The sequence below is a fragment of the Leuconostoc fallax genome (genome assembly GCF_004354645.1).
Taxonomy (GTDB): Bacteria; Bacillota; Bacilli; order Lactobacillales; family Lactobacillaceae; genus Leuconostoc_B; species Leuconostoc_B fallax.
In genome coordinates, this window is record NZ_PUFI01000015.1 from 136,772 (window position 1) to 194,442 (window position 57,671).

The 57,671-nt window shown below is 35.7% G+C and carries 64 protein-coding genes and 2 tRNA genes (1 of these 66 cut by a window edge); 22 read left to right on the forward strand and 44 right to left on the reverse strand.

The genetic code is table 11. From position 1 onward, the window contains the following. On the reverse strand, positions 1-301 hold a 301-nt coding region (locus C5L23_RS07310), incomplete at its 3' end, for a KxYKxGKxW signal peptide domain-containing protein (RefSeq protein WP_133264678.1). 380 nt (positions 302-681) lie between these two features. Here C5L23_RS07310 and C5L23_RS07315 point away from each other — a divergent pair. Next, positions 682-1,542, forward strand: coding sequence for a helix-turn-helix domain-containing protein (locus C5L23_RS07315; RefSeq protein ID WP_010008490.1), 861 nt, complete (start codon positions 682-684; stop codon positions 1,540-1,542). Between the two features lie 26 nt (positions 1,543-1,568). Here C5L23_RS07315 and abc-f read toward each other — a convergent pair whose 3' ends face one another. Together abc-f and C5L23_RS07325 are read right to left on the reverse strand one after the other, a co-directional pair. Next, a complete protein-coding gene (abc-f, locus tag C5L23_RS07320) occupies positions 1,569-3,077 on the reverse strand; it encodes a ribosomal protection-like ABC-F family protein (protein ID WP_010008491.1) in 1,509 nt (502 codons plus the stop codon). 271 nt (positions 3,078-3,348) lie between these two features. Next, positions 3,349-4,188, reverse strand: coding sequence for an aldo/keto reductase (locus C5L23_RS07325; protein WP_010008492.1), 840 nt, complete (start codon positions 4,186-4,188; stop codon positions 3,349-3,351). Between the two features lie 187 nt (positions 4,189-4,375). On the opposite strand from C5L23_RS07325, the gene C5L23_RS07330 reads away from it, so the two are divergent. Further along, entirely contained in the window at positions 4,376-5,587 is a 1,212-nt protein-coding gene (locus C5L23_RS07330; RefSeq protein ID WP_133264587.1) for an MFS transporter, read from the forward strand. Between the two features lie 105 nt (positions 5,588-5,692). Here the strand turns inward: C5L23_RS07330 and C5L23_RS07335 are convergent, their stop codons facing one another. From C5L23_RS07335 to C5L23_RS07360, 6 genes are all read right to left on the reverse strand, one after another. Beyond that, the gene (locus tag C5L23_RS07335) at positions 5,693-6,211 is read right to left on the reverse strand and encodes an Asp23/Gls24 family envelope stress response protein (RefSeq protein WP_010008494.1); all 519 of its coding nucleotides are present in this window, start codon (positions 6,209-6,211) and stop codon (positions 5,693-5,695) included. Between the two features lie 15 nt (positions 6,212-6,226). Next, the gene (locus C5L23_RS07340) at positions 6,227-6,442 is read right to left on the reverse strand and encodes a DUF2273 domain-containing protein (protein ID WP_010008495.1); all 216 of its coding nucleotides are present in this window, start codon (positions 6,440-6,442) and stop codon (positions 6,227-6,229) included. Between the two features lie 9 nt (positions 6,443-6,451). Then, the gene (gene amaP, locus C5L23_RS07345; protein WP_010008496.1) at positions 6,452-7,012 is read right to left on the reverse strand and encodes an alkaline shock response membrane anchor protein AmaP; all 561 of its coding nucleotides are present in this window, start codon (positions 7,010-7,012) and stop codon (positions 6,452-6,454) included. Positions 7,013-7,044: 32 nt separating this feature from the next. Beyond that, complete coding sequence (locus C5L23_RS07350) at positions 7,045-7,290, reverse strand: GlsB/YeaQ/YmgE family stress response membrane protein (RefSeq protein WP_029508711.1); 246 nt, start codon at positions 7,288-7,290, stop codon at positions 7,045-7,047. A gap of 171 nt (positions 7,291-7,461) precedes the next feature. Further along, positions 7,462-9,135: a glycoside hydrolase family 13 protein gene (locus tag C5L23_RS07355; protein WP_010008498.1), complete on the reverse strand. Its 1,674-nt coding sequence runs from the start codon at positions 9,133-9,135 to the stop codon at positions 7,462-7,464. A gap of 10 nt (positions 9,136-9,145) precedes the next feature. After that, positions 9,146-10,312, reverse strand: coding sequence for an MFS transporter (locus C5L23_RS07360; RefSeq protein WP_133264589.1), 1,167 nt, complete (start codon positions 10,310-10,312; stop codon positions 9,146-9,148). A 245-nt stretch (positions 10,313-10,557) separates the two neighbouring features. Here C5L23_RS07360 and C5L23_RS07365 point away from each other — a divergent pair, with 245 nt between their 5' ends. The 4 genes from C5L23_RS07365 (at position 10,558) to C5L23_RS07380 (ending at position 13,925) form a co-directional block, all read left to right on the forward strand. After that, positions 10,558-11,556, forward strand: coding sequence for a LacI family DNA-binding transcriptional regulator (locus C5L23_RS07365; protein WP_010008500.1), 999 nt, complete (start codon positions 10,558-10,560; stop codon positions 11,554-11,556). A 135-nt stretch (positions 11,557-11,691) separates the two neighbouring features. Continuing rightward, on the forward strand, positions 11,692-12,159 hold the full coding sequence (locus tag C5L23_RS07370) for a hypothetical protein (protein ID WP_010008501.1): 468 nt from the start codon (positions 11,692-11,694) through the stop codon (positions 12,157-12,159). A 131-nt stretch (positions 12,160-12,290) separates the two neighbouring features. Beyond that, complete coding sequence (locus tag C5L23_RS07375) at positions 12,291-13,367, forward strand: guanine permease (protein ID WP_010008502.1); 1,077 nt, start codon at positions 12,291-12,293, stop codon at positions 13,365-13,367. 3 nt (positions 13,368-13,370) lie between these two features. Then, positions 13,371-13,925 carry a phosphoribosyltransferase family protein gene (locus C5L23_RS07380; protein WP_010008503.1) on the forward strand — a complete coding sequence of 185 codons (555 nt, stop codon included), beginning with the start codon at positions 13,371-13,373 and terminating at the stop codon, positions 13,923-13,925. Between the two features lie 49 nt (positions 13,926-13,974). On the opposite strand, the gene C5L23_RS07385 is transcribed toward C5L23_RS07380, so the two are convergent. Beyond that, positions 13,975-14,523 carry a TetR/AcrR family transcriptional regulator gene (locus tag C5L23_RS07385; protein WP_010008504.1) on the reverse strand — a complete coding sequence of 183 codons (549 nt, stop codon included), beginning with the start codon at positions 14,521-14,523 and terminating at the stop codon, positions 13,975-13,977. A 151-nt stretch (positions 14,524-14,674) separates the two neighbouring features. On the opposite strand from C5L23_RS07385, the gene C5L23_RS07390 reads away from it, so the two are divergent. Then, entirely contained in the window at positions 14,675-16,414 is a 1,740-nt protein-coding gene (locus tag C5L23_RS07390; protein ID WP_133264591.1) for an MFS transporter, read from the forward strand. A 40-nt stretch (positions 16,415-16,454) separates the two neighbouring features. Here the strand turns inward: C5L23_RS07390 and C5L23_RS07395 are convergent, their stop codons facing one another. The 4 genes from C5L23_RS07395 to C5L23_RS07410 all read right to left on the reverse strand — a co-directional run bounded on the left by C5L23_RS07395 (position 16,455) and on the right by C5L23_RS07410 (position 22,291). Continuing rightward, positions 16,455-17,912 carry a glycoside hydrolase family 1 protein gene (locus C5L23_RS07395; RefSeq protein ID WP_010008507.1) on the reverse strand — a complete coding sequence of 486 codons (1,458 nt, stop codon included), beginning with the start codon at positions 17,910-17,912 and terminating at the stop codon, positions 16,455-16,457. Next, positions 17,905-19,794 (reverse strand): beta-glucoside-specific PTS transporter subunit IIABC, encoded by a 1,890-nt coding sequence (locus C5L23_RS07400; RefSeq protein ID WP_133264593.1) that lies wholly within the window; start codon positions 19,792-19,794, stop codon positions 17,905-17,907. Before C5L23_RS07400 ends, C5L23_RS07395 begins: the two co-directional genes overlap by 8 nt. Before the next feature lie 107 nt (positions 19,795-19,901). Continuing rightward, positions 19,902-20,759: a BglG family transcription antiterminator LicT gene (licT, locus tag C5L23_RS07405; RefSeq protein ID WP_133264595.1), complete on the reverse strand. Its 858-nt coding sequence runs from the start codon at positions 20,757-20,759 to the stop codon at positions 19,902-19,904. Between the two features lie 200 nt (positions 20,760-20,959). Continuing rightward, complete coding sequence (locus C5L23_RS07410) at positions 20,960-22,291, reverse strand: amino acid permease (RefSeq protein WP_133264597.1); 1,332 nt, start codon at positions 22,289-22,291, stop codon at positions 20,960-20,962. A 118-nt stretch (positions 22,292-22,409) separates the two neighbouring features. On the opposite strand from C5L23_RS07410, the gene C5L23_RS07415 reads away from it, so the two are divergent. Next, positions 22,410-23,300 carry a LysR family transcriptional regulator gene (locus C5L23_RS07415; RefSeq protein WP_133264599.1) on the forward strand — a complete coding sequence of 297 codons (891 nt, stop codon included), beginning with the start codon at positions 22,410-22,412 and terminating at the stop codon, positions 23,298-23,300. Between the two features lie 45 nt (positions 23,301-23,345). Here the strand turns inward: C5L23_RS07415 and C5L23_RS07420 are convergent, their stop codons facing one another. The 6 genes from C5L23_RS07420 to C5L23_RS07445 form a co-directional block, all read right to left on the reverse strand. Further along, a complete protein-coding gene (locus C5L23_RS07420; protein WP_133264601.1) occupies positions 23,346-24,164 on the reverse strand; it encodes a glycerophosphodiester phosphodiesterase in 819 nt (272 codons plus the stop codon). Between the two features lie 79 nt (positions 24,165-24,243). Then, the gene (locus C5L23_RS07425; protein ID WP_240034443.1) at positions 24,244-25,422 is read right to left on the reverse strand and encodes an MFS transporter; all 1,179 of its coding nucleotides are present in this window, start codon (positions 25,420-25,422) and stop codon (positions 24,244-24,246) included. Between the two features lie 158 nt (positions 25,423-25,580). Next, the gene (locus tag C5L23_RS07430) at positions 25,581-26,162 is read right to left on the reverse strand and encodes a uracil-DNA glycosylase family protein (protein WP_133264682.1); all 582 of its coding nucleotides are present in this window, start codon (positions 26,160-26,162) and stop codon (positions 25,581-25,583) included. Between the two features lie 122 nt (positions 26,163-26,284). After that, positions 26,285-26,770 (reverse strand): GNAT family N-acetyltransferase, encoded by a 486-nt coding sequence (locus C5L23_RS07435; protein ID WP_170168017.1) that lies wholly within the window; start codon positions 26,768-26,770, stop codon positions 26,285-26,287. Positions 26,771-26,885: 115 nt separating this feature from the next. After that, complete coding sequence (locus C5L23_RS07440) at positions 26,886-27,842, reverse strand: Dyp-type peroxidase (protein ID WP_010008518.1); 957 nt, start codon at positions 27,840-27,842, stop codon at positions 26,886-26,888. 112 nt (positions 27,843-27,954) lie between these two features. Continuing rightward, complete coding sequence (locus C5L23_RS07445) at positions 27,955-28,341, reverse strand: iron chaperone (protein WP_237697930.1); 387 nt, start codon at positions 28,339-28,341, stop codon at positions 27,955-27,957. A gap of 218 nt (positions 28,342-28,559) precedes the next feature. On the opposite strand from C5L23_RS07445, the gene C5L23_RS07450 reads away from it, so the two are divergent. Together C5L23_RS07450 and C5L23_RS07455 are read left to right on the forward strand one after the other, a co-directional pair. Then, the gene (locus C5L23_RS07450) at positions 28,560-30,620 is read left to right on the forward strand and encodes a KUP/HAK/KT family potassium transporter (protein WP_133264605.1); all 2,061 of its coding nucleotides are present in this window, start codon (positions 28,560-28,562) and stop codon (positions 30,618-30,620) included. 87 nt (positions 30,621-30,707) lie between these two features. Beyond that, a complete protein-coding gene (locus C5L23_RS07455) occupies positions 30,708-30,878 on the forward strand; it encodes a YjzC family protein (protein ID WP_010008520.1) in 171 nt (56 codons plus the stop codon). 141 nt (positions 30,879-31,019) lie between these two features. On the opposite strand, the gene C5L23_RS07460 is transcribed toward C5L23_RS07455, so the two are convergent. After that, positions 31,020-32,018: a zinc-dependent alcohol dehydrogenase family protein gene (locus C5L23_RS07460; RefSeq protein WP_010008521.1), complete on the reverse strand. Its 999-nt coding sequence runs from the start codon at positions 32,016-32,018 to the stop codon at positions 31,020-31,022. Between the two features lie 206 nt (positions 32,019-32,224). On the opposite strand from C5L23_RS07460, the gene C5L23_RS07465 reads away from it, so the two are divergent. Next, complete coding sequence (locus tag C5L23_RS07465) at positions 32,225-32,515, forward strand: bacteriocin immunity protein (protein WP_133264607.1); 291 nt, start codon at positions 32,225-32,227, stop codon at positions 32,513-32,515. A 165-nt stretch (positions 32,516-32,680) separates the two neighbouring features. Here the strand turns inward: C5L23_RS07465 and C5L23_RS07470 are convergent, their stop codons facing one another. Together C5L23_RS07470 and C5L23_RS07475 are read right to left on the reverse strand one after the other, a co-directional pair. Continuing rightward, complete coding sequence (locus C5L23_RS07470; protein WP_010008523.1) at positions 32,681-33,901, reverse strand: pyridoxal-phosphate-dependent aminotransferase family protein; 1,221 nt, start codon at positions 33,899-33,901, stop codon at positions 32,681-32,683. 16 nt (positions 33,902-33,917) lie between these two features. Next, positions 33,918-35,129 carry a Zn-dependent hydrolase gene (locus tag C5L23_RS07475; protein ID WP_133264610.1) on the reverse strand — a complete coding sequence of 404 codons (1,212 nt, stop codon included), beginning with the start codon at positions 35,127-35,129 and terminating at the stop codon, positions 33,918-33,920. A gap of 108 nt (positions 35,130-35,237) precedes the next feature. Here C5L23_RS07475 and C5L23_RS07480 point away from each other — a divergent pair, with 108 nt between their 5' ends. Continuing rightward, positions 35,238-36,818, forward strand: coding sequence for a PucR family transcriptional regulator (locus tag C5L23_RS07480; protein WP_133264612.1), 1,581 nt, complete (start codon positions 35,238-35,240; stop codon positions 36,816-36,818). Between the two features lie 80 nt (positions 36,819-36,898). Then, positions 36,899-38,140 carry an MFS transporter gene (locus tag C5L23_RS07485; RefSeq protein WP_133264614.1) on the forward strand — a complete coding sequence of 414 codons (1,242 nt, stop codon included), beginning with the start codon at positions 36,899-36,901 and terminating at the stop codon, positions 38,138-38,140. A 440-nt stretch (positions 38,141-38,580) separates the two neighbouring features. Here C5L23_RS07485 and C5L23_RS07490 read toward each other — a convergent pair. From C5L23_RS07490 to C5L23_RS07500, 3 genes are all read right to left on the reverse strand, one after another. Next, positions 38,581-38,652, reverse strand: a tRNA-Asn gene (locus tag C5L23_RS07490). 214 nt (positions 38,653-38,866) lie between these two features. Beyond that, on the reverse strand, positions 38,867-39,211 hold the full coding sequence (locus tag C5L23_RS07495) for a hypothetical protein (protein ID WP_010008525.1): 345 nt from the start codon (positions 39,209-39,211) through the stop codon (positions 38,867-38,869). 931 nt (positions 39,212-40,142) lie between these two features. After that, positions 40,143-40,967 (reverse strand): VanW family protein, encoded by an 825-nt coding sequence (locus C5L23_RS07500; protein ID WP_010008527.1) that lies wholly within the window; start codon positions 40,965-40,967, stop codon positions 40,143-40,145. A gap of 228 nt (positions 40,968-41,195) precedes the next feature. On the opposite strand from C5L23_RS07500, the gene C5L23_RS07505 reads away from it, so the two are divergent. The 3 genes from C5L23_RS07505 (at position 41,196) to C5L23_RS07515 (ending at position 42,980) form a co-directional block, all read left to right on the forward strand. Beyond that, the gene (locus C5L23_RS07505; protein ID WP_010008528.1) at positions 41,196-41,705 is read left to right on the forward strand and encodes a ClbS/DfsB family four-helix bundle protein; all 510 of its coding nucleotides are present in this window, start codon (positions 41,196-41,198) and stop codon (positions 41,703-41,705) included. A 231-nt stretch (positions 41,706-41,936) separates the two neighbouring features. Further along, entirely contained in the window at positions 41,937-42,299 is a 363-nt protein-coding gene (locus tag C5L23_RS07510; RefSeq protein ID WP_133264616.1) for a hypothetical protein, read from the forward strand. A gap of 66 nt (positions 42,300-42,365) precedes the next feature. Continuing rightward, the gene (locus C5L23_RS07515) at positions 42,366-42,980 is read left to right on the forward strand and encodes a Type 1 glutamine amidotransferase-like domain-containing protein (protein ID WP_010008530.1); all 615 of its coding nucleotides are present in this window, start codon (positions 42,366-42,368) and stop codon (positions 42,978-42,980) included. Positions 42,981-43,155: 175 nt separating this feature from the next. On the opposite strand, the gene C5L23_RS07520 is transcribed toward C5L23_RS07515, so the two are convergent. The 14 genes from C5L23_RS07520 to C5L23_RS07590 form a co-directional block, all read right to left on the reverse strand. Beyond that, positions 43,156-43,401 carry a hypothetical protein gene (locus C5L23_RS07520; protein ID WP_010008531.1) on the reverse strand — a complete coding sequence of 82 codons (246 nt, stop codon included), beginning with the start codon at positions 43,399-43,401 and terminating at the stop codon, positions 43,156-43,158. 277 nt (positions 43,402-43,678) lie between these two features. After that, complete coding sequence (locus tag C5L23_RS07525; RefSeq protein ID WP_010008532.1) at positions 43,679-44,800, reverse strand: tyrosine-type recombinase/integrase; 1,122 nt, start codon at positions 44,798-44,800, stop codon at positions 43,679-43,681. A gap of 140 nt (positions 44,801-44,940) precedes the next feature. Further along, positions 44,941-45,141, reverse strand: a complete 201-nt coding sequence (locus C5L23_RS07530) for a hypothetical protein (RefSeq protein WP_010008533.1) — start codon at positions 45,139-45,141, stop codon at positions 44,941-44,943. Further along, positions 45,138-45,545 (reverse strand): hypothetical protein, encoded by a 408-nt coding sequence (locus tag C5L23_RS07535; protein WP_010008534.1) that lies wholly within the window; start codon positions 45,543-45,545, stop codon positions 45,138-45,140. Before C5L23_RS07535 ends, C5L23_RS07530 begins: the two co-directional genes overlap by 4 nt. 62 nt (positions 45,546-45,607) lie before the next feature. After that, complete coding sequence (locus C5L23_RS07540) at positions 45,608-45,952, reverse strand: hypothetical protein (RefSeq protein ID WP_010008535.1); 345 nt, start codon at positions 45,950-45,952, stop codon at positions 45,608-45,610. After that, on the reverse strand, positions 45,949-46,443 hold the full coding sequence (locus C5L23_RS07545) for a hypothetical protein (RefSeq protein WP_133264618.1): 495 nt from the start codon (positions 46,441-46,443) through the stop codon (positions 45,949-45,951). Before C5L23_RS07545 ends, C5L23_RS07540 begins: the two co-directional genes overlap by 4 nt. Positions 46,444-46,609: 166 nt before the next feature. Beyond that, positions 46,610-48,037 (reverse strand): DUF5906 domain-containing protein, encoded by a 1,428-nt coding sequence (locus C5L23_RS07550; RefSeq protein WP_010008537.1) that lies wholly within the window; start codon positions 48,035-48,037, stop codon positions 46,610-46,612. After that, complete coding sequence (locus C5L23_RS07555) at positions 48,024-48,842, reverse strand: bifunctional DNA primase/polymerase (RefSeq protein WP_010008538.1); 819 nt, start codon at positions 48,840-48,842, stop codon at positions 48,024-48,026. The genes C5L23_RS07550 and C5L23_RS07555 overlap by 14 nt, the downstream gene beginning before the upstream one ends. Then, a complete protein-coding gene (locus C5L23_RS07560; protein WP_010008539.1) occupies positions 48,839-49,129 on the reverse strand; it encodes a hypothetical protein in 291 nt (96 codons plus the stop codon). Before C5L23_RS07560 ends, C5L23_RS07555 begins: the two co-directional genes overlap by 4 nt. A gap of 5 nt (positions 49,130-49,134) precedes the next feature. Then, positions 49,135-49,452 (reverse strand): MarR family transcriptional regulator, encoded by a 318-nt coding sequence (locus tag C5L23_RS07565; RefSeq protein WP_133264619.1) that lies wholly within the window; start codon positions 49,450-49,452, stop codon positions 49,135-49,137. Positions 49,453-49,836: 384 nt separating this feature from the next. Then, complete coding sequence (locus tag C5L23_RS07575; protein ID WP_010008541.1) at positions 49,837-49,998, reverse strand: hypothetical protein; 162 nt, start codon at positions 49,996-49,998, stop codon at positions 49,837-49,839. 106 nt (positions 49,999-50,104) lie between these two features. Further along, entirely contained in the window at positions 50,105-50,365 is a 261-nt protein-coding gene (locus tag C5L23_RS07580) for a hypothetical protein (protein ID WP_010008543.1), read from the reverse strand. A gap of 10 nt (positions 50,366-50,375) precedes the next feature. Continuing rightward, positions 50,376-50,858 (reverse strand): BRO-N domain-containing protein, encoded by a 483-nt coding sequence (locus C5L23_RS07585; RefSeq protein WP_010008544.1) that lies wholly within the window; start codon positions 50,856-50,858, stop codon positions 50,376-50,378. Between the two features lie 53 nt (positions 50,859-50,911). After that, positions 50,912-51,529 (reverse strand): Rha family transcriptional regulator, encoded by a 618-nt coding sequence (locus tag C5L23_RS07590; protein ID WP_010008545.1) that lies wholly within the window; start codon positions 51,527-51,529, stop codon positions 50,912-50,914. A 220-nt stretch (positions 51,530-51,749) separates the two neighbouring features. On the opposite strand from C5L23_RS07590, the gene C5L23_RS07595 reads away from it, so the two are divergent. The 5 genes from C5L23_RS07595 to C5L23_RS07610 all read left to right on the forward strand — a co-directional run bounded on the left by C5L23_RS07595 (position 51,750) and on the right by C5L23_RS07610 (position 54,521). Continuing rightward, positions 51,750-52,118, forward strand: a complete 369-nt coding sequence (locus C5L23_RS07595; RefSeq protein WP_133264621.1) for a helix-turn-helix domain-containing protein — start codon at positions 51,750-51,752, stop codon at positions 52,116-52,118. Then, the gene (locus tag C5L23_RS07600; protein WP_010008547.1) at positions 52,119-52,550 is read left to right on the forward strand and encodes an ImmA/IrrE family metallo-endopeptidase; all 432 of its coding nucleotides are present in this window, start codon (positions 52,119-52,121) and stop codon (positions 52,548-52,550) included. A gap of 234 nt (positions 52,551-52,784) precedes the next feature. Continuing rightward, the gene (locus C5L23_RS08540) at positions 52,785-52,952 is read left to right on the forward strand and encodes a hypothetical protein (protein WP_010008549.1); all 168 of its coding nucleotides are present in this window, start codon (positions 52,785-52,787) and stop codon (positions 52,950-52,952) included. A gap of 288 nt (positions 52,953-53,240) precedes the next feature. After that, complete coding sequence (locus C5L23_RS07605) at positions 53,241-53,606, forward strand: DUF1304 domain-containing protein (protein ID WP_133264623.1); 366 nt, start codon at positions 53,241-53,243, stop codon at positions 53,604-53,606. Positions 53,607-53,954: 348 nt separating this feature from the next. Then, the gene (locus tag C5L23_RS07610; RefSeq protein ID WP_010008552.1) at positions 53,955-54,521 is read left to right on the forward strand and encodes a hypothetical protein; all 567 of its coding nucleotides are present in this window, start codon (positions 53,955-53,957) and stop codon (positions 54,519-54,521) included. A 249-nt stretch (positions 54,522-54,770) separates the two neighbouring features. Here C5L23_RS07610 and arsC read toward each other — a convergent pair whose 3' ends face one another. From arsC to C5L23_RS07630, 4 genes are all read right to left on the reverse strand, one after another. Next, positions 54,771-55,181: an arsenate reductase (thioredoxin) gene (arsC, locus tag C5L23_RS07615; RefSeq protein ID WP_029508719.1), complete on the reverse strand. Its 411-nt coding sequence runs from the start codon at positions 55,179-55,181 to the stop codon at positions 54,771-54,773. A 354-nt stretch (positions 55,182-55,535) separates the two neighbouring features. Next, positions 55,536-56,498 carry a cation:proton antiporter gene (locus tag C5L23_RS07620; protein ID WP_010008555.1) on the reverse strand — a complete coding sequence of 321 codons (963 nt, stop codon included), beginning with the start codon at positions 56,496-56,498 and terminating at the stop codon, positions 55,536-55,538. Between the two features lie 125 nt (positions 56,499-56,623). Continuing rightward, positions 56,624-56,962, reverse strand: a complete 339-nt coding sequence (locus C5L23_RS07625; RefSeq protein ID WP_010008556.1) for a hypothetical protein — start codon at positions 56,960-56,962, stop codon at positions 56,624-56,626. Between the two features lie 260 nt (positions 56,963-57,222). Next, a tRNA-Arg gene (locus C5L23_RS07630) sits at positions 57,223-57,296 on the reverse strand. A gap of 109 nt (positions 57,297-57,405) precedes the next feature. Here C5L23_RS07630 and C5L23_RS07635 point away from each other — a divergent pair. After that, positions 57,406-57,671: the 5' portion of a hypothetical protein gene (locus tag C5L23_RS07635; RefSeq protein ID WP_010008557.1), read on the forward strand. The gene runs 259 nt beyond the window's last position; only the first 266 of its 525 coding nucleotides appear in the window; the start codon lies at positions 57,406-57,408; the stop codon falls past the right edge of the window.

Here is a 57,671-nt window from a genome sequence, read left to right on the forward strand (position 1 = left end):
GTGTTACTTGTGCTGCAGCCTTGTCTGTTGCTGTTGTATTAGCTGCTGTATCCTGTGTTACTTGTGCTGCAGCCTTGTCTGTTGCTGTTGTATTATCAGCTGTCTGAACAGAAATCGTATCCGTTTTATGCGATACATCTCCTGCGTCTTTGACCAATGTTATACTATCATTTTGTGTATTATCTGCACTAGCCTGTTGTATAAAAGCACCAAATCCAACTACAGAAAAGATACCTGCCGTCACTAATGCTTTCCCAGATTTGTATAACTTTTTCCTGACCAGTCTCATTTCATCTCTCATCCCAAATATCTCCTTAAAATATAAATACAGTGACTGTTACTTACCACGAAAATCGGCATATTAAAAAACACACATTTTCCAGTATGTTTTTAATATTGGATCATTCGTGATGCTCTGCTCAGTTACAATATTCCACTACATATTTTTCGTGAATAAATGGTGCCGGATAACCATTAACATTTTCTAGTATGTTATTATTCTTATTAAGATAGATGTGACTAAATTATAAGTAAACGGATGATTAGTGGCTAATGATTAACGTTTAACATTTTATCAAAAAATATTTAATTTAATATTGCAACCCAACTGCACTAATATACAGTGGAAAAACTTTCGAAATCTGGAATATGCAAAATTGAATAATTTTAATTGGTAAAAAAATGAACAATAATCATGGATCAGTCATCAAAGAAATTAGAAAACTCAGAGGGATATCGCAACAACAATTAGGCCAGTTAATTGGCTCCCAATCAATGGTATCCCGAATAGAAAATAACAAAGCAGAGCCAAGTGATCATACCTTGCTGCTGCTTTGTCATGCACTCAATATATCTTTTGATGAATATTTTGATATGGTCTATGGTACTCATGCGTCCGATACCGAACGCCTATTTGATTTTGTATCGCAAGCGTACAAAACTAATAATCAAAATGATCTTAAAAAATTGTATATCTCATCTTTGCAAGCAATAAAAAGAAATCCAGATGATGTCAGCCTCTTTCACAAATACATGGTTGTAAAAGCAACGTTATATCATCTGGATTTTAAATTAACAACTGAACTTGAACAAAATAGGTTAATCGATTATTTCTTTCAAGTACCAAAATGGCAATACTATGATCTTCGAATTTTAGAACACACGCTCTACGTTATTGATGTCGATAAAATAAAACCTTATATTACCGAAATTATTTATCAAGATAATTGTGACCATTTTTCAGAATCCGTTTCAAACACTGTTGGTCAAACCATTATTAACTTATTAGAAGCAAGCATTATGCAGAAAAAGTATCATGTTACAAAATACTTACTTACCCAAGTTCCCTTATGGCAACCTAAAAGTAAAAACTTCAAATTTCAGACCTGGCTTTTATTTTGGACCGGTTTTTTTGAGCAGCAACAAAATATAACAGCCAATACACATGAGAAGATTGAACAAGCATATCAAATTGCTACTTATGTCGATAGTCAAGAGACGCTCAAAATGTTTGATCGTTTACTTAAATTACTACATCACTAATACTAAAAAACGATAATGGCTACCCGTTACTTACCATTATTCAAAGATAAAGTTAGCGTTTTTGTTGCCACATTTTTTAAGAAATGACGATCATGCTCAATGATTAGCATCGTGGGCTGTATCTTTTGGATTACTGCTTCTAATTGTTGCTGATTAAAAATATCTAAATAATTTAATGGTTCATCCCATATGAACAGTTCTGCTGGCGTCACTAAAGACTGTGCCAAAGCCACTCGTTTTCGTTGCCCCATACTCATATCTTCGATACGATTTTGGAATACCTGACGTTCTACACCTAGTTGCCACAAATTATTCAAAAAATCTGAATAATTCAATGCATGTTGATCTGCAAACTCACGTAGCGTCCCTTGATTATTATCATAATCTTGAGATAAATAACTTACTGCTAATCCTTGTAGCCGACTTGTTATCCCAGTGGCTTCACCATGAAAAGCGTCAAATAAATATTGAATAATAGATGATTTACCTGAACCATTAGAACCTTGAATTGCAAGCCGTTGTCCCTTTTGAATTTCAAAAGAAATTGGATCAAATAATGGTTGATTATTGTAACTTAATTGTAAATGCTCAACTGTTAATATTTTTTGACGATGTGATGGTTTAACATTCATATGCAATGATTTAACATATTCAACGTCTTTCAATAATTGCGCCTTCTCATTGGCTTGTTGGCGCATACGTTTCATCATCGTTTGAGAGCGTTTCATCATCCGTGCCGAGCGTGCACCAATTGCACCAGTATCAAAAATAGCCCCACTTCCCGGCTGATTTGGAGAACCTAACTTGTCCCTCTCTCGTCCTCTTGACCATTCAGCCTTCTGCACAGCAGTCTGTTTCAGACGAGTAATTTCCTTTTTGAGTTTTTCATTCTGCGCTGATTCAAATTGATCGCGTTGCTGTTTTTGCTCCAGATAAGTTGAAAAATCACTTTGGTACAATACTAATTGACTCTTTTCAATTGCCAGGACGTGATCAACAACCTGATCAATAAATAATTGATCATGACTAACAACAATAAAGCCCTGTTGTTTATCATGTAAATATCGTGCAACTTGTTGCCTAGATGTTGCATCTAAATGATTCGTTGGCTCATCAATTAACGGATAATGTTGATCATCTACAAACAATAAAGCTAACAAAATTTTTGTTTGTTCGCCACCAGATAAGCTTTCAAATGGTCGCCACAAACTATCTAAGTTCATATTAAGTAAGGTGATTTCCTTTTCAATTTTCCATAATTCAAAATGAGATAAATCCTGTAAAACATCATATGTCAATTTTGTTTTATCTGTCACTTTTTGTGGAAAATATATGAAATCCAGCTGATGTTCAATTTTACCTTTGTAGTGATAGTCGCCCATTAAGAGGCGGAGTAAAGTGGTTTTACCACGCCCATTACGTCCAACTAGTCCTAATTGCCATTCAGATTGCAAAACTAAACGCGTTTGGTCAAATAAATATGATGCTTGTGTATCGAAACCAAAAGTTAAATTCTTAAATTCAATCGTTGTCATATTAGTCCTTTCAGCCCACCTTATTGGTGAGCATATTAGGATTTTCAGAATGAATATTTAAATAATTGGACACAAAAAGACCCACTATCAAAAATTATCCCAATTCTGAAAATCTGCGTACATATCCTTTAAAATCTAAAAGATAACATGTTCATACAGTTTCAAAATCAGTTTAATTCTTCAATAGCGGATCCTCCATTTGATTAATATGCCACCAGATTATCACATTTTAAAAAATAAGGCAAATCATACAAATACTCCGTATACAATATTACTCAAATTCTTCATATGTGTTTGGATCTTGATTATCAATTCTACCATTTTTCTGTGTTAACGTATCAATTAACGCCATATCTTGATGCATTAATTTAAAATCAAAAACGGCTAAATTATCACGTTGATGTGCCAAATTTTGTGATCTTGGCAATGGCACTACGCCTTTATCTAGATGCCACCTTAATATAATCTGGCTAGGTGTTTTATGATATTTACGAGCTAAATCTACAAGTGCTGCTTCTGATTTAGCCTCATTGTGGCGTCCCAGCGGGCTCCATGCCTCTGTAACAATATTCCGCTTTTGATTTTCATCAATCATTCGTTGATTAATCCAATACGGATGTACTTCAATTTGATTTACTGCCGGAACCACCCCAGTTTCTTGAATTAAATGATCCAGATGCTGTGGTTCAAAGTTGGATACGCCGATAGATCGCACTAAGCCAAGTTGTTGCGCTGTTAGCATAGCTCGCCAGGCTTCATCATATAGATTGCGTTGCGGTAATGGCCAATGAATTAAATACAAATCAAAGTAAGCCAAGCCCATTCTGCACAACGATTCTTGAATGGCATCAAGTGTATCTTTGTAATGATGATATTTTCCGGGTAATTTTGTTGTCACAAAAAATTCAGATCTTCTGACACCTGAGCGTCGAATAGCTTCACCTACAATCCCTTCGCTATCATAATTAGTTGATGTATCTAATAATCGATAACCGCTTTGAATAGCAGCTAATATTTGATTGAGACCTTGACCACCCCTAACTTCGTAAGTTCCCAAGCCAACACGGGGCATCATATTCCCATCATTCAACATTACTTTTTCAATCAACATAGACCTCCTTGTCGTATAATAACAACTCGAATTTGCATTCATTTTAACATTCCCCAAAATAATATGATGCATAAACGCTCACAAAATCATCGTAAACATGACGTGCTTTTGATTTATTTCATTAAAAACTAGTATACTTTTAGTAATAGTATAATTATTGTTTTTTAAGACATTGGAGAGTTTCAATATGCAAAAAGACGAAAAAAAAGCATACCGTGAGTGGCGACGCACCTTTGTAACGCTTTGGCTTGGCTGCTTTATGACTGGGTTAGGGTTTTCAATGACGATGCCTTTTCTGTCACTATATATCGCAACATTAGGTCATTTTAGTCATTGGGAGCTCAATGTTTATTCTGGTATTGCTTTTGCTGTCACATTTTTAGCGCAAGCGATTGTCTCACCTTACTGGGGTAATTTAGCCGATCGAAAAGGTCGCAAATTAATGTGCCTACGCGCCTCATTGGTGATGACCTTTACAATCTTTTTAACTGGTTTAGCAAATAGTGTTTGGATGATTATTGCTTTGCGACTCATTCAAGGTGCATTTTCCGGCTATGTCAATAATGCCACTGCATTTATGGCTGGTGAAACTGAACACGGTCGTTCTGGATCAGTCATGGCAAACATGATGACAGCCAGCGTGACAGGTAACCTCATCGGACCGCTAATTGGAGGTACTTTAGCTGATTTGTTTGGCTTTAGAATTCCTTTCTTTATTACCGGTGTTATGATGGGAATGGTCTTTTTGCTCACATTATTTAATACACAGGAACACTTCAAAGCCAATACGGCTAAAGTGCTCAAGCCAATGAAAGAAATATTTGCCAATCTTAAGAATACGAATATGATTATCACGATGTTTTGTACCACATTAATGGTCCAAGCTGCTTTAATGTCAGTCGCCCCCATTATCAGTTTATTAGTGAAAGACCTAATGGGTAATCAAGGTAACGTATCATTTGTTAGTGGTGTCGTTGCTGCAATGCCAGGTTTTGGTACATTGCTCATTGCCTCAAGACTCGGACATCAGATGGACAAAACTGGTCCAATCAAAGTATTATTAGCTGGCTTAGCTTTCGCAGGAATTATTTTTATCCCTATGTTCTTCGTCACATCCCCTTGGCCATTAGCTGCTTTAAGATTTTTGTTCGGCTTGGCCAATGCGGCAATGCTTCCCGCTGTACAAACAATTTTGACAATCAGTGTCCCACGCGAAGCTTTCGGGAGAATCTTTAGTTATAACCAATCATTCCAAGCAGCCGGTGGCGTTATTGGCCCCTTACTTGGTTCTGTCGTATCCGGTATATTAGGTTATCAGTCTGTCTTCTTGATTACAGCATGTATGCTACTCTTTAACTTTTATCTCGTCTTCCGCATTCGAAAAGTCAGCACAGAATAATATTCAGTGTTTTAATATAACAAAAAAGTCTATGCTTTTAGCAATGCTAAAGCATAGACTTTTTAAGTCAGTGTTAATCTACCACTGACTATTGATTATTCATAACTACTTAACTCGTGCAGGTTCCTCGTCTGATTTCATGGTATCTTTTGCTTTGTCGATTCCCTTAGAAGCTGATTTACCAACACTAGATGTGACATCTTGTGCCTTATCTTGCAACGAAGTAGACTTTTTATCGAACTCTTCCTTTTTCTGGATATCAACAACACGAACATTCACTTCTACAACATCTAGTCCTGTAATCTTGTTAATCTCGCGTGAAATAGTACTTTTGATGTCATCATATACACGTCGTACATCCGCACCGTATTCTACAATAATGTTCAAGTCGACAGCAACCTGTTCTTTTCCGACTTCAACGCTAACACCGTCGGTGGGATTATCGGTATTCACCAATTTATTCTTAATATTTGAGATAAAGCCACCATCGATGTCTAGTAAACCACGTGTCTGTTCCAGAGCAATGCCCGTGATTTTTTCAATTACTTTATCGTCATAAGATAGCTCGCCTTTAATATCACTGCTACTTTTTTCTGGTGTTGATGTTTCATTAATTTTAACCATATTCATTCTCCTTCTTTATCTACGTTTTAATACTGACACAATCGTTTCAAAAACCACTGCCAAACTCAAATCATGTTTTCGCATATAAAAGCCGATAGCATAACCAACAGATGATAGTAAGACTAACAAAACTGTTTTCCAAAAACCAATCGTCAAAAACAATACGGCGACAACTAGTCCAACTGACAATCCAATAAGCGGTTTCCAACGATGAAAATCAAAATTTTCCATGTATTCACCTCACACAACTCTTGGATTTTTTCTACTATGATCAGTTTGTCGATGAACGATGATTTTAGTTTTCACATCAATATCATCCTTACCAATTAAACCATTCACTTTGCGATTAATTTCTGTCACCAAATCTTCATAAGCACCATTAATCTGTGATTTTTTAGCCGTCATGCCTTTAACGATAATATTGACCTGACGCTGACGTATTTTCACTTTGATTTTAGTACTATCAATACCACGCCCTGAAACAATTGTGTGAACAAAATTCGTTATACTACGATCGGTGAGTAATAATTGCCCTTCTTGGCTCTTAGTCATTGTTAAATTATACTGTGGCTTTGGATAAAGCCAAACAACTAATAAACCTAAAATGAGTGCTCCAAGTAAGCCTATCACAAACCAATAATAATATAGCGACCACTCTTGTCGATCTAATGGTAATTGTCTCATGTAGTCATGAATATTTTGGTAAAACGGAAACGCTCGTCTTGTTACAGCAATTGGTAATAACGCTGCGATGTACACCAACCCAACTAAGGACAGCAGAAGCTTAATCAATTTATTCATAGACCCTCCTGCATATGTGTTTCACAACTCATTTATGACCGACTACCAACAATCCAAGATACTATAGCTACTAATACTACCGCACCAATAATAGATGGAATAATTGCCATTCCTGCTAGTGAAGGACCCCATGATCCAAGTAGCATTTCACCTAACCATGAGCCAATAAGACCTGCAGCGATATTACTAATCCACCCCATCGCGGCACCTTTACTTGTAATTGCACCAGCTATTGCACCAATAATAGCCCCCACAATCAATGTCCATAATAGTCCCATAATATCTCCTTTCTTACTTACACGACTCAGTTACTCAACTCAGAAGTTATTTCCAACATACGATAACTTCTTTACACGTTCAGACTAACATAATGATATTTGCCAAACAAATAATATGATTATCGGTATGCAAAACAAAAAAAACATCACGTCCCGTGATGTTTTTTATTGTTACTGAAATAAGAATACTTTGGTTTCGTATGGTCTTAGTTGATCACTCTGATCATCATCATAATTGCTAATCAAACACTGCTTGGCATTACGCTGCCCGTAATCACGTACAACATCTCGATCAGTAAAGTTACTCAAAACGAGCAATGTTTGCCCATTATAATGACGACGGTAAGCAAATACTTCATTGTCTTCTGGATCAATGGCTTCATAGCTACCATAGACAATCAATTCACTCTCGTGGCGTAGTTGAATGAGTCTTTGGTAATAATAAAAGACAGAATCATCATCTTCCAAAGATGCCTCGACATTGATATCAGTATAATTTGGATTAAGATTAAACCAAGGTTTTCCAGTTGTAAAACCAGCGTTTTCTTCAGTTGACCATTGCATCGGTGTTCGCGCATGATCACGCGACATGGTTGCGAAATAGCGCATCATCGTTTCCTTATCAACAATCTTGTCTTCTAAAACAAACTGTTGATAAGCATTCAAAGTTTCAATATCTTCATATTGAGAAATGTCGTCAAATTTAACATTCGTCATACCGATTTCTTCACCTTGATAAATATATGGTGTACCTTGCAACATATGTAAAGTTGTGGCTAACATTTTAGCTGCTTTGACACGATATTTAGGGTCATCTGTTGCAAATCGTGATACAGCACGTGGCTGATCATGGTTATTCCAATACAAGCTATTCCATCCCTTGCCATCAAGACCAAGTTGCCACTTAGATAGCGATGCTTTAAGATCAGTCAGCTTAATCTTTTCATCATTCCATTTCGTTAATCTTTCATCTGGATTGGGCGTTAACGCAACGTGTTCAAACTGGAATACCATATTCAGTTCATTTCCAGACAAATTAGTGTATTCTTGTGCCTTTTCAGGTGTTGCACCTGGCATCTCACCAACAGTCATCACATCATAATGGGACAAAACTTTACTATTCATTTCTTGCAAAAATTCATTCAGACGCGGACCATTAGCAACAGCTGTTGCATCAGCATAAATGGCATTATCTGGTTTTGGTATATCTGGTAATCCAGCTTCTTTGGATATCAAATTAATCACATCCATTCGGAACCCATCAATTCCCTTGTCTAGCCAAAATTTCATCAAATCCCATACTTCATTACGGACAACTGGGTTTTCCCAATTCAAATCTGGTTGAACATCGGCAAAAAGATGCAAATAGTACTGTCCAGTAGCTTCGTCAAATTTCCAAGCTGAACCACTGAAGAATGATCCCCAATTATTAGGTGCTTGACCATCAACAGGATCATGCCAAATGTAATAATCGCGATATGGATTATCTTTTGATTTTTTACTTTCAATAAACCATTCATGTTGATCAGATGTATGATTAACCACAAGATCCATCATAATCTTCAATCCCAACTTGTGCGCCGTTGCTAGCATCTCATCATATTGTGCCATGGTGCCATAAGTTGGTTGGATATTCCGATAATCGCTAATATCATAACCGTTATCTTTGTTAGGTGAACAATAAATTGGATTTAACCAAATCACGTCTGCACCCAAACGTTTAATATAAGGTAATCGTTGCGTTAGACCACCAATATCGCCAATACCATCACCATCACTATCCTGAAAACTCATTGGATATACTTGATAAACAACTGCTTCTTGCCACCAATTTTTCTTCTTCATCATTCATTTCCTACGCTTTCGTTATTTTAGAAACACTTCTACTAATCCACTGAAAAGCTACAATACCAACAGTTACGATTAATAACACAATAAACATACCGATAAAACCATTACCACTAATTTTTGCTAATACCCTAACACCAATTGGGCTAATAAACGATCCCAAGTTACAGCCGATAAGCAAAACTGAATTACCTAAAGTTTCTGAGCCAGCAGGTGCAATCTTAGATAATAAATTAAATGCATAAGTACCAGCTAATGGATAAGAAAAGCCACACAATATTGTACCTAATGACACAATATATAGATTACCACCTGTACCGATCAGAATAGCACCCAACGCCATTAAAAAAGTACCAATGGGTAGCGTCATGTAACGTGCCACTTTGTATATACGTCCAAATAAAAATCCCATTGCCATACCAGCTAAAGTGTTCAAAGAAATAATCAGACTAGCCGTTGTCGCTGATCCCAAAGCACCACGAACGATGATACTTGGTATCTGCACAATAATTGCTGTTGAACACATCACCAAGAATAGGAGTAATAGGGCTAGCAGCACTACTGGCAAATTAATTCTTTGGTGTGCCTCTTTGTTTTCGTCATCAATTTGTGGTTCTGGTACATATCGCCAAAAGAAGATCATAATTGGAAATGCCAAGCCATAAATCAAGAATGCCATATGCCAATTAATTAACAACAATAGGCCGACAACTAAATTCAAAATACAGACACCAAGCTGTTCCATTGCAGAACGATTACCTAGCATTTGTGCTTTATCATGGCCGCTAAACAATAAATCAATAACCGTTATTGCCAGTGAATTAAATAGACCAATACCAATACCTAACAATAGTCGCGATATAAATATTGCTTCAAAACTCTGACTAAATACAGGAAATATACCAGCTACGCCTGTAATCATTAAGCCTAGCGCAATTGTTCGCTTAATACCTATCTTCTTTGCAATGGTACCTGAGATTAACAAGAATAACATAATTGTAAATTGCTGAACAGTTGCAATCATATCAATCATTTCCAATGAGATGTTGGGAAAATTCTTTGCCATTAACGGTAGTGCTGATGAAACTGCCGGACCAGTCGTAATAATTAGAGATATTGACAGTACCGCGTAACGCATCATACCAGTATGTGACGCGGATATTGCTTTTTTCATGATATTAACCTTTCTCAAAATGTGGTGGATTGCATTCAATCAAGCATTATTCAAAAATAATATTAAATATTTGCCTATTGATTGAATAACTAACGTGTTTAATCAAAATCGTGTAAACGTTTACACAAAGTACTATAACACTTTTATGCAAACGTTTGCAATAGTTATTATATTTTTTATTTTACTATTTTGCACGACTACCTTATAGTTAAACTAATGAATCTAAAATAAGCTAGGTAACAATTATGGCTACTACAATAAAAGACATCGCCCGCGTCGCTGGCGTCTCTCCATCAACTGTTTCACGTATATTATCGAATAAGCAAACATTATATAGTGGCTATGCCACCGAAACCATTACCCGGGTTAAACAAATTGCTGAAGACTTAAATTATCGAAAAAATCGTTCAGCAATTGAGTTAGTAACTAAAACAAGTCAAGTATTGGGAATTATTTTATCGGCAACTCCGACTAACTTTGCGCAAGAGATTATTTCTGGTATCCAAAAAGAAGCTTCTTTACACCATATGGATACCATTATTGCTTATGCTGGTGAAGATGATGACGCCTTACAGCTTCAGGCACTCAAAACAATCTCTGAAAGAAGTGTTAAGGGGATTCTCTTACTCGGTATTACACTTAGCCCAACTAATGAACATTTCTTACGTTCTGCTGATATTCCCTATATATTTCTATCAGTTGCTCAATCTGAACCAGATTTACATTTCATTGCATCAAACGATTTTGATATTGGGTATCAAGCAACCCAATATCTCATTAATCATGGCCATCATGATATCGCTTTTGTTGGTGCTAATCTTGAATCTTGTGTGGGACATCTACGTCTTGATGGCTATCGTCAAGCGCTGAAGGAGCATCATATTACTTATCACGACGATTATGTGATCGGTGGTAATTGGCTTTACGTTGATGGTGTTCATGCCGTCAATATTTTACAAACGCAAGTTAACTTAACTGCTATTTTAGCTGGAAGTGATTTAGTCGCTGCTGGTGTAATGAATCGTGCACGTCAATTGAACCGCGTCATCCCTTCTGATTTATCAGTTATGGGCATTGATGGCACACTACTGTGTGACGTTATTTATCCACAATTAACCAGCATTAAACAATCATTTTACGAAATGGGCGTTCAAGGTACCAAACAAATTATCGAAAAAACTCACATTGAGAGTGCCTATACATCGATTTCTATAAAAGATGGTGCCAGTGTTACAACACACTAAATAAAAAACATCAGTGTCCCTCGACACTGATGTTTTTATTTTATAATGCGCAAATCATCATTATCTTGATAAAAGCGTTAAAATAAAAAATGAAAGGATGATTACTAGAACGTAATCAACATACTTAACAACCATATGAAACCTAATAAAATTAATTTACAAAATATTCCTACAAGGATTAAAGTTGCAGCACTCCTGAATATCTTGTTTATGATTATCACTGTTATTTATAATGTTTATTTGTATCATCATAATCATATGCTTAAATCTATGCCTGAACGTAAGTTCCCTCTTCAAAATAACTACGCTTGGCTCACTGCAAATAATGGTACGTCAATTCATTATTTTGTATTTGGTCTATTGATTCTTGTGATCCTCACCAGCTTTAGTTTTTACTTCGTCATGAAAACGATTAAAGCCGTGGATGTCGACCGTAAACATTTTTCATTCTTGTTGGCCATCATCAGTAGTGTTATGACACTAATTTTAACAATCATTATGATTGTACAATTGGCTTCACCAATATTGGCAGCTTTACTCGTTATCCTCGCTTTAACTGGCGCCATTATACTAGGTAGTAAAGCTTCACAAAATAAAAGATAATAAAAGACGAACTTTATTTCGTTTATAAGCGAAATATTTACAATATAAACAAATTATAACGAACTTAAATCTCTTTTTATATGCTATTATATGATTTATGAATGAACATCACATATAGGAGATTTTTTATTATGCACTGGTTTCAAGACTTCATTGCAGCCATCAGTGTCGTGCTTAATGGTATTCCACAAGGTATCTTAGCCATGTCATTGGGGTTCGCTGTTTTTCCAACCACTTTTTCTTTTGTCTTTGCCTCAGCTGTCAACGGTACTTTTGGCTCAGTAGCACCGCTTTCTTTCCAGGCCGAATCGCTTGCATTAACTGGCGGTCTAGGTAAAGATATGCGGGAGCGTGTTTCCATCGTTTTCTTTGGTTCCGTTATTATGGCATTTATTGGCTTTTCAGGTATGTTGACCAAAATTGTTGATTTCATGGGAGCGCCCATTATGGCCGGTATGATGGCAGGTGTTGGTATCATGTTAAGTCGAATCGCAATTAATATGGCAAAAGATGATAAGCAAGTCGGCATTATTTCAATTTTAGTCGCTGGTTTGACATATATCTTGACGCAAGATTTAATTTGGACAATTGCACTATCCGTTATTTTATCTAGCTGTTATGCCCGTTTTGTCCAAAATTATGAACAAACATTGCCTGCCCATATTACTGCCCGTAAATTTACCTTTTATAAACCTAAGATGAGTTTCAATATTTTACGTGGTGCCTTGAGTCTGGCCTGTTTGAATATTGGCGCTAATATCTCATATGGTTTAATTACTGGATCGATGACTGGTATAAAACCCAATCCAGTAGATCTTAATTTATTAACGTCAACACAAGCACTAGCTGATATGGGTACCAGTCTTTTAGGTGGTGCGCCTGTAGAAGCCATTATTTCAGTTACTGCTAGTGCCCCTGAACCAGTTATAGCCGGTATCATGATGATGCTTATGATGGCTATCATTTTATTTACTGGTTGGTTACCCAAAATTGGTAAATATGTTCCGAGTACATCCATTGCTGGTTTTTTGTTAGTTCTTGGCGCCGTCGTTATCTTCCCGGCTGATGCTGCAACAGCTCTAGGTGGAACACAGATTATCATTCCAGCAATTACATTAGTTGTCACCGCAATTATTGATCCTTTTGCAGGACTTTTGATTGCTGGCATTTTGAAATTCTTATTGCCCGTCGTAGGTTTTGGAGCTTAAAACATGATATCAAAAAATTATACTTTAGCAATCGGTCACGTAAAACGTGACCTCCCCATTGTACCGATCAACTCAACAACGAGTATTGCGTCATTTGTTTTGCTCGGCGATGCAGAATTAGCACATGAAGCAGCGCAACAATTAAAAAATCGATTACCTAAAGATTTCGACTGTATTGTCACGATGGAAAGTAAAGGTATTCCTTTAGCACAAGAATTAGCTGTACTCATGCAGCAACCACGTTATGTCGTCCTACGCAAGTCTGTTAAAAGCTATATGAACTCACCACTGACGACAGACGTTTCAGCAATTACAACACAAGCACATCAACAACTTGTCTTGGATCAAAATGACGCTGATTATTTGCAAAATAAAAACATCATCTTATTAGATGATGTTATTAGTAGTGGTGGTTCCTTATTAGCTGCTGAAACCTTATTACAGCAGATCAATGTTAAAATTATAACCAAAGCGGCTATATTGGCTGAAGGCGATGCCGCAAAACGCGACGATATTGTCTATCTTCAACCCCTCCCTCTATTTAAACCTGATGCATGATAATAGATAATTTGCACGGCATTCTAACTGAATGCTTTTTTATTTTGCATCAAAATTGAGTGGCATGTATTAAAGTACGTGCTACTTTTTCTGGGCTTTCGGGTTGTGCTTTAACCAACCACTTATTTAAAACATTAAATAATCCACCGATTGAGAAGCTCATAATATAATCAATTTCTTCTTGGTTTTCTGTAAGATGCCACGGCGCATCAAACATTGTATAAACTCCCGAAAGTTGCTGCGTCATCTGCAATGAAACACGATAAAAAAGTTGCTGTTCAATGAGTAGCCTAACAATATCACGTTCTTGCCACCAAAATTCAAAGAAACGCTGCCATATCTCTTCAAATGGTGTGTGTACCATATCGATTTTTTGGCATTCAGTAATATAATCTTGTGTTTTATTGTGACAATAATAATCAATCAAATCATCTTTATGGTCAAAATATCGATAAAAAGTTCTACGTGATAGCCCTGCTTCTTGACAAATATCTGCAACTTTAATCGTTTGATAATCTTGCTCCTGTAATAATTTAACAAGTGCTTCCCATATCCAAAGGCACGACTGCGCTGCTTGTCGTTGTTTTCCATTTAGCATAACAATTCTCTCTTCCTGCACATAAACTCATTTATGTAGCACTTTAACATCATGTATTGTAAATCCTTGCGTCTTGAGTATACTAAACCCAGCAATAAATGTCACACATGTAACCAATTCCAACATTTGTGACACATAAAGGAGAATAACAATGCAAAAAGTAAGACCAGTATTACCGTTGCTCATTATCGGTAATATTCTGTGCATGATGGATGTTTCAATTGTGACCATCATTATGCCAAAATTACAAAGTACCTTCAATGTCAGTTTAGATGATTTATCCTGGGTTATTAATATTTACACCATTATCTTTGCTGCATTTATTATTCCATTCGGTCGCTTAGCCGATAAAATGGGGCGTAATAAATTAATTTTTATTGGTTTATGTATTTTTGGCCTCGGTTCATTAGGTAGCGGGACTGCTGTAAATCTTAATGTGCTACTGATTTTTCGTGCGATTCAAAGCTTAGGTGCAGCAATTATTATTCCAACAAGTATGGTGGTTGCACTAGAACTCACTGATAGCAAAAATCGTAATAAAATAATGGGTATTCTTGCTGGATCACAAGGTTTAGCCGTTGCACTTGGTCCATGTGTGGGTGGCTTTATTTCACAGTACTGGGATTGGCGATGGGTCTTTTTCATTAACATCCCCTTCATCATATTAATATTATTACGATTACCCTTTGTACTATCTATCAAAAATGAACAAACCATTCAAACTAAAAACGACTGGTTTGGCACTTTTTTGAGTATCATTGCACTCTTCACATTATCCCTGGGATTAATTAAAGGCAATAGTTGGGGTTGGCATAGTCAGATTATTCTACTCTTATTCCTTATTGCCTTACTAGCATCTATTCTATTTCTATTCTGGGAACGACATATCGCACATCCTATGATTGACTTATCTTTATTCAAAAGTCGTAATTTCAACGCAGCCTGTTTTGCTTTGATTTTATGTAATTTCTTTCTAGGTGGCATGGTCGTTCTCATGCCGACATTTTTAACTAAAATACACAATCTTAGTGAAATCCATGCAGCGCTCTTAATTACGCCGTATTCCGTTTCCGTTATGATCGCTGTTGTTTTGTCAGCATTACTAGCGAAAAGAATCAATCACAAATTCATGATTGGCACTGGTTTTTTACTCATTAGTGGGAGTTATTATGTTCTGAGTCAACTTCCGGATAAAGACTACGTCCTACAATTAATTATAAGTGACATCTTATTAGGTATCGGTTTTGGGATGGTTGCAGCTATCGCGAATATCATGGTTATTGCTGACTTCCATGGTGTTCAATTAACCTCATCGCAGAGTGTGGCCAATGTTTTGCGTCAAGTTGGTTTAGTATTATCTATTGCTGTTTGCATGTCGCTATTAACGAGTTATCTTACTACCGCCAAATCACATACTTTAGCTTATAGCTATGATCGACTGGAAACCCTTCATTTAAACCAGCAACAGCAGAAAACTATTAAAAAGAAACTAGCTCAAAAACTTAATGCTAACCACCAATCAATCAATTCTAATCAAAGTAGTATCAAAGTACCCAAAGTCGTAATATCTGAAGCCAAACGACATACACTTATCAATACGCATTATCAAGATGCTTTACAACATATTGCCACACAGAAAAAAGTGACGGTGGATCAAATACCAGCATCTACCAAAGCCCTAATACGACAACAAATAACACATACAGTTAATACAACAATTAATCAAAAAGAATCTACCATTCATGCAAAAATTCAGCATTTTACGGTTGATGTGCATCGTCAACTCAAAAAGAACGTTGCTAAAGCCTTTCTAAACGTTTATCAGGTTATTTTCCCAATCGCATTATTATCAATAGCTGTTATTTTTATATTTAAACCGAAACATCAATGATACAAAAAAAAGGCCGTGATAGCTCACAGCCTTTTTTGTTTTATACCAAATCTTCACCGTTTGTCGCGATAACTTTTCGATACCAATCAAATGAGTCCTTTTTAATGCGCTTTAATGTGCCATTACCATCATCATCTTGATCAACATAAATAAAACCATAACGCTTTGACATTTCTGATGTTGAAAAACTAATCAAATCAATTGGGCCCCACATTGTATAACCCATGAGATGGACACCATCAGCAATTGCTTCCTTCATTTGTTCAATATGTTGACGCAAGTAGTCAATACGGTACTGATCATGCACATGCCCGTTCTCTAATTTATCCAAAGCGCCCAAGCCATTTTCTACCACAAATAGTGGTTTACGATAACGATCCCACATTGCGTTTAAAGTAATCCGAAGACCGATTGGATCAATCTGCCAGCCCCAATCCGATTCTTCCAAATAAGGGTTACGACCGCCCACAACCATATTCCCCATTGAATCAGCACTTTGATCATGTTGGGTGACATTTGTCATGTAGTAACTAAAGCTAATAAAGTCAACAGGATACGCTGCCAATAGCGCTTGATCCTCATCCGCCATCTTGATTGTGATACCATTTTCGGCAAAATAACGATTCATGTATTCCGGATATTCACCGCGTGCCTGTACATCAGTAAAGAAAAGATTTTTTTGATCTTCCAACTGTGCTGCGCGAACATCAATCGGATTTGGTGTCCCTGGGTATGTCTGCATTCTCGCTAACATAGCACCTATTTTAGCTTGTGGATCAATTTCATGTAACTGTTGTGTCGCACGCGCGCTCGCAACAAATTGATGATGCAAAGATTGATAGCGAATTTGCAGTTGCTCTTTTTCAGATAGATGTTTATCAATAGCACCTGTTTCATGGAATCCCCAGGTACCAGTGTTAATTTCATTAAATGTTAGCCAATACGGTACCTTGCCTTGATAGCGCTGAAACACAGTTTCTGTGAAACGATTAAACGCCGTAATTGTTTCTCGACCAGCCCAACCATTATATTTCTGTGTTAGAGCAATTGGCATTTCATAGTGTGATAACGTAATTAAAGGTTGGATATTATATTTAGCAAGCTCAGCCAAAACCCTATCATAAAAGGCTAAACCAGCCGCATTAGGCTGTGCATCTTCACCATTCGGGAAAATACGTGACCAAGCAATTGAAAAGCGATAAACTTTAAAGCCCATTTCAGCAAATAAAGCAATATCTTCTTGATAATGATGATAGAAGTCAATGCCACGTCTTTTAGGATACGCAACATCAGTGGTGTCAGCTAATGCCACCTTTAATGTTTCTGCTGTAACGTCACTCATCGACACTTGGCGTCGATCATCTGCTTTTTTAACAACTTCCGCTGTACTTAAGCCTTTACCATCAATACGCCAAGCACCCTCAACTTGGTTCGCCGCAGTCGCACCGCCCCATAAGAAATCTTTTGGAAATGACTTTGGAAATGTTACGTTATACATGTTTGATTTCTCCTTGATCCATTGTTTCATTTTTAGTGTTCTTTTCTGCTAAGGATATCACCCACTGAGTATCCTTTGTTGTTGTATCAGGTGTTACCGAAATATTATAATCTGGTGTATTGGTCACAATCATCATCACGGTAGTATCAAAGCCAGCTGTTTTAACTGCTTCTCGATCAAATTCGACAATTGCTTCCCCTTGGGTTACCTTTTGATTCTGTTGTACTAAGGTTGTAAAATATCGGCCATCTAATTCAACGGTATCAATGCCGATATGAATCAATACTTCTGCCCCATCTTTTGAAATAATACCAATGGCATGTCCAGTTGGGTAAACTGCACTAATTGTACCTTCAACTGGCGATTTAACAATATTACTAGTTGGCACTATTGCAACACCTTGCCCCATTACTTCTGAGGAAAATACCTCGTCTTTTACATTTTTCAAAGGGATGATCGTCCCCTCAATAGGTACTGCTAAATATTCATTCCCTGGCTTTTTTTCATTAACAACTACAGATGATGCTAATGTCTCTTTTGATCTTTGAATACCGAAGAAATAAGTCAACACAGTTCCTAAAATGAAGGCCACCGCCAAACCAATTATCACACTAGTAAAACCACTACCGAGATAAGTTGGCAAGGCTAATAAACTAGGAAGCGTAAATGAGCTGGCATGTGCTTGCCCGCCACCAGCGATAGCACCACCAATCGCACCTGCAATGGCAGCGCAGATAAAGGGACGCTTAAGTTTTAAAGTAACACCATAGATGGTTGGTTCTGTAATCCCTAATACAGCTGTTGCAACGGATGAACCGGCCAAAGACTTCATTTTCTTATCTTTGGATTTCAAGAAAACGCCTAGAGCGGCACCGGCTTGTGACAATACCGCAACACTCAATATTGGTAGCAACGGGTCATAACCTAATTTACTAATATTGTTCATCATAACTGGCACAAATGTCCAATGGACGCCGAAAATCACAAATACTTGCCAGAAAGCGCCAAGTATAGCACCTGCAACTGCTGGCGCTGTATTATAAATTGCTGATACGCCACTAGAAAGTAGTGTCCCGACACTAGCACCTAATGGTCCGACAACAATCATCGTTAATGGTGCCATAATCATTAGAGAAAATAGTGGCGTAAAGATGTTGCGCACAGCTTCTGGAAATACTTTATTTAATACGGGTTCTAAGTATGATAGAACCCAAACAGCTAGTAAAATCGGAATGACACTAGATGTATATGTGGTAGGAATAACTGGTATACCAAAGAAATTAATTGTTTGGGCACTGCCAGATATCGCCACTAATGTTGGATAAACTAACGTCGTTGCTAAGGCAACAGCAACGAATTGATTCACTTTCAAACGTTTGGCTGCTGTAAAAGCAAGCAATACAGGTAGGAAGTAGAAAAAGCCATCTCCTGCTGCATACCATATTTGATATGCACCACTTTTATCAGTTAGCCAACCAATTGCAACGAACAAAGCAAGCAGACCTTTTAGAATACCAGCACCAGCCATAGCACCCAAGAACGGTGTAAAGACACTAGAAATAAAACCAATAAAGCGATTCATTATATTTTCTTTTTTGTTAGTAGTAGTTTCAGTATCTTGATTATCGGTATTCTCTAAATCGGCTAATTGCGCTAGTGGCTCAAAAACTTTAGCCACTGCATTACCAATGACGACTTGATATTGACCGGCAGACTTGACAACAGTCACGACACCATCTAGATTTTCTATTTTTTGTGTATCGGCTTTACTTTCGTCTTTTAATTTGAACCGTAGCCGTGTCGCGCAATGCCAAGCAGTATTAATATTCTCTTTACCACCAACACCTGATAAAATTTCATTTGCTAATAATTTATAATCCATTATCATTCACCCTTTATAACCACAAAACCCAAGCCAATGCGAACTAACGTTAAAAACGCCGTTCATCATTAACTTGGGTTTTGCCTAATTGAATAGTTACAATCCCTTCAATCGTGCTGATTGAGTTCATTTATGATTCTTTGAATGTGTATCGTAATATAAACTTGTTCATTAACAGAAACATCGCGATGCAATTTAGTTTGTACGAATTGCATAATTTTCTGTGTACATTTAAATGCTTGTGGGTATTTTTTAAAGATATGTTCGTACAAAACATCATCTGGTTGTTCTGATTTCTGATTTTTTGCTGTCGTTGTGATCCGTTCCACGAAGAAACGTAAATGGACAAGAAATCGCTGATAACTAATACTTGTTTCATCTAATTGAATTTGTAATTGGTATTGCACAATGGTCAAAATATCACGAATCAATTGGGTCATTTCTGTACCCTTTTTAATATTTGATTGTGAAGAGGTCCGATTTTCAACAAATTTTAAAGCAATAAAGCCTGCTTCATCTTCTGCCAACGTAATACCAAATTCCCGCGTAATTAATTGTAGTGCTTCTTGACCAACTGTATACTCCATTGGATAAAAATGTTGAATTTCCCATAATAATTCATTTCGAATCACAATGTCATCTCTTGCTCTTTGGATGGCAAAATGAATATGATCCGTCACTGCAATTAATAGATAAGCATTGAACTTAGTATTTAATTTATCCTCTGCCAACCGAATAATTTTGGATGAGATTTCAAAGTATTCTGGAGGAATATCATGAATCAATTCATTAAATAATGATAACCAGTGTTCTTCTGTTGGTGTATAAATTTTATCAATCTGGTTTTCATTAATTGCTTGGCCAACTTTTTTTTGAAATCCAAGACCTTTTCCAATTAAAACAACTTCATGTCCATTATTTTCAGCCAGCAACACATTATTGTTAAATATTTTCTTTATTTCCATCAACCACTTCCTGACTTTCAAATATGTAAAAATAAAAACCTAACAATAAATGTCGAGACGTTTCCCCTAAAGGTTCATCTCAAACAGTATATCGTTAGGTTTTGCCCGTTAGAACGGTTACAATCCTTACCACATTTAAATTGTACACTATTTTGTAAGCGGTTTCAATAGACTTTTATCTTATTTATTTTTCAGCCAAATTATTGATACTTTCGTAAGCTAACAAAGAATAACACAGCAAACCAACAGATTGCTAATAATGTTGTAATCATTGTACCTTTAGACAATAATAATATTAAAAAAATTGTCCCCATAAATAGAATGGTTAGGTAATTTGTTATAGGTGCGCCTGGCATTTTAAATAATTGTTGCCCTTTATGATAATCAGCCGATTTTCTATATTTGATATGCGCTACCATTAATGTGGCGTAAATAACAATAAATGTTGCCGAAGCAATGGATGTCACAATACTAAATGCATCATTTGGGAATAAGTAGTTAATCAACACGACAGTTGCAACTAGAATGGTTGAAAATGTGATAGCATTCATTGGAATCGCACGATGATTTAATTTCGAAAACATACTTTTTTTGTCTGACAAAGCAAATAACATTCGGCCTGTGGTAAATAACGAACTATTGAGCGAAGAGGCCGCTGCCGTTAGGACCACAAAATTAATGATCCCCGCTGCCGCAGGAACACCAATTCCTGAAAATACTTGTACAAATGGTGACATCTCTGAACTATAATGAGTCCAGGGTTGAATCACCATAATGGCTAATAAGGCACCAATATAAAAAATTAATATACGGATAATAATCGAATTAATCGATTTAGGAATTGTACTTTCAGGATTCTTTGTTTCTGATGCTGTAATCCCGACAAATTCTACACCCAAGAAGGCAAAGAACGCCATTTGAAATGCAGACAAAACATCATGTCCCTTATCCGCAATTAGTCCATGTTCCCATAAAGTAGACAAATGCGTTATACCCGATTCAGTACGCGTGTGTAAAATAACCATGATAACACCCGCTGCAATCATCGCTAAGATAGCCACAATTTTAATCATTGCAAACCAGAATTCAGTTTCGCCAAAGGCACGCACGGCAATGATATTAATGCTGTACAAAACAGCTAAAAATACAATACCCCAAATCCATATCGGAATGCTTGGAAACCAGTAACGCATATAGTTACCAATGGCAGTTAGTTCAGCCATCGCAATGACAATCCACCCTAACCAGTAGGTCCATCCCATAATAAATCCAGCTCGCTCGCCTAGATATTTTTTAATAAAACCGATAAAAACAGTTTGATTTGTATCTGATAAAAGTAACTCACCTAAGGCACGCATCATTGAGAATACAAAAAATCCAGTCACAATATAAATCAATAAAATGGTTGGTCCGGCTTTTTGAATAGATTCTCCAGCGCCCAAAAATAGCCCTGTACCAATTGTGCCTCCTAGGGCAATCATATTAACATGACGCCCCGAGAGGTGCCGTTCAAGTGAATGATTCTCACTCATTATATTTCCCCCTATAAATTAAAATATCAACTTAATTTATGTTAGATTATAATTTATAATAAGTAAAACTCAACTTTTTCAATTTTAAATGAATAAAAGTATTCTAAGGATGTACATTTTGACAAATTTCGCTTATAAAGTATTTACAACCGTCGTCACGCAACAGTCTTTTTATAAAGCTTCGCTCCAGCTAAATGTTACCCCCAGTGCTGTCAGCCACTCTATTAATCAGTTAGAGACAACTTTAGGGTTTCCACTCTTCATTCGCAGTCGAACAGGGATGCGGCTAACGGATGATGGCCAATATATTCTGCCCTATATTCAAGAAATTATCAATGCTGATGACAAATTGCTACAGATAGCTGATAATATCAAGGGACTTCACGCTGGTAACATCAGAATCGGCGCTTTTAGTAGTGTCTGTGTGAACTGGCTGCCCCATATTATTCGCTCTTTTTCTCAAAAATATCCTAAAATTAAAATTGCCATTGCCCAAGGTAGTTTTAGCGATATTTCTAAAAAAACCAATGTTGGAGAAATCGATATTGGTTTTACAACACTCCCTGTTAATGAAAACTTGATTGTCTTACCATTAATCTCAGATCCAATTAGGTGTGTTACACCTTCTTCTTTCGTACCCAAAAATCGTCATAGTATTACCAAAGATGATTTAATCGGTCAAAAATTCATTTTACAAAAAATGGATTATGATCGTGATACTAAATTAGCACTTGATTATTACAATGTTGAGCTCAATTCGATTAATTTTTCTATAGATGACCAATCGATTATTTCAATGGTCGAAGCTGGTATCGGCCTTGGTATTTTGCCTGATTTAGCATTGAATAAACTTAATGGTGATATTAATGTCTATCCTTTCAGTGAAACCTTTACACGTCAGGTTGCGCTCGTTGTGAATAAGAATCAAATGACATCCCCCTCTGTCGCTGCAATGGTGAAGCATATTGAATCCTTCATTAAAGATTCAATCGTTAAATCTTCACTTTGAACAAATAAAAAAGCAACACATCATTTGTGATTGCTTTTTTATTGGTTATTTGAAATAAATTGTTGCTGCTTTCGTATTATCTGTCACAATAGCTTGAGCACCAATACTTTTTGCATGGACAAAGTCTGATTTACTATTTGAATCGTTGACCATCAGCATCTTATGATGCTTATTGAGGAATGATACAGTTTCACGATTCACTAGCGATTGATTCAGGGCAATAAATTGAACAGCTGCTGGCAACTGGCTAACAGTTTTTTGCCAATCTACTTTGGATTGATTGGTATTTTTGATTTGTAATATTTCAGGGGCTTGTGGTAGTGATTGGTGCATATAACTCAAACTATTAACATCCGTCGACTGCAACAAAACATGATTTGTCAGATGATTTCTTCTAATAGAAGAGATAATCCCCCGTTCCAAAAGCTCATGATGATTATTTTGCTCTTGTATCGCAATAACATAGTTGGTCATAACACCGTATTTATCAAATATTTGGTTAAGCGTATGCACCGATTCACCATTATGATATTTATGATGCTGAATGGTCCGATAATTCGAATCCGTGATATTGATATTTTGACCAGTTGCTTGATTTAAATTATTGTCGTTAGCTACAACTAAATGATGGTCTTGACTCAAGAAAACTTTCTGGTCAATATACTGCACACCAGATTTTAAAGCAACATTATAATTTGCTAAGGTATAATCTTGACCTTGGTGACCAATAATTAAGGGCTGATGTCGCGACTGTTTAATATTAATTGGTTGATGATCACGCCAAATGCCATAAATAATTGTTAGCATCAAAACGAATAAAACAATAACTGGTAACTTCAATATTTTTTTAACATTATGCATCATGATTATCCCACAAAATTATTTTTCTTCATTGTACTCCCTGATGCCATAATTAAAAAGAGACATTTTAATAATACTGGCATTAATGCTCTTTCGGCTGATCTGGTAATAACAAAACAGACCCGGCGCCAATCACTAGTGACACCATGAATAAGATAAATATGGTACCAATCGACGTCCCATTATCCAAAAAGATACCTACCAGCAATGGACCAAGCACAGCACCGATTCGACCAATACCTTGTGCTAATCCTGTCATTGTGCCACGATACGTCATATGATATTGTTCAGGTGTTAATGCAATAATAGCCCCATAAGCACCTAGATTAAAAAAAGACAAAATACAACCCGCCAGTAAGGTCATAAACAATGATGTTGCACTACCAAATAATATAGCTCCACCAGCAGTGCCTACCATATATATTGCAAAGACGTATTTAATTTTAATTTTACCCGATAACCATGCTGCACCAAAGTAACCCGGCAATTGCGCAATGATCATTATTACTGAGTAACCGAAGCTAGTCACAATTGTATTGCCACGACTGATTAAAATACTAGGTAACCACATGAACATACCATAATAGCTAAACATTACCATCAACCATGCAAGCCATAACAATGGTGTGGTTCGGGTAAAAGCATGGCGCCAATTATCAATATTATGTCGGTCCTTTACATATTCAACATTGTCCTCTTGAATATGTTTACGAAATAATAATGCCACGAGCGCACTCAATACTGTCAAAAGAAGTAAACCACGCCAGCCTAAATACGGACTCAATAAAAATGATAATAGCGCTGCTACTAGCCAGCCTAATGCCCAAAAGCTATCAGCCAATATTAACATCTTCCGTCTAACCTTCCCTTGGTACAAATCAGATATAAAAGTAGCGGCCACAGGTAGCTCTCCGCCTAATCCAATACCAACGACAAATCGAATAACTAAGAACATGTAAAAGTTTGGTGAAAAGGCCAAAAAAGCATTACCGATTGAAAATATTAATAATGAAATTAATAATGTTTTTTTCCGTCCCATCCGGTCAGCCAGATGGCCCAAAATAAACGCACCCAAAATCATACCTACTGTACTCACCGAACTTAACATACCGGTTTGTGCAGCTGTTAATGCCCATTCCTTATGCACCAACGGCATAATATATGACAGCAGACCAACATCCATAGCATCAAACATCCAGGCCGTCCCAATAATAAGAAATACACGTAAATTATGATCCCGATTAACTATCCCTTTTGTCATCCCATTCATCTCCTAATTTTAAATTATTTTAGGTCTTTTTTACTTTTAATAAATTATAAACGAATCTGTGGACATTTCAATACTCAATTCAAAATAATAAAAAAACCTGTTATTATGACAAAATAACAGGTTACATTAATGATTCATTTTTTACTAAGCTATATGATTTTTTGGTTTAAAATACGGCTAACATTCAACTTCAAGTTTGGGACAACATCCTCTTCAAACCACGCATTGCGTTTCAACCAAATGTTATTACGCGGTGACGGATGAACGATTGGAAAATATTGTGGTAAGTACGCCTGATAATTTGCCACGATATCCGTAATTTTATCTTTAGCAGTTAGGTGTAAATAATACTTTTGTGCATAAGCACCAATTAAAATAGTTAATTGTAAATTGGGCATCTGTGCGAGTAAGCGCGTATGCCATTTTTCAGCAACACCTTTTCTCGGCGGCATATCACCAGATTTGGCCTTTCCCGGATAGTAAAAGTCCATGGGAATTACCGCAATTTCACCTGATTCATAAAAAATGTCACGATCAATACCCATCCACTCACGTAAACGATCACCCGACGCATCATTCCACATAATGCCTGTTTCTTGCACTTTTTTACCAGGTGCTTGACCAACGATGAGAATGCGCGCAGCTTTATTCACTGAAAAAATCGGTTCCCATCCCTTATTCGTATATGCGACATTTTGCGAATCTTCCATTATTTCTTGATAGATTGACATCATTTCTCCATAATACTATTTATTAAGGGCTGTGTTTGATAGTCCTACGTCATTAATTTACCAGTATTAAAGGCAAATAACCACCATTGATACATTAAAATTTGCTCATTATGATACGACTATTAAAGGACTTTTTCCAGATTGTACCATTGCTCGTTAGCATGCTGCGATGCTGATTCACCTCGGTTAATATAACCATTTTTTTCATAGAATGGAATACGATCTTCTAAACAAGTTAGCGCAATGCTTTCGCGCCCTTGCTCTCTGGCAACCTTTTCTAGAGCTTGTAGTAGTTGACTGCCAACACCTTGTCCTCGTGCTTCTGGTGAAACAGCAACTGTCAAAATCGTTTGATGTCCACCTGTGGCAATATTTTCAGGATTGTCCTCATACATCCAATCTTCAACAAAACGTGCTTGCACCGCTGGGCCACAAATGAATCCCAAAAGTGTTTTCTGCTCATCAATAGCCAATAAAAATGTCTCTGGGAAACGTTGAATTCGCTCAGTATATTGACTAAGTGATCCTGCTTCTTCGGGATTAAAACCAGCATTTTCAATGCGAACAATATCATCCAAATAACTTGACGTTGCATTTATAAATTTCATCACTATACTCCCATTAAACAAGCTTTTATTTTATCTTTATTCAAGATTAATAAGTTTATTATAACGAATGTCCCAGTTTGAGTAAATAATAGCACTTACAAAATGTAACAATATACTAATTTAAGTCACCATCAGCTATTTTTTCTAATAATGGCCGTGAAGGAATGAAAAATAATTGACCAAACAATATATCTGAAAAGTGTAACAAATAGTCTGACTGCTCTAACATTTGTTCCAGCATTGACTTAGTCACTTCCCAATGCCGAGCATAGCCCATAAAGTAAGTGCCTGTTTTACCTGAAGCTGGTTCAGAAAACGGTACATTCATACGAATAATTTTTTGCTCTTCACCATCAATTTCTACCTTAGAAGCCACATTATGTGCATTGTGGTATTTATCTTCATCTTCGAGCTCTAAATCACTAAATTTCTCTCGGCCAACTGCCTTTTCTTGTTCTTCAGTCTTTAAATTATGCCAGAAATCCATATCATGACGCCATTTTTGTGCAAACGCGTAACTGCCATTAATAAATGTCTCATCTTCATCACCAACGAGTGCATATTCTGCTGCATCATGGACATCAGGTGCTTCTGTACCATCAATAAAGCCAATAATTGCACGACCTTCAAAATATCTAAATCCTTTTGTTTCGTCGACTACTTCGGTAATATCCTTTAAGAAACGCATAAATTGTGTTTGCGCTTCATAAACTACCGCCTCATTGCTTGCTCGAATATGGAAGAAAATATCCCCATCAATAGCGGGCATTGTGTATTCATCATGTGACAGCGTTTGATATGTTTCTAACTCTTTTGGCTGGGGAGAATTAGGAAACAAAAATTGCCAGGCTTTTTGACTAAAACCAAAAGCAACCTTTAATTCGCTTTGTGATGCCAAATTTTTATCGCGAATTTTTAATGATCGGATAATCGCTTGTGAGCGATCCGCAAATTCAGCAATCGTCTCTTGGGCTACCTTTTGATTTTCACGAGTTAATTTTAAAATACTGAATTGGACATGTTCTCCAACATCTTTCCAAACATCTTGGGCTTTATTTGCATCAATTGGCATGGTAGTTCTCCTTTTTGTTTACAACTTAGAATAATTCTAACTTGATGTAATGTCAAGTTAATTTTAAAACACAAAAAAATACCTGTCGGCTGTTGTCCGCCCTACAAGTATTTTATTTACGCCAAAAATTTGATATATCTTGTTTATCTGAAATATTGTACGCAATCATTTTAGCTAACAAATCAAAATCTGTATGTCCGCCCCACTGGAAACGTACTAAAGCCTTCCCATATGATAATTGCCGTTCATCAAATACTGTTTTAAACTTTTGAATGGCCTTTTGTTCTGGTGCCACTGAGAAGTGCCCTTTCGCAACACTAAAACCGATGATAAAAGTACCATGATCCGTAAACATCGGTTGATTCCAAGCCATTATCTTAGTAAGTTGCGGATACTGACGGCTCACCCAATCCAATACCTGTGCCAATTCATTACGATGCGCTGGATTAGCAATTGTATTGAGATATTCGTCAAAATTAGTGACTTCTTTTGTCATCATAACCTCCTGAACTATCCATATCAATTCTGTGACATATATTAGTTAAAGTTTACAATACTTCTCAAAATGTATAGTCGTATTTGTTTGATAAAATTCGCACCACTACTTCATTCAGCACATACACTTACTTTAAATAATAAAAAACTACGCAACCAGGACAGAATGTGAGATAATAAGCGTCAGAATTTAGAAATATATCCTCAGGAGAAACACACCAAATGACACTAAAAAAGAATAAGTGGACTGCAGCCGGTGCATTGATTGCGCTTGGCATCGTATACGGTGATATCGGTACATCACCGTTGTATACCATGAATTCTGTCTTAAACAGCGCCCGCAATACAGAACAACTACAAGAATTTGTTATCGGTTCTGTGTCACTAGTCTTTTGGACGTTAATGTTGATTACAACGCTCAAGTACGTCTTTATTGCACTACGCGCAGATAATCATGGTGAAGGTGGTATTTTCGCGCTATACAGTCGTGTCAAAGATACGCACAAAAAATGGTTACTTATTCCTGCATTAATTGGTGGTTCTGCATTATTAGCAGATGGCACCTTAACCCCTGCTGTTACCGTAACGACAGCCATCGAAGGTTTAAAAAGTCAGCACATTGGCAACCTAGTCTTCCCAGACAATCAAACTTTAGTCATTGTCATTGTATCGATATTGCTACTCATGATTTTTATTTTTCAAAGAGCTGGTACCAAAAAAATTGGTAATATTTTCGGCCCTGTTATGCTGGTATGGTTTGGCTTTATTGGGCTTTTTGGATTCATTAACATCTTTGCTGATTTATCAATTTTAAAAGCGTTATCTCCCGTCTACGCCATACAAATTTTGTTTAGTCCAATAAATAAAAGCGGTATTTTCATTCTTGGTAGTATCTTCTTGGCGACAACTGGTGCCGAAGCACTGTATTCAGATATGGGTCATGTTGGTAAGAAAAATATCTACATTAGTTGGCCATTTGTTTATAGTATGCTAATTTTGAATTATATGGGGCAAGGTGCATGGATTATATCACATAGTCATCAAACCAACTTATTAGAACAATCTTCTAATCCTTTTTTTGAAATTTTACCGGGTCCTTGGCGTCTTGTTGGTGTTGCTTTAGCCACTCTAGCTGCTATTATTGCCTCACAAGCATTAATTTCTGGTGCTTATACATTAGTCAGCGAAGCAATCAGTATAAAAGTATTGCCACGATTGAGAACTTTCTATCCCAGTGACACTAGAGGCCAAATGTATATCAGTGCGGTCAATTGGCTATTATGTATCATTGCTATTTTTATTGTTATCTCCTTTAGAACATCGCATAATATGGAAGCGGCCTATGGTCTCTCAATTACAATTACGATGTTAATGACAACTGTTTTACTATTTGAATTTATTCGTCGACAAAGCAAAACCATTTTTGCGATTACCTTCTTGCTCATTTTTGGTTTTATTGAATCTGTTTTCCTCATTGCAAGTTTAGGGAAATTCCTTCACGGTGGTTATGCCACACTGATTATTATGGGAGTCATTTTGGCCGTTATGGTGCTTTGGTTCTATGGCAATAAGCGACGTGAAGCCATTTCAAGTAAGGATGATTATCTAACATTAAAAGACTATCGTAAACAATTAATGAATTTATCAAAGGATGTCGACGAACCAACCTTTGCAACGAACTTAGTTTATATCGCCAATATGCACCAAAATTATGCGCTCAAACGTTCAATCATCTATTCCTTGATTGGTTCTCGTCCGAAAAAGGCAGCCGTTTACTGGTTTGTGACGGTTCAAGAGTCATCTGATCCCCACGAAAAAAGTTATACACTCGACATGTTGGGAACAGAAAATATTATTCACGTTACTTTGTACCTTGGCTTTAAAGTTGAACCGCAAATTCACACCTACATTAAACAAATCGCCAATAACCTCGTCAAACAAAAGATTTTGTCACCACAATTCCCTAAATATGCCATTGATAAACATGGTAATATTGGTGACTTTAAGTACGTTATTGCGACTCAATATTATGCTGATTTGCTAAACCTACCACAAATTAGTTCAATTGATCGCTTACTCATCGGTGGTAGATTATGGTTACAATCACACACTGTATCACCAAGTAACTTTTATGGCCTAGAATTCAGTGATGTTATTGAAGAAACTGTGCCATTATTCATCGAACAATCTGACAAAAAGAAATTGGTCCAACGTTCAATTAAGAATACTATTAAAAAAAATACAGTCCTAGTATCAATAAAGTGGCATACAAAATATTTATAATCATAATTTGAACAACTTTTACCCCTTCGTCATATAATAAGGGTGTAGGCGATATTGATCACCTAGTAATCGAAAGGAGCAAAAGCAATGGCAGATAATAAGTTAATCAATCCCGGCACTGATAATCAGCCCGCTGGCCGTTACCAAGAGGTTGGACCTCGAGGTGGCACCGTTCCCGATGGTAAAAACGTCATGATCGATCAAGGTGACCGCTTGCCACCTACCAATAAGCCCGGAGATAAATGGGTTAAGGCATAAATCGATTTATAATTGAATATTAAAAGTCCGCTATGTTAGCGGGCTTTTTTGGTTAATTTAATTACGATCCATATAGTATCATCACGTTTTGCACAAAAAAGAAGGCAACTACTTTCCTTCTCTTCTCAGCTTTAAATATAATTAATCTGATACTTTAACAACGGCTTTGTTCACATTTTCAATCTTACCTTCTAGACAATCTTCAACTTCTTCCAGAGATAATTCATGACTGATTGAACTTTCAGCTTCAATATTACCAGATTGCAGTAAGGCAATTGAATCTTCAAAGGCAAACGGATTAATGAATGAACCTTGAATCGTTAATTGCTTTTGGAAAATTTCATATGTGTTGATTTCAAATGTTTGATCAGGCTTACCAACACCAAACATTAATACTTGTCCACCCTTGGCTGCCATTTCGATGGCTGCCTTTTGGGTTGCTGGTAAACCAACGGCTTCAACAACAATATCATAGCCTGACTTAATGTCATCTTTTAAGGTATTAAAAGTCTCAACTGCACCAAGTTCTTTCATTTTCTTTAACTTTTCATCACTGATACCTGCAGCATCGACTTGATGAACACCGTAAGATTGAAGTGCTTGTACAAATAATTGGCCAATAAAGCCATCCCCAATAACCAAAGCCTTTTGATAAGGCGTTAACTTGATTAGGTTGATACCATGAATCACACAGCTAATTGGTTCAATCATGGCAGCTGCTTTAAACGACACATTTTCTGGAATTGAATAAACAACTGATGAAGGCGCCGTTGTGTACTCTTCAAAACCACCGTCACGTGTTACCCCAACAGCAGATAATCCGTCTGATAATTCAGGACGGCCAGTACGCGTGTAAAAATCATCATCTTTATAAATATTGGGGTCAATTGCGACACGATCTCCAACTTTAACATTTGTGACATTTTTCCCAATCGCAGCTACTGTACCAGAATTTTCATGTCCTAATACAATAGGTGGCTCTGCTGGTGCTGATCCGGGCAAGCCACCATAAAGATGCTTATCAGTGCCACAGATACCAGCATACACAATTTTTACCAAAACCTCATCATCTTGGGGTTTTGGCTGTTCTAAGTCCTCGATAGCTAACTGCTTGATGCCATTCAAAACAAGTGCTTTCATGAATTCTTATCTCCGTATTCTTCAAATATATGGACATATAAATAGTAACCATTACTATTTGATACAAGAATAACAAACTTCCATTGCAGATACAATAGTAAAAGTTATTTTATATGCGATAATTTTAATCAATTTCATGATAAAAAGTGTATAATGGCGGTGCAGTCATTAACAGATATCAAATTGATATCAGAAAGGTATTCAGAATGAACAAAAAAGATACTGCCCTTTTTTCAGCGATTGATATTGCTTACAATGATCCCGACGTTAAAGATAATGCTGATCTAGCAAGAATATTATTAAATTCTGCCAAGGCACTCGAGAATGGTGTCAATCGCCAAACAATCAAAACTAAATTAAACAATGCGATTGTAGGATATTCTCTGACGCATAATATGAAACTACCAGCCGCAATAGTAAAACTACATCAAATAATTAGTCCAAGCGCTGAATTTTCGAGAGGAATTCCTGCAATTGGTCAATGGTTATCACGTTAGTCATCCGCAGTTATAACAATTGCTGAATATAGCAAAATATCCTGATAATCTCAGTGACCAATGATTTGTTGGCATCAACCTTATCAGGATATTTTTATAATTATCAATAGCGGATTAACAGAAAACTAAGTAAAAGAAACTGTCCTTATGGATAGTTTCTTTTACTTAGTTTTCTAATTCATGATAAGCTTCTGTAACCCAATTTAATGCTAGTGCTGTATTCACTTTCACACCATTTTGTGCTAATACACTGGCAAAAATTGATAAGAATCTTAACACATAATGTTTCTGTGCAACATATCCCATCAAACCAACACGCCAAATTCTGCCTGCCATTGGTCCAAAACTTGATGCAATTTCAACACCATAATCATTAAGCAGAATAGCTCTTATTTTATCTCCAGCAACACCTTCTGGAATTTCAACAGCTACCATATTAGGCATTTCGTGGTCTTCGTCACCAAATATTTTCAAGCCCAATTTTTTGAGACCTTCTTTTAATATCTGTTGTTGCTTTATTTGCCTATTAAAGCGCTCAAATATTCCCTCATTTTCAACAGCTAATGAAAGAGCCTCATGCAAAGTATAATTTAAAATTGTTGATTCTGTATGATGATTCAACCTTGCCGGTGACCAATAATCCATCAACTGTGTTAAATCAAGATAGTTTGAATTAATATAATTCTCTGATATATCGGATTCTGACGTCGCCACTCCTGCTTCGACACGTTTACGTAACTTAATTTCATCTGCAAAACGTTCATTAAACGTAATTGGTGTAATACCAGCCGGTGCTGATAATGATTTTTGAGCGCCTCCAATTACTGCATCTAACTCCCAATCATCAACGGGAATACTTACTCCCATAAAGCTAGCTACAGCATCTACAATTGTGAATGCTCCAACGGTTTTCGCAGCTGCACCGATTTTATCAATAGGTTGTAATCTTCCAGTCGATGTTTCGCCATGTACAATAGCTAATACTTTGGGTTTAACTTCATTAATTTTCTTAATAATATCCTCTTGATTAAATACTGTTCCCCAATCAGTATCCATCGTAATAACTTTGCCACCAGCGCGTGTAGCTAATTCTACTGCCAAATCACCAAATCGCCCCATCCGTGGCACCAACACTTTATCTCCGGGTGAAACAATTGAATTAATAACGGCTTCTAATCCTGCTCTTGAAGCCCCATCAATTGGAAATGACCAATAATTTTTAGTCTGAAATGCTTTACGAATAAAATCCATATTTTCATTCATAATTTGTGTAAATGCAGGATCAAATTGTCCCAAAATAGCATTACTTGCAGCTTGTGAAACACGTGGATCTACCATAGTCGGTCCAGGTGTCATAATTTGACGATCAGTAATTTCCAGTGACATAATTTTATCTCCAATTCTAATATGCTAACTTGTAAAGAGCTTTTTTTAACACATGTTGACCATTTAAAAGATCATCATCTTGTGTTTGTTCTAGTGGTGAATGACTAACACCATCAATACTAGGTACAAAAATCATTCCAGTAGGTATTTTGTAAGATATAACCTGTGCATCATGCCCTGCACCTGAAGGCAATGAAGTATAAGTTAATTCATGATCTTCCGTTGCAGCAACCAAAATTTTCTGTAACTCGTCAGACATTTTAGTTGATTTTACATTGGTTGTGGGTTCAATAGTACCCTGATACTGATGGACTATATTTTCAACTTGAGCGAAGTACTTTTCCAAAATATCCTGGTTAAGTTGCCGCATATCTAATGAAAAAGTAACTTCTCCAGGAACAACATTTGACACATTAGGTAGTACATCAAATTGTCCAATAGTGTAACGTAAATCAGCTACATCATCAAGACATTCATGAATGTTACTGATTAATTCTATAGCTTGTCGTAAAGCATCATGTCGCATATTCATTGGCGTTGTGCCCGCATGGTTAGCTTGTCCGACAATTTTAATTTGTGCTCGTTTTTGTCCAACAATACCTGTGACAATACCAATATTTTGAGATGTTTGTTCTAGAATTGGTCCTTGTTCAATATGTAATTCGAGATATTTCCCAATATTCCAATACTCTTGAATGGGCATCTCATGTTGAAGTTCAGTCACTGCTAATTGTCGAGCAGTTTCAAAAACAACTCCCTTGTTATCAGCAAGACTTAAAATACTTTCGTCAAATTGATTAGTTAAATAACGAGACCCTGTAAACGTCGCATCAAAGCGTGAACCTTCTTCTTCAGAAAAAGATACTGAAACTATTGGTACTTTAGGGGTACCATGCTGCTGTACGAGCTCACCTAATGACGTTAAACTAGAAAGTACACCATAGGTACCATCTAAACTACCACCGTTAATTACTGTATCAATATGTGAACCTGTTAAGATAACTGGTTGTTTATTAATATCTTTAGAAGTAGATGCGTATACATTACCCATGTTATCCACAAACGGATATAACCCATAATTGCGTGCAATTTCAGCATATTTTTTTTGTGCTAATATCCAGTGTTCATCGTACACACATCTAGTAACACCATGCTGGTTAGTTGCGCCAATCATCTTAAACTCGTTCAATAATGTGATTAAACTTTTTAATTGTGTGATTTTTGACATGCCATCTCCTTAATAAGATTATTATGTCAATAATTCTCGCAACAAGCATTGTAAAATTGCATAATTTAAGCTAATATTTTAGTTAAAATTTATAAATTTGGAGCTGCTATGCAACTATCTATACTATTAAATCAACCACAATTCAATCGTATTCTTTTAGCTAATCATACTGCAAATTTAGATGTCAATGTTATTACGATTGGTATGATGGAAGCACCGGATATAGCAGAATATGTCGTACCTGGTCAGATACTGGTGACCACAGGTTTTCACTTTCAAAATAATATTCCCGCATTAATTGCCCTTATTGAGGTCATGTCAAAACATCGTGCAGCAGCTATAGGTATTAAACAACATCGCTATTTTGACAAGATTCCCGATGTAGTTTTGCAAAAAGCTAATGACCTCAAATTTGCAATTCTTCTACTACCGGCAGACGTTGGATTATCAGTTATTGTGCGTGATTTATTACATGTTGTCTTAGAACAGCAAACTGACCAATTAACTAATATTATGCAACAAACACTTTTATTATCACAATTCATATTGAAAGGGAGAAGCGATCAGGAAATACTAACACAAATTGCTTCTCTATTAGGCCATAATGTTTTTTTGATCAACTCATATGGCCAATTGATTTCAAAAAATAACAACGCCATTATTAATCAAGAAGATCTAGAAGAGAACACTCGAAAGTTAGATCTACTCAGTATTAATAACCAACAACTATTGTACTTAAAAGATACTGCAGTTTTACTATTTCCATTAAAATCGGACAACAATTTAAATCGACGCTTTTTAATTCTTCAACAAAAATCAATAGAATATTCTGAACAACGGTTACTCATTGAAAATATTGTTAATCTTTTGAGCTTAGAAAATATGAAAGTTCAAATGAATATATCGACTTCCCGCATTCGCCAAAACGAATTATTTGTTACTTTACTAAACCAATCACTTTCAAAAAATATTATCTCAAGCAACCTCAAACTCAATGGATTCAGTGTTGACGATTATTATCAAGCTTTTGCCATTGAAGATATGAATTTTATTAAAGCACCCAATCATAATTCTATTATGCATCGTGTTTCTTCATTAATTCATTGGTTTTTTGAAAAAAAGGATATTACTCCGATTACTATTTATTGGAATTTTCAATTATTTGTTTTATTACCATATTCTACTAATATATTAGCCGAATTAAAATTATTACAAAACTTCCTACAACAAACACTTGTTAACTCAAAGATACACATTGGTTACACACCTTATGAGCAAACATTGCTAGATATCAAAAAACTTGTTAATGAAGCAACTGAAGCATTAACATTATCTATTCATAGTAATAAAGCCAAATTAACAAAATTTCGACCAAAACAAGTATCTGATCTCCTACAATTATTACCTGAAAAAGAGACAACCACTTTTATTGATAACATTCTAAAACCCATACTGGATATTAAAAATAAAGACGAGCGTGAACAATTATTGCAAACTATTGCTTATTACTTTACAGAAAACCGTTCAATTCTATCTGTATCAAAAATATTATTTGTTCATCGAAATACTACGATGTATCGTTTAAAAAAGATCGAAAAACTACTCGGATTTCAGTTGGATGATTTCAATGAAAGTGAACAATTACAATTAGCAATTCGATTATATATGTTAAACAAGCCAAAAATTTAATTTTTTTTGTATTGAAAGCACGATGAAATGTTTTATTTTTTCTACATAATTAACTAAAGATTAGTTTTTAAGGAGAAATTATGACAAATCATCAAACCAATGCTAATATTGTTCAAAATTCCTGGAAAAAAATAGTGCTTTTAAACTTTTTTGGCTGGATTTTTATATATGCTGATCGTACTATTTTAAATCCAATTATGCCAAATATTCAAAGTCATTTTGACTTGAATAATTCACAACTAGGTTTGATTTCATCCGTCTTTTTTCTAACCTATACCTTTGCACAAATTCCTTTTGCTGCTATTGCAGATTACCTTGGGAAAAAATGGGTTATCGGATTAGGATTTGTTTTTTTTGGTCTAATGACACTGCTTTCTGGTATTGTAACCACATTTGGCCTTTTCTTATTGATGCGTGCACTGACAGGAATTGGTGAAGGAACATTTTATGGTCCCTCATTCAGTCTAGCTTCTGAAAATATTCCTACTAAAAAATTAACATTCGGTACAGCGCTTATTAATTCCGGACAAGCATTCGGACAAGCAGCTGGTACACTACTTTCTAGCTTTTTAGTATTACAATATAATATGCATTGGTCTTCACCGTTTATCATTATTTCAATTCCAACCGTTCTTGTTGGCTTAATGTATCTCATCTTTGTTAATGAAAAACGCCGTCTTAAAAATTTAGAATCAAATAATCTTCATAGCACTATGTATCAAAATAGCAACAATGAACTAATTAAAATAGACGTTAAAGCATTATTCAATAAAAATTTAATACTCACTTACCTTTTGCTATTCGCGTCAATTTACGGTCAAATTGCCATGTTAACATGGTTACCCCAATTTTTAATTACCGATCGCGGTATATCTGGTGCCAGTGTTGGTTGGATTGCTTCCATCGTACCTTTTGCCTCCATACCAAGCTCCCTAATTTTTGCAAGAATTAATGATAAATTATCTAACCCAAAATTACTGCTTTATATCTTGATTCCCATCGCTGCCTTAGCACTCATGATTGGTATGTCAATTAACTCTTACCCTGTACTAATTATTGCCCTATTAGTTTATGGATTTACCGGTAAAATGGCTATTGACCCTATTTTACTTTATACAGTTAACAAGAATGCCAAAGCTAATCAATTATCTACAACCCTTGGCGTATACAATTTCTTTGGTATGATTGCATCCATTCTAGCACCATATCTTACTGGCGTATTTATTGATCTAACTGGTAGCATGGTTATTGGTTTTTACTTTTCAGCCATTTTACTAATTCTTGGTTTGGTGGGCTTTAGTTTCGTTAAATATGAGAAATAATACATTTAATGGACTACACCATCAATCAATCGACATACCAAAAGAGCGGATATGTCATTTCAAAACTACTTTTATATAGTTAAAAAATGCTTGTGTGTATTATGTTGAGCTACTACAAACCACCTTTCAAAAAAGAAATTTGTGAAATATGATGGTATTGAACATTCAGTTTGTGCTATCGTGTTTCAAACAAAAATTCCTTGTCCATATTTTATATGAAGTAGAGTTCATTGCAGCACTGAAGAATTATTTTTACTAAATAAAAAGGAACCTGTATTGATATAAAGGTTCCTTTTTTATTTTAAAATATACGTTATTAAATATTCTCTATCCGTTTTTTATTGTATTACCTTTTTGAAAAAATAAAATACATTTTACCATTGTGCTGATTATTACAAACTAAAAATAGCATATCCATTTATTATTTTTTATATAACATACTGCTCCACCTGGATTCGAACCAGGGACCTGCGCATTAACAGTGCGTTATTCTACCGCTGAACTATGGAGCAACAATAATTCTAGTATATTATCTTAACTCATAGTGGTCAATACAGTAATCAAATTAATATTTTTAAATAACTATGTACTTTATTTTAAACAATATCTAGTCAGCACATATAAAAAATATTAATAATTCTCCATTTTTATATACAGTAAAAATCTATCGTTGAAAAGTTGAAGCATAATACAGTATCATAATGGATTCTCAAAAATAGATGTTAATTAACATCTTTCAAATAATGTGGTTTCGTTTGTCTTTAATTGTAGATAATCAACTTTGTCGAGTGATAATAAAACATTTTTACTATCAAATAATTCATTATCAAATTTTTCAAGTACCATTTGGTTTTGATTAAAACTTTTAACAAATCCAATTAAAAAGTCGTCGCCACTTTTGACAAGAATGAGATGTCGATTCTTAATTGTTGTGCTGATAATTTGAGTCAAAAATACTTCATCCTGATCAATTGCCAACTGTAAATTAAATGGGTTAAAATTATCATGCTGTTCTTGATATGCAACGAATGAACGCATCATGTCAAGATATTTGGATTGCTCAGCTAACATGTACAATATCTTGCTTTCTTATCCATCTAAAGGAATCATGCCGCCCTACGCTGTCAATTGATTGGATGACAACTTCATTGTCATTATTGAATGCAATATCGCCAACTAAAAAACTATTACTATCAAATCGTGTGTAAATTTCATTTAAATACATGGTTGTTCCCTTTTTATAAAGTAAGCATATTTTTTGAATGAGATACCGTTCTTTATCGCGTTAATTAACTGACCTCAAAAATTTATTATATCAATATTTTTATCCATCGAACGCAATTTAGTCCAATACTTCAATCATTATTTACAATAAATCATTTATTAGTAATATCGCATACCCCTCAAACTTAATCACTGTGTTTTAAACACCGACGTGGTAATATTTAGTGGTGAAGTGTTTATTGTTAATGACTCGGTTACTCAACTTTTTAACTTTTTTACACTTCCAAGGCTGGAGTATATGCTTCAGTCTTTTTATTTTCTGAAAATTAACATTATTTTTCAGAAAGTGGTATTATGAAGTTGCAAGTAGATCTCTCCTTTAAAAATTTATTATGAGATTTTTTTACCAAATGTATTTACTTGCACACCAATATAATTTTTTAATAACGATATATTTCACTCCCATTATTGATGTATGACTGACCAGTCTTGAAATATCGTTTTTAAAATGTTATTTTGGTTTTTATTTTTAACTTAATCAAGATACGATATATTAATCATATTCAAATGATTAATCATTTGAATAATTGAATCAGAATACACACTATCTTAAGTTACAATCCTTAAATCCATCGTGTATCTCTGATTCTTTTTTGTTGCTCATAACAATTATTTTTCACTGTAGATGCTACTACAGCTCGTTTACCTATGGGAATCTCATATTTAATTTGTAAATAAAAAAGCAGTCTATCCAATTTTAATAGACTACTTTTTTATATTACTGGCCCTGAGTAATGACATTTAAATGGCTCGTGTCATACGCAACTCTAGCATGATTAGTCTGTATTAGCCTTTTATCCAATAAATTATGGTCTTTATCGTAGTGATACTGATATATTTCACCACACCTATAAACCATAGCACCCTCTTTTATAAACTTCTCATTAACCATTTTAATTTCATAATTGTCTTCTTGTGGTTGAGAGACATATAGTTCACCATGTAAATGTGTATCACCAACATAAGTCACTAATTGATATGTAGAGTTGGTATTATTTTTAAACCTATAATCTAAATAATTATAAACGATAGATGTTCCACTGCCAAAAGGTACCTGTCGATCAGAGTCAGGAAACATATCCACTTGCTCATGATGATACTTTTCAACGATATCTAGCGGTGTATGTAGTATCATCCAATGTATCAAATTACTAAATTGACACAGACCACCGCCGGTTCCTTTCTTGAGTTCGCCATCGTTAGCTACCATTAATCCCATTTTGTAACCATCATTTTCTGTACACCGTCCCACCAAATGCCAAAACGAAAAGGTTTCACCCGGCCTAATTAACACATGATTTACTCTTGGCGCTGCAATATTCAAATTAGCTACTTTTGCTTCTTCAACAGGAAGCGGAACTTTACGTAACCTGCGTCGCATCAACGATTGATGACTAAAAACCAAATACGGCAATTGCTCGTCAGATTTTTCTTCTGATAATTTTTTCCTTATTCTATCTAATATTTTACGCTTTAAAATATGTCCTTCGTACGATATTTTATAAGTCAAAGGCGAAATTTCACAAAATAACTTCCTATTCATACTACTCTCCATTATCTCCACATTAAATTACGGGTAAATGTTAACACACATGTAGAAATAGTTGTAAGCGCATTCATTTTCTTAACATTTTCATAATAAAAAATTATACTAATTACTCCCATTTTGTTGCTCATAACATGATTCACGCTTGCCTTTATTGCCTTTATTTAACTTTAAGTACCTTTGGCCATTTGATATGATATATGTATATTTAAGGAGGATTTAAAGATGCAATCATACTCAAATAAAGATGAATTAATTCAAGCCATTCAAACAAGCTATCAAAAATACATTGAAGAATTTAAGAATATTCCTAATGATTTGAAAGATAAACGTGTTGAGACAGTAGATCGGACTCCCGCTGAAAACCTTGCCTATCAAATTGGATGGATTACTGCTTTATTGAATTGGGAAAATGACGAAATGGCGGGAAAAGAGGTCTTCGTGCCTGCTAAGGGTTACAAATGGAATAACTTAGGTGGCTTGTATCAATCTTTCTATCAAACATACAGTGGCCATTCCTTGCCAGAATTAATCGACTTACTGACGTTACGCGTAACAGAGCTATGCAATTTGGTAGAAAAGCTACCTGCTGATATTCTTTTTGAACCAAACCATCGTCGATGGGCCACAATAAACGCACAATGGCCCGTCTGGAAATGGGTTCATATCAACTCTGTAGCACCCTTTAAAACATTCAGAACTAAAATCCGTAAATGGAAGAAGGCTGTTATTTAAAAACCAGCTACGAATTAGCGAGGACCCGGTTTCCGTATCATAGCGTGTTTTAGTATATTCATGTCAGTTGAAGCCGTTTAGAAGAATATATAAATGGAGAACATATAAATTATTAAGAAAAGTAAATCATCAATAAAATTATGGGAATTTTGGTTTTTCATTTTTTCCATAATACTTGTTTCTATCACTGGGGTATCTTATCCAATTTTTATGAACAGCAGTATTCAGAATATGTTCACAGTCGGTCAGTATCACTTAAATATTTTAAAATCACTATTTCCAATTTTAACTGTGTTCATGATGATAATATCAGAGATTTTATGGCTGGCCAAAAAAGATACAATCAGAAATCCCAATCAAGTGTTAAGTACTTCTCAAGTAAAATGGTTACTATTTTCAATATCTGTTTTATTTGTACTGGTTATTTTTTTCACAACTCCATGGAAATGGGTAAATCCAATATTAACGGTGGTTAACACTATATGGATTCCACTTATCTGGAAAAAAAACAAAAGTAATGAAACTTTAACAAGTGGTAGCAAAACACTTACTATTAAATCTCGCAAATATAAAAAACCACTTCACTACAAATAAATACCCATACAGTCGCATACATAACACTCATACGCCTACCACTCAAAATATAATTGGAGATCAAACATGAAAAATATTTTATTAACTTCTTATTTTGCGGGTACCATTCGGCAATTTAAGCAATTCATGGCTAACCAAAGCACTGAAATTACAAATATCCTATTCATTGATACTGCTAGTAAGGTTGAAGAATATACAGGATATATAGATGAAGCGTATAAAGCCTTATTGAATTTAAACTATACTATTGACACATTAGATATTTCAAATTCTGACAAAATCAAATCAAAAAATCAAATACAAAACGCGGATACGATTTTTATTGCAGGTGGTAATACTTTCTACCTCCTAGACAAACTAAAGTCTCAAAAGCTAGACAAATTACTTATCGATAAAATAAACACTGGTACGCCTTACATTGGTGAGTCAGCCGGTGCAATTATACTATCACCAGATATTACTTATATCCAAGAACTGGACGATGCTAGTTTTGCGCCTAATTTGAATACATATACTGGGCTTGGCATAACTGATTTCAGCATTTTACCACACTATCTTGATAAACCTTTTGAAAATGAAACTAGCACTATATTTAACAAATACCATGACAAACTAGACCTCATCACCTTAAATAATCAAGAAACCATATCGATTTCAAACGATCAGTTAATACTGAATTAGCTTATCAGTTGCAACACATAGATAAATATTTTTAGTTGTATATTTAATAAAAGAAATAAAAAAGCACTCACAGAGTGCATACATATATACCAAACGTTCAGACTTACATTTTTATGAGTTACGCATTTCCAACTATCTCAAAGAGTTTTGATTTAGATTGCGTTTTTTATTAAGATTATCTATTTTGCTTATATTTGTCTAACATTAAATACAATACCGCTAACGTCGTGACCAAAGAAATAAAGAAATTAATATTAGCATCTATTTTGACCGTAATCCATACCACGAACACGCATATGTATAGTAAATAATCCCACCAGGCTAGTTTAATATTACTGTATTTATAGCGTTTAAAGACTAAGAAACAACCACCTGTCACCAACATGACGATAACTAGCCAATAAATAATATTCAATATCATATGTATGTTCCCCTCACACTATTAGTAATTCTTATGCATTCACTGATTGCTATATTAAGCAATATGTTCTTGCCAGAAACAGCTAATAATTTTTAACATTTATAGATTATTTCATTCAATCCAAAAATATCACAAAAAGCCAAGTAAATATTGTAATATCAAGGTTTAAAAAAGCCACGCTATCAGTTTTTGATAGAGTGGCTAAATATGCACTGAGGGGGAGTTTATCCAGCCTTAATATACCAACGTTTCAGGCGTTTTGTACCTACTTTAGTACCTATCCTATAATACCAGAAAGTATTGATCCCGCCTCATCACTGGCTCTCTTGGTAATATCACTATAAACATTTAACGTTATAGATGCATCAGCATGACCTAAATATGTTTGGACTTGTTTAACTGTAGCACCTCTATCCAAAGCCAATGTTGCCCAAGTATGTCGTAACTTGTGCATGGATAAGCCCACTGCTACGTTATATTTATTGCTGACATCATGCAACCACTTATTCGGTCGTAAAATCTGTAATGTGTGCCCTTCATGATTAAATACATAATCATTAATCTCTTTATAGGCAGTATATTCATACCATTCAGACAATACGGCCAACATCTTATTATCTATTTTTAGTGTTCGCCTACTTGTTCTTGATTTAGGTTCTTTAACATACGTACCGCCATTTAGTCCTCTACCTAAAGCTTGGACCACACTAATATAGCCGTTATCAAAATCAACAGACTGCCATTGTAGTGCTAATAACTCTTCGGTACGCATACCAGTGAACGCGCCCAATCGTAATAACGTGTAAGCTTGTTTATTAATCAATCGATATTGACTATCTAAAACATCAATAAATCTTTTAAACTCATCAATATCCATAAATTGCTTGGGCTTATCAAGCCTTCGCCTCTCCTTTGGCAAATCAATTTTGGTAAAAGGATCAACAGCAATCATGTCCATCTTTAACGCCAAACTTAATAGTCGTCTAAAGGAGTTAATCACTACTCTATAACGTAATAGCTTACTTTGTAATGTGTTAACATATAGTTGTAATTGTATTGGCTTAATATCTGAAACCAGTACATCCCCCCAATCGGGTAATATATGCAATGCAAAGAGATTCATTGTCTTTCTTAAGGTACTCTCTTCTACCGTCCGTTGGTAGGCATCTATCCATATATCATACAGCGCTTTAACCGTTAATACGGTTGGGCGTTCTTTTTTATTATATTTACTTTCACCATTATAAAATAAGACACTCTCGTTATTAAACCATTGTTGCGCACGACGCTTATTAGCAAAACCACGCTTTTTAACTCGGACCTTCTGGTCATCATTCATTAAATAGCCGTTTACTTCCCAAACCTTTCCTTTGGGTGTATTCACTTGTTGTAACTTCATCAATCCTATCCCTCTATCTTCAAGCGAGTAGGCTATGTACAGGGATAAATAAAAAAGCATGGGCTTTTACAAGTTCACACGCTTCATTATTCCACACTGTTACGATCTACTCACCGGTCTTAAGTAATTTTTAAACTCTATTAGCCATAATAATGCTTAATAGCTTCATCTATTTCTTGACTATCATATCTAACGCCATGGTCCGTAGGATAAGCTTTTACCCTACCTGTCTTAACGTAATAATTGATGAAGGTATTATCCGCCACACCAGCATATTTATGTGCTTGAGACCGTTTTAGCCATCTTGGCCATAACTGGGGATGTTCTGTGCTTGATGTCATATTTTTCCTTTCCAAATTTCTTGTATGAGTTGGTTAACATACCTATCTACACCCATTTTATTGATGGCTTTAATTGCCCACGCTAACTCTAATCTACTTTTATGAACGAGATACATTGTTACAGACTGTGATACATAAACATCAAATCGCTTATAGTACTTATTAGCATTAACATTAGCTGTCCGTTTACTAGCCATAGGGTGGGTTTCAAGATAAGCTCTTGTTTTATTGCCATGTGTTGTATATTCCACAATAAATCTCATTGCTTTATGTGTAATAAGTTTGCGTTTAATTAATTCACTTGTAACCAGTTCATGAACATAAACATAAAACATGCTACTTTCTCGCTCTGCATACGTTTTTTCTCGTGGTTTTAAATGAGCCATGTATTGGTAAATATCCATAACACTTCCTTACTAGTAAAAGCAATGTTCCAATTTTAATGTTTATCTGTTAATTATTGCTATTACTTCAATCCTCGCAACTCCATATCAACCTCGAGCTTAATCTGTTCACTACGTGACTTACTAGCTTCTTGCTGATATGTTGCCATAATCTCTTGTAATTGTTCTGTCGTTGGTTGTATTTTTACAAAATCATTCTGTTTGAAACGTTCAAAATCATAACCTAAGGCATTGAGCATCAACTCTAGCATGTTTGTCTTATGCTTCAACATCTCATATTGATAATCTTGAATAACATTTAGATTGCTTTGTTTAAGATTACGCTCTACCAAATACTTAGCATGTCTATGCTGTTCAATAATATAGCCAATTAATGCTAAGAATATGGTCACAATTATTATTTTCATTGCATGACCTCACTTTCATACTTTGCTTTTACTTCCTCAAATACTTGGTCTGCTTCATCTATTTTTTTCTTGTTAGCGTCATGCTCTTTTAAAATAGATTCTTTTTCCATACTATTAATAACTCGTTGACTATTATCTCCGTTGATTATTCTTTCAACGTCATAACCCTGCATTCGCAACAACATTTCTGCTGTATTTGCTTGAAACTTTGCATGTAGCTTGGCATTCTCGTTTAATTTCGAATAGTAACTCATAAACCTGGCTGACTGTCTCATTTTTCCAAATTGATATTGCTGTCTTAGAATAATGGCTACCAATACTACAAATATAAAGCCTATTAAATAGTTCATTTCATCCCCTTTTCGGTTGTTTTCTCCTGATTTTGTTATCCGTACCAAAAATATACCCCATGATGTGCCTCTTTTTTTCGAGTTATGTCGCCTGTAACCCTTGATATGACTGACTTTTATTTTTTGTGTCGAATGTGCCAACTTTTTTTCATACTACGCACTATATATACGTTTATTTATTTTTTTAATGAAAAGTATAGGAACAAATGGAACATTGGGACAAACCCTTACATATCAAGGGTTACAGCGTTTCACTTTTGGAGTTATCTAGGTACGTTTCTGGTTCGTGTTTTTTTGCATATTTTGCTTAGTCACTAAAATATTTATTCAAATTTAAACCATCCCAACTCCAAACTGGATTATCTGTTTCAGTGGCTGATTGATGTTTTCTTGTCTTAACCTTGGTGTAACCTAATTGCTCCATTTTTACATTAAACTGTTTACGTTGTATTTTTGAGTTTATGCCATTCTCTGATAACCATAACTCGAACAATTCCCACGTTTGCACCACGGTAGCACCGCCACCAAAGTCAATCTCGGTGTCTTGTACGGCGTCTTTCAAAAACATAGTTACTAAGTCTTGGCGTTCTAACCATTCACGTGTTGCTGTCTCAATCTCATCACTGGTTGAAAACTTACCCCGTTGTTTTGCTTGCTGATAGGCTGTTAACACACTATACGCAAACGCACCAACTTCCTTAACGGCTTGTTTTTCATCCCACAATAACGCTCGTTTGGCTTGTTCCTGTGGTCGTTCTCTAGCTCTGGGCGCTGTCACTGGTACAATCTTGATACGTTGTGATAATGCTACGTTGACCGCTATATTAGGTGTCTGGTTTGCGCCAAACAGTAACAAAGCGTAGAATTTCAAACTCAATGCGTCTGCGTTCTTGGCTTCAACATCTATCTTGTCGCCACCGGACAAGCTCCTTAAGGTATCTGGTACTTCAATGCGTGTGTCTGGCAAGTCCAAATGAATATTACTCAACTTCTCAAATAATCCAATCAGTCCAAATCTTGCACTCTTGCCGTTACTGCCTGCGATTGTGTCCATATCCTTTGCGACAATATTTTTAGTTCCTAACAACGGGAACACAATACTATCAAAAAAGTAACTTTTACCCGTGCCACCCATTTCATCCACAATGATTGCAATGGTATTAAAAGTCTTATACTCGGGGATAAAGGCATATCCTAACAACTCTTTGATAAACTGCCACGAGTTACCAAACAAGTAACTGCCCCACTCTTCAATATTATTTGCTTGTCCGTCCTTGTTGATGTCAATATCATGCCCGTTAACCAAATAATGTGATTGCTGATTAGGTGTGATATTCCCTGTCTCAATCTCATAAGTCCCATTTTTAAACGCTATGATATCAGTGCGCTGGTCTTCAAACGGGTTGTGTTCACTAATCGTTTGAATAAGCGTTGTTTTGCTCACATCTTGCATGCGCTTCACATTGTAAGCGTGGTATTGTTTCAACTTTTCCAATGCTTCACGTTCAATATAAGCCCTTGCTGATTTCTCTGTTAGGTTTTCCCATGATATGCCATTGTATTTGTAATATCTAATGCTACCGTTAAAAGGAACGCCTAGAACTGGACTATCTTTGATGATTGCTTCACTCAATTTTAAGGTGTCAATGCCTTTAACATCCCCGTTGTCGTTCACGTGTAGCCAATCAGGTACGTTCTGACTTGTTGGCAATGCTGTTGTATCAATCTCTGCCATATTCACTCATCCTTGCTCGCTTTTTCTCCTCACGTCTTCTAGCGCTCATATACACGGTATTTAATTCATGGTCAGGTAATGGTTCGTTACTCCGTTCATTAACTGTTTGCATAATGTCGTAAATGTATTGTGGTGTCACATCAATGGCAAACAGATAACCTGCTAAACTCATGGCTTGATTGTTTCGCTCTCCTGTATCAAAACCGTTTATCGTCATTTCCCACCTGTCTGCAAGGCTGTATTTTGCTTTGTAAGTATTATTAGGTCTATCAGTACCCAAATCATTTACTAAGTCATAAACCCACTGTGGTACTGGCTTAATTTTGTCAAAAGCAGTGATTTGTCGATATTGCCCCTCATCAATCATGGACGGTGCCACTGTAACACCAGTCTCTGATAAAACATCCACACCCTTAATAGCATTGATCACATGCTTAGGCTTAATTTGTCCGTTGGGGATGAGATAAAAGGCATGTAACCCGCCTGTAGGTGTCCGCTTTATGTAAGTATCTTGTATCGTATCCGGCTCAATGTGATGTGTTTTAAACCATGCCAAGATACTAGCCATACCGTTATGTTCATGCTTATCAATATCCACAACAACTAGATTACTCTTTGATAAATCTATCCCAACATTGCCATTTTGATAGTCTGAGTGGCGTTTGATCCAGTCTTTTAACTCAACCCACTTGTTAAAGCTATTATGAAAGCCACCCGCAATGCCGTTGTGTTTCTGATTAGGTAATGCCATGAAGACATACGCACCAGCTTGTTGATACTGCTTGATATGTTCCCATTTATTCATCGCTGTGCCTTTTCTAGTAACACCACTGCTTTATTCAAGTATTTATCCAACATTGTGATAGCAACTTCTGATTTGCTAATCTCGCCTCCTAGGTAATCGGATTTAACCAAATCGCGATTGATTGCATGCTGATTATCATTAATTCGACTTAAATAATCAGTCATACCTTGTGCATATTCTAGTAATACTTGCGCATCATCATTAATATCTTGAAAAGCTGTTTGATTTGCTGCTGCCTTTTCGGCATTCAATGTCTCAACTAAATCTGCTAACGTTCCTTTGGCCATAATTATTAAACCCTCGCAAATCTTTCTTCATGTTTTAGCAAGGCATTAATAATAGCCTGCTGACTATTAACACTCTTTTGTAACGTGTTAACCGTTTCCCAAAATTCATTACTCGTCACAATGAGATACATCCCACCATGTGCTTGACGGTTACTCCCAATCAGATAACCCCGTTTACGTAAATCAGCTACAACATCACTGACACGCTTTTTATTGATATGCAAGAGATAGGCTAGTTTCTCTAATGTAATGGCTTGTGAGCGCCCTGCGGGCAAGGTATTGAGTATTTGGTTCTCAATATTTTTTAAATTTTCGTCTTTCATGTTAAAATGTGTATAACAAAAGCTTTAAAAGGGCGTTTGTCGTTAGGTTCATCCACAACTTTGGTCGGTAGGGGATGTCCTTTTTTATTGCCCTTTTTCATACTTTGCTATCTCCTTTCTAATGCCTCACTTGAAACAAATCACGTTCAATGGCGATTATGTCATAAATAACCGTGCGATTATGCTTATGTGGTGTAATGATACCCTGACGTTTCCAACTCTTAACTGTTCCTAAACTAACATCAAAGTGTTTGGCAACCTGTTCAGCTCTCTTCCATACATGTGCTGATTGTCCATCTAATTAGCTTTGAATTATTTTCAACTCTGACATCAAATCATCATTAGTAACTGACATGTTTTCCCCTTTCTAAATCGAACTGCTGATTACCACCGATCAATAATTAAACACGTCACTGCCTTGTCCAAATGTTCATAGGCTGACATGATTTCTTCCTTGGCCAAAACATGCCGACTAACTGCATCACTGTTTGCAATCATTGGTAATGTTTCAAATAGCTTTTGTAACGTCTGTATATACATACTCATGACTAATGTCCATCCTTCACATTTCCACCAATGGTTACCCCTAATACAAAGGCGCCACCAACCAGAAGCAACAATACTAGAATTTCACCGATAAATGCCATGATGTTCATTGTTCATCATCCCCTAATTGTGCTTGACGTTCTAAACCACCTTGTGTGTTCTCGTTATCTTCCAAACGGTCATAATATTTGAGTTGCATCTCTTCCAAATCTTTCAACATGTTAATGACGGTTGGAGTTGTGATGTGGTCCCCTGCTTTCAAACTGTCAACCAATGAGAGAGCCAACGTTTCTTGGATGTCTGCCAATGCGCTATTAGTATCCTTAATAATTTGTGCCTCTGTGAATAATGCATTTGATACTGTCATGTTTTTCTCCTTATACCCACCCTTGGGCTTCTTGAAATGCTTTAAATTCTTCAAAATATTTAATCTGTTCAATTAACTTCGGTGTAGTGTCTGCTGTATTAAATTTAGGATAACTATTTGTTGCTTGTTTGGATTTAGGAACGTATTTTCCTGTTCTCAAAATCTGCGGAATTACTTCACTAGTAATGAAACGTTGAAACTTCTTCGCTTTAGGTTTTTTGCTGTGTAAAATCAAAGCATTAAACCCACTCTCGTTGATGATAGTTGCTTCCTGTAAACCACCACCCACTGACCCGTTTGTAAGGGTGTCAATTTTTGTGACCCCCTTATCTAATTTTGAAACATGATTTTTTATTGCTTGCCGTGAGTTGCTGTATCCCATAGCTTTCGTAACATCTCTAGCAACTAACCATGTCTTGTTTTGCAATAAAACAGCTCTAACGGGTACATCGTCAAAATAATTGACTGTTTGAACAACTTCTTGCCGTTGCATATTACTACCTCCTATCTCGTTGCTTTTAACGTGGTTCACTCTTGCACGTATTTTTAAATATCAGCAAATAATTTCGTTTTAATAGCTTGATAATCATTGCCATCTTGAATAAATAAGGCAATTTGTTGCTTAGTACGCTCTAGCCTTTCACTTTCATCTGATGTCAATGCACTTTGTGGGTCATCTGTGTGACGTTGCTCTTTAATTTGCTTAGGTGTCACGCCCAAAGCATACTTATACGCCAATCTGTGGTAGTTACTATAAGCGTACTTACTCGCTGGATAATGTGCTTTGATCACATCCCCAAAACTAATGTTCACTACTTTGTTGACTTGTCGGTGTATCTTTCGTTCATCCAGCTCTGATTTAATCTGATAGAAACTCTTAACTAATAACTTCTTAAACTCTTTAACTTTTGGTGTGTTATCTAGCAATGTGATTAAAAATGTTGCTTGTTGTTCGTTCAAGTGATAAATCTTTTTAGGTCGTCCACCGTTACCTTGAGTAGGTTTTACCATTTCAAATGGTAAAACTCCAAAGTCCTCAATATCTGTTATGTTGTTTCTAATTGCTTCATAAACTGATTTGTATTTAATTCCTGTGTACTCTGCTATAACTTCATTTGTTGTGTATGGCTCGTCTTGTAAGCCTTTGTAATATACTAGTTCCATGTTTTAATGTCCTCATTTGCCTTTAAATAGCCTTTCTTGTCTGGTATGATGTGTGTATATGTAGATTATTTACACATTTATTTGTTGTTTTTTTCTTCATTCGATGTTTTAATCATATATTTTGCAGATTTTTTCTGCAACGAACTTTATTGTTTCTTAATCTAGTTTTATTTTTAGTTAAGTTCTTTAATTTTTCTTAATATTTAATCGAGGTATTTTTATGTCTGTTACTGCTGACCGTATAAAAAAATTACGCAAACAAAAAAAGCTAACCCAACAAGGGCTAGCTGATAAAATTGAAGCATCTAGAGACACAATAACCAAATATGAAAATGCACGTAGCACCCCTACATTAGCCATGCTCTCACTGATTGCTGACGCTTTAGACACCACAGTAGAGTATTTACAAGGTAAGACAGACAACGCGCTTAAAACGTCTCATAATGGCTCTGATGATAGGGATGACAAAAAGTATGTCGATTTAAATGATGATGAGTTAATCATGTCTTTTGAGGGTAAAGAACTATCAGAGGACTATAAGCAAGCCATTATCGCAATGTTAAAAACTATGCGAGAGGGCAAAAAATAAATGTATGAATACCTCGACTACAGTTCACCACTTGAATACTTTGATGATGTTATTGTGAAATACAATGTTAAACGTTCAACTTATAATCAAATAAATGTCGTTGAAGTTCCTGGCCATGAATATGATCCTGATGTTGCATCCCCTTTTGACAATACAATCATCATTAACCCCAACTTTAAGACTAAGTTCTCACTGCCTTTTAGGAAGTTTCACGAGTTACAACACATTTTAAGTGGCGAACAACACAAAACATACGCGTTCTCACCTTTGGCCAAGAGTGACGCTGAAATAAATGCCAATGCCTATGCGCTAAAAATGCTTGCTGATTTCTACTTTGACGAAAGCACAGACAGATACAGCAAACTCTACGACTTCATGGCGTACTTTGGCATCCCTATGTCGCTTGAAAGTGCTGTGCGGAAGAATATATAAATGAAAGGTTGTTAATTATGTTTTCAGTTATTATAGACTTATTTCAATCAATAGTCGGGGCCTTTGCTAGTGGTAAAACCGTCGAGCAATATAAAAAGGATAAAGAGCAGGATAAAACGAAAAAATAGCTGTTTGTTTTAACAAGGGAACCTGCTCTGTGATACGCTTCCCTGTTCAAGCTATGGGCGGGGATGACATCCCCACTGACTGTTCAAACAAGCTAGGAGAGAAAACATGAAATTAACCAAGAAACATGTACTCATATTATTAGACATAGTCGCTGTACTATATCTAACTTTTGCATTGGTATTGCCACTGTTTAATATCGGTCATAGTTCAAATAGTCCGCTAATTGCATTGGCAACTATTTACCTAGCGATTTCAGCTATTTCATCAAAATAAAAAGCACTCAAAAAGTACGTAAATATTACGTGCAGAACCACGTTAAAAGCATTACGGGGATGTTGAACTATGAAAACACAACTTGTAAATGGTTACTGGTCAACTACAAGCTTCACTAACAGATTAAATACTGCTATAGCTGATCTAGAAGCAAACGGGCATGAAATTATCGAAGTGCAGTATAAAACACCCATATTTGCCTATTCCGCTATGATAATTTACAAATAATGCACTGCTTCAGTGCGTACATACGTGCCAGAACCACGTTAAAAGCAATAGGAGAGAAAAATGAGTTTAATAATCACTATTATTAGCCTTTTAGTTGCCGTAGAATTTCTATACATTATGTATTTAGAAACGTTTGCTACAACATCCCCAAAGACAGCCGACACGTTTAACATGTCAGAAACTGATTTACAAAGTAAAAAAATACAAACTTTGTTAAAAAATCAAGGTGTTTACAATGGTTTGATCGCAGTAGGTATAATTTATACACTGTTCTTCACACACAACTACCACAACAGCTTACTTGCTATTATGATCTATATTATTCTAGTAGCTTTGTATGGTAGTTTCTCATCTGGAGATAAGTCTATATTTTTCAAGCAAGGCACGCTGGCTGTCATTGTCGCAATACTATTATTAATAGTCTAATTTTATAAGCACTCACAGAGTGCGTACATACGTGCCAAGCGTTCACGTTAAAAATAATGTTCGTAAATTGATTATAACTATTAAGATGTCATTATTTTCATAATCTTTCACAAATACAGTATTGATTATTTTTAAAAACACGTCTAGTATAATACCCAACCGTGTCAGCTAAGCCTAGTTCATTGATCTTGTGGTCAATGAAATGCTCAAATGAGTTGGCCTTTTTTGTAACCAAGGTTACACGTTGTAACAACGTTTGTAACGCCTACCACATCAAGTATAATAGACATATACAATCAATTAAGGTTGCAACCGGTCACAAAATTTGCTTAATGATTTAGACAGTATATGCGTACAGTTACAGACTATAAACAACTAAATATAAAAAATGTTGTCTCTAATATTCACAGTGTTAAGGATTGCGTTAGATTCAATGACCATAAAGTGAAACTCACGACAACATTCCCTAATTATGGTGGTGTGCGTTATTGGCTTGTATGCCCTGTATGTGGTAAACGTAAAGGCACATTATATGATGTGAAGTCAGTAATGGCTTGTCGTAACTGTGCCAAACTATATTACCCACTGCAAGAAAATATCGTACAACGTGATAGTGTTTCACAATTCTTGTATTATGATCGTCTATTGTCTAAAGCTCGCACCGAACTGAACCCTAAATTTGAATGGGCCTTCTCAAGTTATTTAAGGTATGAGCCTATAACGTTATCACTCCACAATAAACCAAAAGGTATGCACTGGAGCACTTATAACAATAAAATTGAACACATTGATAAATTAATTAATAAAGCTCTATTACTTAGTCGTGTAATAAATATTGGCAAACAAAAAAATGCTGATGAGATAAGTAAACAATATGATGCTATCCTTAGTGAACAACAAACATATATAAAATAAAAAACCACGCTCCAGTTTCAATCTAGGACGTGGTTTTATTGTGTCTATTTTAACGCTATGAACGCCGTTTTAAGCGTTGTTAGTTGTTAATGGTATAAATAACACCATTTTATATTTAAGACGCTTATTCAACGTTATTATCGACTAATCAACTGAAATCTTGCTCTTTTAATGCGTCGTCAAGTTCTGGGTATTCGAGTATAATCTGCTTTTTTATGGTTTGACTAATTCTTTTTATTGGCTTTTTCATCAAACAAGATTCATTCTTAATTGGTGTACCAAAATCTGAATTTCATCACGTGTCTTTCTAAACTGACTTTGAATAACCTCTTCTGACCCTGTGGCACCAGCCGGGTCAGTTAATGGCCAATGCAACCTTTTAACATTGGCTGGAGTGACAGGACATTTATCATTGGCGTCACCACACAATGTAATCACATAGTCACAACTAAATAAAAAATCATCATCAATTAAATCAGACGTTTGATTAGATATATCAATTCCCGCCTCTGCCATGACACTTACAGCTCTTTGGTTTAATCCATGTTGTTCAATACCTGCACTCTTAATTATCCAGTTCTTAGGCATAATGTCTTTCGCAAATCCCTCTGCCATTTGACTGCGGCAGGAGTTTCCTGTGCACAAAAAGTAAATTTTCATTAATCCATTCCTTTAAACTTATAAAATACTATCCTAAAACTAATTATACTTGATACTCAATTAATAAACCTATTTTTGGAGTTATCACTAAAAATCATAAAAAGTTAGACTAGAATAGCAAGTTCCTATTTCTTTTTTGTCATGTAAATCTAACTTATTTGCATCAAATCGTTATAATAACGGCCAATGTTTGTGCTACCCCTAAACGCCTATTTTTGTTTAAAAATGCCTTTATATCAGTGTTTTACCACGTCAATATAGACACTTAAAAAGTTTTAATTTCTGCATTGTTAAGACTTCAGGACGCCACCTTGTGACGCTCCCTTCAGATATATAGAGGGCCGTCTAATAAGATTAGGTTCTGGAAAATAAGGGTTTCATCATAATCGGGGCTACTATGGTTGAAATAATAATGGCAATAATAAATTCTCCAGAAATGTCCTCATTAATAATATTTGCTGCGATACCTATCTGCGTTATAATTAGTGCCATTTCCCCTCTTGATACCATTCCGGCAGCGATTGCATTAGCTACCCTATAATTCAATCCAGATAACCGAGCACCAATGAAGGAACCCGCAAATTTTGTTATCACAGCTAACACACTAAATAGAATGATGGGTATGACTTTATTACCCAAACCTTGGATACTAACTTCTAAACCAATGGCACCAAAAAACACAGGATAGAAGAACCAACGACCTAACTGACTTGATACTTTAGATAAAATATCAGAGGCTGGTATTTTTCTTAATAAAATACCCAATATAAAAGCAATCAACGGCAATATGCTAGTAATACCTAATGTTCCGCCACCAATAAATATAGAAAACAGTGTCACTGCAACCAATGCAATAATATCATCTAAAACTGCCGCTGATAGAATAATAGCACCCATTGGGGTCCCGAGTTTCTTCTGCTCAGCAAGTACTGATAATGTAATTGATATAGATGTAGCCGAGAACACAACACCAGCAAACAATGAACTAATTAGACTATAACCAGATAATGCAAATACAATAGGGAATGCCACCATGGGTAACACAACACCTAATATAGCTATTATCGTAGAAGCCTTGATATGTTTTCGCATCTCCTTAATGTCTGATTCCATTCCAGAATTTAACATTAAAATAAAAATACCCACTTCTGATATTAGATGAATTAAATTTGTCGGATGCACAATGTTTAATAGACCTGCGCCTAAAATAATTCCTGATAATAATTGGCCTACTACCTCTGACATGCCTAGTTTTATTGATATCTTTCCCAATATCAGTGTTACTACAACCAGTAATAAAATTAATCCGTATACCATATTATCTCCTTAATAAAAAAGCTTCAAAAATCAATTAGTTCCCCGACTAATTCATTCTTGAAGCTTACGCCCAACCGATTTCATATTACACCTAAAGTATACCATTCTGAATTATTGCAGGCAAATCATGTATAAATATAGAATCGTTCTGGCTGTTTAATAGCTTCAACACGTTGCTTTAAGTCCGCATTCAGTGCCAATATTTTATTTGTCGGTGCTACGATATTGTAAAAATCGCCAAACGGTATGCCATCCCTATATTTTTTATAATACATCTCCTGTATTTCAGGGCTCTGCTCACTAAGAAAATCATCAATTACTTGCTTGACCTCTTCTACAAATTGTTTAGCTTCCCTACTGTACTTATTGTACTGTGATCTCATATCAAATAAATGTATCAGGGCATCAATTCTACCATCAAAATAGCTCCGTAGTAGATGCGCATAAGTCCTTTTTTGAGCCAATATAATCACCTCTAAATTGATATTATCATTGCATCCATTCTATCATCTAACGTCATAGCTTGACGAGGTCTAAAATTGATAAAAATAAGCAAATAAAAAACGGCTTAAATGCCGTTACACTGCCTACTCGCTTATTTAATTTAGTACCTGGAAAAGTACCTTTTTGCTTGAAATACTATGAAATGCAATGCAACGTTATTTTTTAGAAAAGGCGCTGTATCAGCTTTTTGATATCTCTTGAAACGTCTTGAAATCATTAATGCACTGAGGGGGAGTCGAACCCTCGACCTGCCGGGTAGAAACCGGCTGCTCTATCCAGCTGAGCTACCAGTGCGTACGAACAATATTTTACCATATATACTAGGCCTTCGCCACATGTTTTTAGTCTATATAATTGGTATACTGTATATAGTAGTATAAATACCATTTCAATGGAGATTCTTATGAGAAAAGCATTAATTGCACTTGGTGTCCTGGTCGTTGGTTTATTTATTGCTTTTATAACACTATATCAGCAACCAACCTATGCTGGCGTTTCGATGCCAAAATCCGATTATCGGCAACTTAAAACATCTAAGCAAAATATTTCTCAATTGCTTGATGATTTAGACCATTTTGATTATACAAAACCGACAACAATGGCTGCTGTTGAAAAAACAGGTACTAAAATTATTAAGCACAACAGTAAAAATCTAAGTGCGTCTGATGC

Coding starts and splice junctions, on each gene's coding strand:
- C5L23_RS07315 (WP_010008490.1), top strand. CDS start 682: ATGAACAATAATCATGGATCAGTCATCAAAGAAATTAGAAAACTCAGA.
- abc-f (WP_010008491.1), bottom strand. CDS start 3,077: ATGACAACGATTGAATTTAAGAATTTAACTTTTGGTTTCGATACACAA.
- C5L23_RS07325 (WP_010008492.1), bottom strand. CDS start 4,188: ATGTTGATTGAAAAAGTAATGTTGAATGATGGGAATATGATGCCCCGT.
- C5L23_RS07330 (WP_133264587.1), top strand. CDS start 4,376: ATGCAAAAAGACGAAAAAAAAGCATACCGTGAGTGGCGACGCACCTTT.
- C5L23_RS07335 (WP_010008494.1), bottom strand. CDS start 6,211: ATGGTTAAAATTAATGAAACATCAACACCAGAAAAAAGTAGCAGTGAT.
- C5L23_RS07340 (WP_010008495.1), bottom strand. CDS start 6,442: ATGGAAAATTTTGATTTTCATCGTTGGAAACCGCTTATTGGATTGTCA.
- amaP (WP_010008496.1), bottom strand. CDS start 7,012: ATGAATAAATTGATTAAGCTTCTGCTGTCCTTAGTTGGGTTGGTGTAC.
- C5L23_RS07350 (WP_029508711.1), bottom strand. CDS start 7,290: ATGGGACTATTATGGACATTGATTGTGGGGGCTATTATTGGTGCAATA.
- C5L23_RS07355 (WP_010008498.1), bottom strand. CDS start 9,135: ATGAAGAAGAAAAATTGGTGGCAAGAAGCAGTTGTTTATCAAGTATAT.
- C5L23_RS07360 (WP_133264589.1), bottom strand. CDS start 10,312: ATGAAAAAAGCAATATCCGCGTCACATACTGGTATGATGCGTTACGCG.
- C5L23_RS07365 (WP_010008500.1), top strand. CDS start 10,558: ATGGCTACTACAATAAAAGACATCGCCCGCGTCGCTGGCGTCTCTCCA.
- C5L23_RS07370 (WP_010008501.1), top strand. CDS start 11,692: ATGAAACCTAATAAAATTAATTTACAAAATATTCCTACAAGGATTAAA.
- C5L23_RS07375 (WP_010008502.1), top strand. CDS start 12,291: ATGCACTGGTTTCAAGACTTCATTGCAGCCATCAGTGTCGTGCTTAAT.
- C5L23_RS07380 (WP_010008503.1), top strand. CDS start 13,371: ATGATATCAAAAAATTATACTTTAGCAATCGGTCACGTAAAACGTGAC.
- C5L23_RS07385 (WP_010008504.1), bottom strand. CDS start 14,523: ATGCTAAATGGAAAACAACGACAAGCAGCGCAGTCGTGCCTTTGGATA.
- C5L23_RS07390 (WP_133264591.1), top strand. CDS start 14,675: ATGCAAAAAGTAAGACCAGTATTACCGTTGCTCATTATCGGTAATATT.
- C5L23_RS07395 (WP_010008507.1), bottom strand. CDS start 17,912: ATGTATAACGTAACATTTCCAAAGTCATTTCCAAAAGATTTCTTATGG.
- C5L23_RS07400 (WP_133264593.1), bottom strand. CDS start 19,794: ATGGATTATAAATTATTAGCAAATGAAATTTTATCAGGTGTTGGTGGT.
- licT (WP_133264595.1), bottom strand. CDS start 20,759: ATGGAAATAAAGAAAATATTTAACAATAATGTGTTGCTGGCTGAAAAT.
- C5L23_RS07410 (WP_133264597.1), bottom strand. CDS start 22,291: ATGAGTGAGAATCATTCACTTGAACGGCACCTCTCGGGGCGTCATGTT.
- C5L23_RS07420 (WP_133264601.1), bottom strand. CDS start 24,164: ATGATGCATAATGTTAAAAAAATATTGAAGTTACCAGTTATTGTTTTA.
- C5L23_RS07425 (WP_240034443.1), bottom strand. CDS start 25,422: ATGACAAAAGGGATAGTTAATCGGGATCATAATTTACGTGTATTTCTT.
- C5L23_RS07430 (WP_133264682.1), bottom strand. CDS start 26,162: ATGTCAATCTATCAAGAAATAATGGAAGATTCGCAAAATGTCGCATAT.
- C5L23_RS07435 (WP_170168017.1), bottom strand. CDS start 26,770: ATGAAATTTATAAATGCAACGTCAAGTTATTTGGATGATATTGTTCGC.
- C5L23_RS07440 (WP_010008518.1), bottom strand. CDS start 27,842: ATGCCAATTGATGCAAATAAAGCCCAAGATGTTTGGAAAGATGTTGGA.
- C5L23_RS07445 (WP_237697930.1), bottom strand. CDS start 28,341: ATGATGACAAAAGAAGTCACTAATTTTGACGAATATCTCAATACAATT.
- C5L23_RS07450 (WP_133264605.1), top strand. CDS start 28,560: ATGACACTAAAAAAGAATAAGTGGACTGCAGCCGGTGCATTGATTGCG.
- C5L23_RS07455 (WP_010008520.1), top strand. CDS start 30,708: ATGGCAGATAATAAGTTAATCAATCCCGGCACTGATAATCAGCCCGCT.
- C5L23_RS07460 (WP_010008521.1), bottom strand. CDS start 32,018: ATGAAAGCACTTGTTTTGAATGGCATCAAGCAGTTAGCTATCGAGGAC.
- C5L23_RS07465 (WP_133264607.1), top strand. CDS start 32,225: ATGAACAAAAAAGATACTGCCCTTTTTTCAGCGATTGATATTGCTTAC.
- C5L23_RS07470 (WP_010008523.1), bottom strand. CDS start 33,901: ATGTCACTGGAAATTACTGATCGTCAAATTATGACACCTGGACCGACT.
- C5L23_RS07475 (WP_133264610.1), bottom strand. CDS start 35,129: ATGTCAAAAATCACACAATTAAAAAGTTTAATCACATTATTGAACGAG.
- C5L23_RS07480 (WP_133264612.1), top strand. CDS start 35,238: ATGCAACTATCTATACTATTAAATCAACCACAATTCAATCGTATTCTT.
- C5L23_RS07485 (WP_133264614.1), top strand. CDS start 36,899: ATGACAAATCATCAAACCAATGCTAATATTGTTCAAAATTCCTGGAAA.
- C5L23_RS07495 (WP_010008525.1), bottom strand. CDS start 39,211: ATGTTAGCTGAGCAATCCAAATATCTTGACATGATGCGTTCATTCGTT.
- C5L23_RS07500 (WP_010008527.1), bottom strand. CDS start 40,967: ATGAATAGGAAGTTATTTTGTGAAATTTCGCCTTTGACTTATAAAATA.
- C5L23_RS07505 (WP_010008528.1), top strand. CDS start 41,196: ATGCAATCATACTCAAATAAAGATGAATTAATTCAAGCCATTCAAACA.
- C5L23_RS07510 (WP_133264616.1), top strand. CDS start 41,937: ATGTTCACAGTCGGTCAGTATCACTTAAATATTTTAAAATCACTATTT.
- C5L23_RS07515 (WP_010008530.1), top strand. CDS start 42,366: ATGAAAAATATTTTATTAACTTCTTATTTTGCGGGTACCATTCGGCAA.
- C5L23_RS07520 (WP_010008531.1), bottom strand. CDS start 43,401: ATGATATTGAATATTATTTATTGGCTAGTTATCGTCATGTTGGTGACA.
- C5L23_RS07525 (WP_010008532.1), bottom strand. CDS start 44,800: ATGAAGTTACAACAAGTGAATACACCCAAAGGAAAGGTTTGGGAAGTA.
- C5L23_RS07530 (WP_010008533.1), bottom strand. CDS start 45,141: ATGACATCAAGCACAGAACATCCCCAGTTATGGCCAAGATGGCTAAAA.
- C5L23_RS07535 (WP_010008534.1), bottom strand. CDS start 45,545: ATGGATATTTACCAATACATGGCTCATTTAAAACCACGAGAAAAAACG.
- C5L23_RS07540 (WP_010008535.1), bottom strand. CDS start 45,952: ATGAAAATAATAATTGTGACCATATTCTTAGCATTAATTGGCTATATT.
- C5L23_RS07550 (WP_010008537.1), bottom strand. CDS start 48,037: ATGGCAGAGATTGATACAACAGCATTGCCAACAAGTCAGAACGTACCT.
- C5L23_RS07555 (WP_010008538.1), bottom strand. CDS start 48,842: ATGAATAAATGGGAACATATCAAGCAGTATCAACAAGCTGGTGCGTAT.
- C5L23_RS07560 (WP_010008539.1), bottom strand. CDS start 49,129: ATGGCCAAAGGAACGTTAGCAGATTTAGTTGAGACATTGAATGCCGAA.
- C5L23_RS07565 (WP_133264619.1), bottom strand. CDS start 49,452: ATGAAAGACGAAAATTTAAAAAATATTGAGAACCAAATACTCAATACC.
- C5L23_RS07575 (WP_010008541.1), bottom strand. CDS start 49,998: ATGAGTATGTATATACAGACGTTACAAAAGCTATTTGAAACATTACCA.
- C5L23_RS07580 (WP_010008543.1), bottom strand. CDS start 50,365: ATGACAGTATCAAATGCATTATTCACAGAGGCACAAATTATTAAGGAT.
- C5L23_RS07585 (WP_010008544.1), bottom strand. CDS start 50,858: ATGCAACGGCAAGAAGTTGTTCAAACAGTCAATTATTTTGACGATGTA.
- C5L23_RS07590 (WP_010008545.1), bottom strand. CDS start 51,529: ATGGAACTAGTATATTACAAAGGCTTACAAGACGAGCCATACACAACA.
- C5L23_RS07595 (WP_133264621.1), top strand. CDS start 51,750: ATGTCTGTTACTGCTGACCGTATAAAAAAATTACGCAAACAAAAAAAG.
- C5L23_RS07600 (WP_010008547.1), top strand. CDS start 52,119: ATGTATGAATACCTCGACTACAGTTCACCACTTGAATACTTTGATGAT.
- C5L23_RS08540 (WP_010008549.1), top strand. CDS start 52,785: ATGAAATTAACCAAGAAACATGTACTCATATTATTAGACATAGTCGCT.
- C5L23_RS07605 (WP_133264623.1), top strand. CDS start 53,241: ATGAGTTTAATAATCACTATTATTAGCCTTTTAGTTGCCGTAGAATTT.
- C5L23_RS07610 (WP_010008552.1), top strand. CDS start 53,955: ATGCGTACAGTTACAGACTATAAACAACTAAATATAAAAAATGTTGTC.
- arsC (WP_029508719.1), bottom strand. CDS start 55,181: ATGAAAATTTACTTTTTGTGCACAGGAAACTCCTGCCGCAGTCAAATG.
- C5L23_RS07620 (WP_010008555.1), bottom strand. CDS start 56,498: ATGGTATACGGATTAATTTTATTACTGGTTGTAGTAACACTGATATTG.